Below are 54,640 nucleotides of genomic sequence, written 5' to 3' on the forward strand. Positions count from 1 at the left end.
TTTAGTTCCTGACCACTCCTATATCGGGGAATGGTCTGTTAAGGTTGCCTTTTTTGCTCTGTTGTAACAAATTTAACTTTTTTTATATCACCTCTTGACATTTCTTAGCTGGACTTTACCGCACATATCGCACTGACACTGCGCTCCTATCGTGCTTTTGCTCTTTTTGTCTGCTTCCTTATGAAATCCTCCGGGCGAACTGCCCTGGAATACATGATCATCTGATAACAATTGACTAATGAAATAATTTGAATGTAAGAAAGTATTTACAGTATACGCTTGTTACGTAGACTTATCAAGCGTTTTTTCAATATTTTATGGGAATATCAGAAAATGGGCGCACGCCATTTTTCTCTGATATTCCCATACACCACATCGATCTTTAAAGCTGATAATAGTCTCCCACCGTGCAGACAAAATTCATCCCATTCGGCGCATTGACCACCAGATCCAGCCTCACGGCGCCGCTGTTGGGATTTCCAGAAGGAACGCCCTCAAAGGAGACAAAGTAGCACTCGTGCTGTTTTGTGAGGAACATGACGATACTATACGGATCGTCAAAATAATCCGAAGTGCGGATGGCTGATTTGATCGCAGCCTCCACCGCCCCCTGGTATTTATTTACATGGGCCCCAAAATCGTCCCACAGCCCCTCATAATAGGTAAGATTTGCAAAGGTCTCCGAGACAAGCGACCTATTCGCCTGCTCCTCCTGAGCCTGCTGGTCTTCTCTTGCCTTCTGGTCCTTTTTCTCCTGGACGACAGCTTCATATTCTGACAGAAGGTCCGCATTGGTCACCAGCTTCTTCTGGTCATCTGTCAGCTTATCATAAGCGCTGCGGATTTCCTGGATGGAAGTGTCATCATATGCAAGGGCATCCTTGTTGACACTGTCCAGTCTGTCGATGATTTCCTGGGCCTTCTCCTTGTCCTCCTCTTCTTTCTTTAGTTTTTCCAGAGAAGCGGCAGCCTCCTCCAGCTTGTCATAATTTTTGACGAGCTTTTTCTGGTCAGCGCTGAGCGCATTGTATTCCTTCTGGATGTCGTTCAGGTCGTCTTCACTGTCCAGAGTAATCTCATTTTCCAGAGCAGAATTGATCAGGTTGACCACTCTCTGTGCCTTTTCTTCGTTCTCTTTTTGCTCCATATACTGAGTCACCATAGGGTATATGACGAGTGTTCCAACGGCTGTACCCGCTGCGATCACGCAGATACACACCGAAAGAATGATATAGAGCTTTTTTCCGGATTTCGGGGAAGGCACGGACTGCTCCTGCTCCGGTGCCTGTCCCGCAGCTGTGGTAGACTCTTCCGCTGGCACAGGACTCTGTTCTGCCTCTATTGCTTCGTCTGTATCTTTCTGTATCTGATAGCGTTCTTCTTCATCTATGACATCTGTTCCACATTGAGGGCAAAATTTTTCTTCATCGGATAACTCTGCTCCGCATTGTTCACAATATTTACTCACTTTCTACTCCTTATATATCTAACTTGTCCGAAGAAAACATTCCGAAATTTAAAAGAATGTCTGTGCTAGTAACATAGTAACTCATTCCTTCATATTCATATCTCCCCGCGACTCCATTCTCCGCAGCAACCATCAAAGGAGTTTCTCTTTCTATAGAAAGTATACTTCTTATTGCATCTATATCATTTTCTGATAATGTTGGCGCAAAAGTCTGGATTAATGAATCTAAAACCACATTTTGAAAATCATCACCGTCGAAAAGATACTTTGTGCTCATTCCAAATTCTACACCTACAACCATTCCATTCATGTCAACATCTATAATAATCTCTCCCAGAATTTCCTCTGTTCCTCCCACACTCTGATAAGGATAAACATATATATATCTTATAACATCCTCCCTTAAATAGTGGCATTGGTGTATCATCCTTTAACATCTCATCCATTGATATAGGTTGCCACTCACTCATTCCATTTTCTGCAAATTTATTTTGTGATATTTCATTATAACTCTCAACAAAACTTGACAGACTGATTTCGTTACCATCCTGGCTGCTGATTGAAAAAAACCCAATCACCAAACAAACCGCACACACTATACTCACTGCAATTTTTAAAACCTTTCTCCAGTCCGTATACTTCCACATCAAATACAGGCCAACCGGGAAGAAAATGATCAGTAAAGCAATAATCCATCCTGTTTTTTGATACCATTTCTTTTCCTGTTTAGGCATCACAGTGTTTATAGAGCCATTTTGGACATTTACAGTATTCACTGGATTGCCAGGTATCCCTTCTTCCAGCTTTGTGCCACATGAAGTACAAAATCTAGCAGTCTCTCTTAACTCTTTTCCGCATTTTGGACAATTTTTTCCCATGCTGCTATCCCCCTCCTATTGCAGGATATCAATATATTCTGCTGTGCTGTTAGCTTTTTAGTAACTCCGCGATCTGATTTATAATCTCCACACTTCGTTCCTGATACATTGTCGTAGTGGACCCATCATTCTTCCTGTCTTTTTTTATATCAACTGGCTGATCTGTCATATCCTTAATCCAGTTAATTATAATGCCCTCTCTGCCTTCCATTCCGTTCTCCAAACATACCCTACAGTCGGTTGCAATACCAATTGCCTTGATTTTTATGGGTTGATTTAACATAAACCTGGCTTTGATAAATACAATATCTCCCGGCTGAACTGAGCGCAGCATCTGATAATATTCCGGATGTGCCTCTTCCGGATATCCAATAATTACACGACCTCTTTTAAAAAATTGTTTTGCCTTGTCTTCCCCTCCACCTGGAAAATAAGCTCCAATCCCCCACACTGCCATTTCGCTATCCTCCTCTTTGTTTATATGCTCAATAACAGGTCAATTTCACCCTATTGTCAATAGGTCTCACTGCCATAATTAAAAGCAAAAAAGCATATCCTATTCTCAGTAAGGAGGCAGTTCTATGTCGCGTTTGAAAGAACTCAGAAAAGAACTTGGCTATACTCAGATCAAAATGCAGCACCTCACCGGGATAGACCAGAGCGATTACTCGAAAATCGAGAACGGCAAGCGCTATTACACCTTTGAGCAGTGCCGGAAGATTGCTCTCGCGCTGAACACAAGCATGGACTATCTCTCTGGTCTGACTGATGAAAAAAAGCCATATCCCCGTTCCGGGTCTTCCTCTTCGGAGAAATGATCCCCCGGTCACGACAAAAGGACTGCCCGTCTACTATTGTAGTAGAGGACAGTCCTCTTGTACTAAGCTGCCAGCTTAGTCCGCTATTTTTTTCAGAGCCTTTCGGATTTCAAGCACATTTTCGCATCGCTTTCCTGGATTTACCATGATACATTTTTCAATCAGCTTTCCCGTCCTGCCCCTGGCCTGCATTTTCACGGGATGCACGCCTGTCAGCATGACGTTCATTAAAATGCCCAGGGCGTAGATGTCTGTCCGCTCGTCGGACTGGGCTTCCCCGTACTGTTCCGGCGCCGCGTATCCGACTGTGCCCAGCGTTGTTGTGTCTCTCTCCACAGAGGGCTTGAAAATCTTCGACGAGTCAAAATCGATCAGCTTGACAACGCCGTCATTTTGGATCATCACATTTTCCGGTTTAATATCCCTGTGTATGATATGTCTCTCGTGCAGGGCATGGAGTCCCTCGCAGAGCTGTATGATCGTTCCGCACATCTCTTTTACCGTAAAAAGCCTTTTCTCCAAGACGTCCGCTATGGTAACCCCGTCCACATACTCTTCTATGACCAGGGTATCCCTGCCGTCAAAGGTCGTCTCATACACTTCCGCGATATTTCTGCTGCGGAAAAGGCAGAGGCTGTCGTACACCGGCTGTCTTCCTCGTATCCGGCGGTACACGATGTGCTGTCCGCTCTCCCTGTGCCTGTAGAGAAGGATTTCTTTTCTGTCACTGCGCCGCAGAACTGCGGCAGGCTCATAATACTGGGCCAGCTCTCCCTCCAGCCATCCGGCAAAGGGCTGTCCCGAGGCATCCTGAACCGTATCCATACTTATTTCCTCCTGTTTCTCCGATTGAAATCTCCCCCGCGCCGTGCTATACTTTCTGCCGAGGTGATATATATGCTCAAAAAGCCAACCAATGAACTGATGGATGCCCTGACCCGGAACAGCTCCATCGACAGCTATCTGAATAAAGAGAAGGAATTCCTGATCGACATGTCTGTCAGCGAAATGCTCGGTTTCCTTCTTCAGGAGAAAAATCTCCAGAAATCAGCCGTCATCAAAAAAGCGCAGCTCAACGAGATTTACGGCTACCAGATCTTTGCGGGAAAAAGGATGCCGTCCAGAGACAAGCTGATCGCTCTTGCCTTCGGCATGGAGCTGTCCCTTGAAGAGACGCAGCAGCTTTTAAAATACGCCGGCTTCTCACCACTCTATCCAAAATCCGACCGGGACAGCATTATCATCTGGAGTCTCCTACATCATCTGGATGTCATCCGGACCAACGAGTGTCTGTTCGACCATTCCGTAGCGACTCTGTAGGATCCTGTAATACTGGATTTTGGCAATCCTGTCATTTTCGTCCCACGTGATATAGAGAGCCGGAGCATCCTGTCTGCCGTCAAAGCGATAGTAATACTCTTCCTCACCGTAATTCTGGTCCGGGCTTCCCAACGCCTCCCTCACCTGTTCCTTTTGCGTGTCCGCATTATAGCCGAACACGCCGTAGCTTTTCTTCTGCCCCTCATCCGCATTTGAATAATCAATCTCAATATTTACCACTTCTCCGTAATCTGTTGTATATATCTTCACCAGGTCATAGACATGGACAATATAACCCTCGTCCTCATACGCCTCCTGCGTCTCCGCCCCCAGGTCCATCTGTCCGCAGAGGGTCTCATAGTCTACCAGGCTGTCCCGGAAATCACAGGCAATCTCCTCGTTAAACGGCAATTCCTCTCCTGTCCGGAACATGCGGTCCATCCACTCCTGTCTCGCCTGTTCCTGTTCTTCCTCATATGCCTGCATTTCCCTCCGGAGGGAATACACGGCAAAAATGCCTCCCCCGGCCAGCGAAAGGACTGCCAGGACGAGCAGTGATAAAAGAATGGTTTTCTTCTTGATCCGCTTTTTCTCTTCGGCTGCAAATACACTCTCAGCCTTCGGATACACATATCCGCATTTCGGGCAGAAATGTGCCGTCTCCGGCAGGCTCTCTGTGCATACAGGACACTTTTTCATAAATCCCCCTGTTTTCCTCTGTCACATATTTGCATTTCTCTTCTGCCTTCTTGCCCGCTCTGACACCGCGGACACCTGCCGCAGGCCGGAGCTTAAAAGCACCAGGACGATGACCACTGCCACGGCGCAGAGCACCCATTGCACAAGGTGGACGGACTGTCCCAGCGTGATGGGCATATCCCAGACAGCGTGAAGGGCGATCACAAGGAACAAAAATTTCAGGAATTTGGGGTCCAGATACATTTTCCTGTCAAAGGGTCTCTCCCCCTTGGCGATGACAAGGCCCGCCGTGGAGATGGCCGCCCACAGCGTATGTCCTCCTATGGCCAGTGCTCCCCGCAAGATCAGCACGTCTATCATGTTCGGGATGCCTCCGTACAGAAGGGCCGAGAAGGCGTAGCCTGCGGTCTCGAACACCGCAAAGCCGGCCCCCACGCAGGCGCCCAGGAGCAGTCCGTTCAGGATGTAGGAGGTGTTCCGCTTCTTCACGTAGTGGCCCGCCACCACGATCTTTCCAACCTCCTCCACGATGCCCACCAGGATGGCCCCGGTGTAGTTCAACTCTCCCACATAGATGTAGCCGTACAATATGAGTGTAAAGATCAGTGACATGACGCCGCCAATGAAGAAAATGCTCACCACGTCAAAAATGCTGATGTTCCTCGGGATGTTTGTCTCCCAGAAAAATATCACCAGGGAGAAGGGCACGATCAGGGCCCCTATGAACATGGCGCCGGGTATGGCGTTGGTGTTGGAAAACTGCAGTATCATCACAAGGAGCCCTGCAAACACCACGAGGAACATGAGGAAGATCCTGGCGAAGAGCCAGGGATTGGGCCAGTCCGCCGTCATGTTCTCCGGCGCCGGGGTGGTCTTTTTTGTCCCGCTGATGAAGAGCTCCTCCCGCTCTTCCACAGTGTGGCGCCTGAACACCTCGCTCACCAGCTCCCGCAGGCGGATGTCCGTCTTTCCCTCCTGGCCTGTCATATCATTGATGGCGTCCACGAATTTCCCCACTCCGCTCTTGGACATGGATATGAACTCATCCTTCGTAAATCCGCCGCCGGCCTGGCCTGTATTTTGCTGACCTGCGTTCTGCCACCCCGCGTTCTGCTGAGGCCCGGGTCCGCCCTGGCTCAGGCTCCTGCCGCACTCGGGGCAGAACCTGTCCCCGCTCTCCACCTTTGCCCCGCACCAGAGACAGAAAAGCTGCCGCTCCTCAAATCTGTACCCGCACTGGTTGCAGAACTTCGCTGTATCACTCATTTCCTTTCCGCATTTCGGACATATCCTGCTCATTCTCATCCCTCCATCGTCTTTTAACTGTCACAGGCAGCATCCCGTCTCCTGCGTTCTCTCTACCATTATAGTCTCCCCCGGCGCTGCAGTCCAACAATAATTTCTTCTTCCTTTTGGAAAAGCACAAAACTCCTCATTTTGACATAGACTGTAATTAACCACGCCAGAGAGGTGCTTCATTTGAAATCCTTTCCACAACCACTGACAGCGGCCGAGGAGCAGTATTATCTGCAGAAATATACGGAAGGTGACCAGGAAGCGAAGCACATTCTGATCGAGCGGAACATGCGCCTTGTGGCGCATATTGTCCGGAAATATCAGTCCATGGACGAGGAGACGGAGGACCTTCTCTCCATCGGGACCATCGGTCTTATCAAGGGCGTCGTGACGTTCAACCCTGACAAGGCCGTACGGCTTGGTACCTACGCCGCAAGATGCATAGAAAACGAAATCCTCATGTACCTGCGCACCCGGAAGAAGTCTGCCCGGGACGTATCCCTCTACGAGCCCATCGGCACGGACCGGGAGGGGAACGAGATACAGCTTTTTGACATCATCGAGTCAGACGCAGACGACGCCCATGAAAAGGTCGCCCTTGGCGACGATATCCGGCTTCTCTATTCCAGGATAGAAACCGTTCTCTCTCCCCGGGAACGGCTTGTTCTGAAAATGCGCTACGGTCTCTACAACGGAGATGAATTTACACAGCGGGAGATTGCCAAGAAGCTTGGGATCTCCCGTTCTTATGTCTCCAGGATAGAAAAGAGCGCAATAGAAAAGCTGCGGGACTATTTTTAAACCCGCAGCTTTCTTTTTCATTTCCCTTTATCCTTCTTTTCTTCTCAGGATATCATAGAGGTCCGCCTCCGCTCCCAGGTCCACATAGATGGTCTGCTTTGCGTGGGGCGCGCTCTCCTGCTCCTGCCCGTCCTCATTTACGATGCGGCGGACAGTCACTTCCACATTTCTCCCGTCCGGCTTCATGATCTCAATCTGTTCGCCCACGGAAAATTTATTTCTCTGCTCTATCCGGTAGAGCCCGTCCTTCTCCCCGCCGATGATACCCAGATAGGTGTAGTCCTTTGCGTAGGTATTGTTGTCGTAGATCTGGGCGCTCTCATCCGGCTTTCCAAAGTAAAACCCGGTGGTGAACTGCCGGTAGGTGCAGTTTGATATCTGATCCAGATACCAGGGCATATTTTCCTCGTATAGAGCCGGGTCCTCCAGGTAATCGTCTATGGCCTTGCGGTAGGTCCGGGCCACTGTGGCCACATAGAGGGCTGTCTTCATCCTGCCCTCTATCTTGAAGCTGTCGATGCCCGCGTCGATGAGCTCCGGTATATGTCCGATCATGCACAGGTCCTTAGAGTTGAAGATAAACGTGCCCCTCTCATTTTCATAGACAGGCATGTACTCCCCGGGCCTTGTCTCCTCCACGATGGAGTATTTCCAGCGGCAGGGGTGGGTGCAGGCTCCCTGGTTGGCGTCCCGCCCGGTAAAATAATTGCTCAAAAGGCATCTGCCGGAGTAGGAGATGCACATGGCTCCGTGGATAAAGCTCTCAATCTCCATCTCCTCCGGTATGTTCCGGCGGATTTCCTTTATCTCTTTCAGGGAGAGCTCCCGGGCTGTGACAACTCTCCTGGCCCCCTGCTTCCACCAGAAATTAAAGGTCCCGTAATTGGTGTTGTTGGCCTGGGTGCTGATGTGCCGCTCGATTTCCGGGCACACCTCCTTTGCGATCTCAAAGACCGCCGGGTCGGCGATGATGAGGGCGTCCGGCTTCATTTCCCGCAGCTCCTCAAAATATTCCCGCACACCGGGAAGGTCGCCGTTGTGGGCCAGGATGTTGGCCGTCACATGGACCCGCACGCCGTGGTCGTGGGCAAAGCGGATGCCCTCCGCCATGTCCTCCCGGGAAAAATTTTTCGCCTTGGCCCGCAGGCCGAAGGCCTCGCCGCCTATATACACTGCGTCCGCGCCGAAGACCACAGCGGTCTTCAGCACCTCCAGGCTGCTGGCCGGGATGAGCAGTTCAGGATGTCTGTTCATAGTGTCTTTCCTTTCTTTACGCTGACTGCCAGCCCGTCCCCCAGGGGGAGGATACTGGTCAGGAGCCGTTCATCGTGCTTCAGCTGGTAGAGGTACTCCCTCATTCTCTTGTGGATGGTCCGGTTGCGCCTCTCCACCGCAAAGCGGGACTCCATGACGTCCCCGTCCTGGAGCACATTGTCCGTCACAAGGACGCCGCCCTCCTCCAGGAGCCGCAGCGCCTCCGGCAGGTAATGGATGTACTGTGCCTTGGCCGCGTCCATGAAGATGAGGTCAAAGGGCCTCTCCAGGTTCCGCATCACCTCCAGGGCGTCCCCCTCCAGGAGGGTGATATCCTTCTCCTTCCCGGCCCGGCGGAAATTCTCCCTGGCAATGGGGATCCTCTTTTCATAGTTCTCTATTGTCGTGATATGGCACCCCTCCGGGGCGTAGGCGCTCATCAGGAGAGCCGAGAAGCCCACCGCCGTCCCAAGCTCCAGTATGCTGCCAGGCCTCTCGATCTGCAGCAGCACCTTCAGAAAGCTCTGGGTCTCCTTGCGGATGATAGGCACATGGTCCGCCAGCGCCCTCTCCTCGATTTCCTCCAAAAGCGGGCTTTCCGGCGTCTCCAGGGAATGGATAAATGTCGTGATTCTCTCATCAATGATCATATCTGCACACCCGTTTATACACAATTACACACCAGTTACGTTAATTTGGGACGTAATACTTTTAAAAAGTATTACGTCCCCTTTTACACTTTTTCAAATTATCTGTCTACATCCATAATTATCGGTAAGATCATGGGTCTTCTCTTGGTCCTCTTCCAGATGAACTCGTTCATCGTGTCGCGGACAACCAGCTTGATCTTGCTCCAGTCCGCGCCTCTCTGGCGGTGGAGACAGTTGTCCACTGCGTCCACAAGGACTTTCCTTGCGTCCTCCATCAGTCCCTCGGACTCCCGCACATAGACGAAGCCGCGGGATACGATGTCCGGTCCGGCCAGGAGACGGTTGGTCTTCTTCTCCAGGGTCATGACCACGATGAGGATACCGTCCTCTGCCAGGTGCTGACGGTCGCGAAGAACGATATTTCCCACGTCGCCGACGCCAAGTCCATCTACCAGCACTTCTCCGGTGTGGACTTTGTCCACCACCTTGGCCTCCTTGCTGTCAAGCTCCAGCACGTCACCGGACTGCAGCATGAACACGTTCTCCTTGGGAATGCCAAGGGACAGCGCCAGGCCCGCGTTGGCCTTTCTGTGGCGGAACTCGCCGTGGATGGGGATGGCGTACTTCGGTTTCACAAGGGAGTATATAAGCTTCAGCTCCTCCTGACAGGCATGTCCGGATACGTGGGCATCCTGGAAGATCACGTTGGCCCCCTTCTCGGAGAGCTCATTGATGACCTTGGAGACGGATTTCTCATTTCCCGGAATGGGATTGGAGCTGAAGATAACCGTGTCTCCGGGCATGATAGTCACTTTCTTGTGGATGTCCGCCGCCATCCTGGACAGGGCCGCCATGGACTCTCCCTGGCTTCCTGTGGTGATGAGCACTGTCTTCTCCGGCGGATAGTTCTTCAGCTGGTCAATTTCGATAAGGGTCTTGTCGGGCACATTCAGGTAGCCCAGCTCCTGGGCTGTGGAGATGATGTTCACCATGCTCCGGCCCTCCACGACCACCTTCCTGTCATACTTGTAGGCAGAGTTGATGATCTGCTGCACGCGGTCCACGTTGGACGCGAAGGTGGCGATGATGATCCTTGTGTTCTTGTACTCCGCGAAAAGGTGGTCAAAGGTATGTCCCACCGTCCGCTCTGACTGGGTAAATCCTTTTCTCTCCGCGTTAGTGCTGTCCGACATGAGGGCCAGCACGCCCTTTTTCCCGATCTCGCCAAATCTCTGCAGGTCGATGGCGTCGCCGAAGACCGGTGTGTAGTCCACCTTAAAGTCTCCCGTGTGCACCACGATGCCCGCCGGCGAGTAGATGGCAAGGGCCGAGGCATCCTGGATACTGTGGTTTGTCTTGATAAACTCGATCCGGAACTGTCCCAGGTTGATGGACTGTCCGAACCTTACCACCTTTCTCCTTGTGCTCCTCAAAAGATTGTGCTCTGTCAGCTTTTTCTCAATGATACCCATTGTCAGCTTTGTGGCGTAGATGGGCAGGTTCATCTCCCTGAGCACGTAGGAGAGGGCCCCGATATGGTCCTCGTGTCCATGTGTGATGACAAAGCCTTTGACCTTCTGGATATTGTCCTTCAGATAGGTGATATCCGGGATGACCAGGTCGATTCCCAGCATATCATCCTCCGGGAAGGCCAGACCGCAGTCCACCACAACAATACTGTCTCCGTACTCAAAGGCAGTGATGTTCATTCCGATCTTTTCCAGACCGCCGAGCGGAATGATGCGCAGTTTTCCATTGTTTTCTTTTTTCAAGCTTACACCTCCATAGGTTTATTTTTCCGTTATCCTTTTTTCTTCACGGCATTTTTTGCACACGCCGTAAAATTTCAGTTCATGGTCGGTCACCTGAAAGCCTGTCTCCTTCTCAATATAAGCCTCCAGGTCCTCAAGAAGATCGTCTCTGAACGCAGAGACACTCCCGCACTCCGTGCATATCAAATGGTGATGGTGATGCCGATGTCCCTCCTGCTCATCCAGGAAATCCCCGATCTCATACCGCACGCATCCGTCGTCCAGCATGATCCGGTCCACAAGCTGCATGTCCAGGAGAAGCTGGACTGTCCGGTAAATAGTCGCAAGACCGATCTCCGGATAGTCCTCCTTTACCAGCTCAAAGATATCCTCCGCGGTCATGTGCTCATCTCCGTGCTCCGCAAGCACCTGCAGGACAAGGAGCCTCTGATTGGTCACCTTCAGGCCCTTTTCCTTCAGCATCTCTTTGAATTTTTCCTGGCTTATAGACATAGTACATTACCTTTCTATCTCGATATCCTCGAGCAGTTCTTCGAATACCTTCGACACAGCGGAAAGCTCTGTGTCATCCTCTACGATCTCGTAAATGCTTTCTGTATCTTCTGCCTCTGATCTGTCCTTCAGGATGAGACACTCCGCGTCTCCCTCCTCCGAGTCTGTGACCAGAATGTAGGACGTTCCATTGATGGTCGTCTGCTCCAGGACAAAAAACTCTGCCGTCTCCGCCCCGTCAGACCGAAATTTGATCTTTTCCATTACAATACACCTCAAAAAAATCCAGTATTTAAAGACGGTCCTCTCTGATGGCCGCCTCATGGTATTTCGAGTCCAGATATCCCTGCAATATAAAAACAGCCGCAATCTTGTCAATGTATTTCTTGCGGTCTTCCCTTCTCACGTTGCTCTCAATTAAAGTCCGCTCTGCTTCTACCGTGGTCAGACGCTCGTCCCACATAATGACCTCAAGGCCGGTACGCCGGCGCAGCATCTCACCGAATTCCAAAGATTTTTCCGCCCGATCTCCCACGTCGCTGTTCATATGGCGCGGCAGTCCGAGTACAATGCTCCCGACCTCATACTCCCGTATCAGCTCCTCGATGCGGGCACACGTCTTCCTCAGCTTGTTCTCGTCCTTGCGCCAGATGGTCTCAATCCCCTGTGCTGTAAGACCAAGGGGGTCGCTCACCGCCACTCCCACTGTCTTAGAGCCGTAGTCCAGTCCCATCACTCTCATACGAAATTATTCCCATCCGTGATACTTGATATACGCTTTCAGCATCTCTTCTACCAGCTCGTCTCTCTCCACCTTCATGATCAGGCTCCTGGCGCCGTTGTGGCTCGTGATATAGGTAGGGTCCCCTGACATGATGTAGCCGACGATCTGATTGACCGGATTGTAGCCTTTCTCGCTCAGTGCCTTGTACACGATTTCAAGTATATCCTTTGCCTGGATCTGCGGACCGCTTTCTACCTGGAAAAACTGGGTGTTGGTTAATTCTTTCATATACTCACGTCCTCCAAAAATACTTCATATTTATTCTACTCTATTCCATTCTGAAATTCAATGAATTATTTGTAAACGGTTCTCAATTTCTACATTTATCAACTGATTTGCCAAATTCTCTGTCGTTTTTTGTCCGACTTTCACATATTCCTTCGTGTGCCCCACCTGGTAAATGCCGTCCTCTCTCTCCACGGCCTCCTCCATCAGGACCTCCACGCATTTCCCTATGAGCCGGTCCTCATAGGCCTGCTGCTTGCGCCTTCCGAGGGCGATGAGCTGAGCGCTCCTTGCGTTCTTCACCTGCTCCGGCACCTGCCCCTCCATGGCGGCTGCCTTTGTCCCCTCCCGGCGGGAGTACTTGAAAATGTGGGTCTCGTAGAAGTCCACCTTATCCACAAAGGCCATGGATCTTTCAAACTCCTCCTCGCTCTCCTGGGGAAAGCCCACGATCACGTCCGTGGTCAGGGCCGGGTTGTCAAAATACTTCCGGAGGAGCTGGCATTTCTCATAATACTCCTCTGTCGTGTACCGCCGGTTCATGCGCCGCAGCGTCTCGTCGCAGCCGCTCTGCAAAGAGAGATGGAAATGGGGGCATATCTTAGGCAGCGTGGAGAGGGTCCGCGCAAATTCCTCCGTGATGATACGGGGCTCCAGGGAGCCCAGGCGGATACGGCAGATGCCCTCCACCTCATGGACAGCGCAGATGAGGGAGAGAAGGTCCTCCCCCTGGTCCAGGTCCAGCCCGTAGGAGCTCAAGTGGATGCCCGTCAGCACCACCTCCTTGTAGCCCTGCCCGGCCAGTGCGCGCACCTGGTCCACCACATCCTCCATACGCCTGCTGCGGACCCTCCCCCTGGCGTAGGGGATGATGCAGTAGGAGCAGAACTGGTTGCAGCCGTCCTGCACTTTGATGTAGGCCCGGGTGTGCTCGCCTGTACGGGTCAGGCGCATCTCCTCGTACTCCGGCGTGCGGCTGATATCGATGATGTCTCTTCTGCCCGCGCCTGTCTTCTCAGTCCCCGTCCCGTCTGTGTCATTCGCCTGTCTCTCCCGAAAAAACTCCTCCAGTATCCGGGCCAGCTCATGCTTTTTGTTGTTCCCGATGACAATGTCCACGCAGTCGTCCACTTCCCCGGCCTTGGCCTGGACATAGCAGCCCGCCGCCACCACCACGGCCTCCGGGTTCATCTTCCTGGCCCGGTGGAGCATCTGGCGGGATTTCCGGTCCGCCATGTTGGTGACCGTGCATGTGTTGATGACGTAGACGTCGGCCCGCTCGTCAAAGGGTACGATCTCGTAGCCGCTCTGCTCCAGTATTTCCTGCATAGCCTCCGTCTCGTAGGCGTTTACCTTGCATCCCAGATTGTGAAGTGCTGCCTTTTTCATTTCCAACCTCTCTTTTCTTCTGCTCTCGTGTAAATTGTTGTATGCTTTAACGAAATTTGCCCCAATTCTTTGGCAAATTGTTCCTTGACTTTTAATCCCTCAACTCTTAAGATGATTATAGAAACTGATTAAGAGATCAAGGAGGTTATTCCAATGAAAACAGTACAAATTTCTTTAAACTCAATCGACAAAGTTAAATCTTTCGTAAACGACATCACAAAGTTTGACTATGACTTTGATCTTGTATCCGGAAGATATGTCATCGATGCAAAATCCATCATGGGTATCTTCAGCCTGGACCTTTCCAAGCCGATCGACCTGAACATCCACGCTGACGCAGGCATCGATGAAGTGCTTGAGACTCTGAAGCCATACCTTGTATAATCGGACAGGTTTAAAGCGAACATATTAATACGCCGAAATGTGCTGACATTCCGGCGTATTTTTTATTTGACAGGGAACGGACTTTGTTCCCTGTCAGATAAAAACGCTCTGCGGGATGCCCCCTGGCTCCCCGGGGACAATGCTACCCCTGCACGTCTATGATCTCCACCGTGTCGATGGCCGTCTGTACCAGCTCGTCAATCTTCTCCGCCAGATTTTCCTCTGACCTGTGGATGATGTTGATGTTCGGCTTTGTCACCGGATGCTTTGCCACAAAGATGGTACAGCAGTCCTCAAAGGGCTGTATGGATGTCTCGTAGGAGCCGATCCGCTCGGACACTTCCACGATCTCCTTCTTGTCAAAACCAATCAACGGCCGGTACACCGGCAGGGTACACACCTCGTTGGTGGCCGCCAGGCTCTGCATGGTCTGGCTTGCCACCTGGCCGATGCTCTCCCCTGTGATGAGGCCCAGACAGCCGTCCTCCCTGGCAAAGTGCTCCGCAATCTTCATCATATACCTTCTCATGATGATGGTCAGCTCATCGTGGGGGCACTGGTCGTAGATGTAGAGCTGGATGTCTGTAAAATTCACCACATGGAGACGGATGGGCCCCGCGTAGGCCGCGATGATCCTGGCCAGGTCCACCACCTTCTCCTTGGCCCTCTCGCTTGTGTAGGGCGGCGCGTGGAAGTAGGTGGCCTCCAGGGCAACGCCCCTCTTGGCGATCATGTAGCCTGCCACCGGGCTGTCGATGCCGCCGGACAGAAGGAGCATGGCCTTCCCGTTTGTCCCCACAGGCATGCCTCCCGGCCCCGGGATGATCCGGGAGTAGACGTAGATGTCCTCCCTGACCTCGATGTTCAGCATCACATCCGGATGGTGCACATCCACCCGGATTTCGGGAAATGCGTCCAGGATGGCCTCCCCGATGTCGCAGTTGATCTCCATGGAGTTCTTCGGATAATTCTTCCGGCTCCTCCTGGCCTCCACCTTGAAGGTGATGTCTTTGTCCGGGTACAGCTCATCCATGTAGGCAACCACGTCCTTTTTCAGCTGCTCAAAGCCCTGGTCCTCAAGGCGCACCACAGGGCAGATGCCCACGATGCCGAAAACTCTCTGAAGGGCCTCCGTCACCTCGTCATAGTCGTAGGGGCCGTCACAGTCCACATAGATGCGGCCTCTCGTCTTGTAGACTTTAAAGCTGCCGTCCGCCTCCCGCAGGGCATAGCGGATCTGACGCACCAGAGCGTCCTCGAACATGTAGCGGTTCTTTCCCTTTATCCCGATCTCACCGTACTTGATCAAAAATGTGTGAAATGTCATAGTTCTTTCCTCTTTTCTTCCCGGTGTGCAGACCGACTGTCCCGGCACTCCCGCGGGCTCCGGTGTTACCGTCTCGTGTATCTGCGCAGTACTGGTACTAAATTATATAAGGTTTCCAGCGTGTAGTCAATCTCTTCTTCTGTTGTAAATTCTGACATGCTGAAGCGCAGCGTGGCGTCCAGATACTCCTTCTGGGCCCCGATTCCCTTCAGCACCCCGCTGATGGCCGGGTGGTTGGAGGCGCAGGCGGAGCCTGAGGACACGTAGATGCCCTTCTCCTCCAGAGCGTGGAGCAGGACCTCGCTCCTCACCCCGGCAAAGCCCACGCTGATGATGTGGGGCGCGCTGGTCTCGTCGCAGAGGCCGTGGATGGTGATGTCGTCCAGCTTCTGCACGCCGCCTATGAACCGGGCCTTCAGCGCCCGCATCCGCTCCACCTTCTCCTCCAGGCCGTCGTAGATGGTCTTTGCCGCCAGGCCAAGGCCCGCGATGCCGGGCACGTTCTCCGTCCCGGAGCGGATGTTCTTCTGCTGCTCCCCGCCGAAGACGATGGGCTTTATCTTCACCTGCTCGCCGATGTAGAGGGCTCCTGTCCCCTTGGGCCCGTGTATCTTGTGGCCGCTTAAGGTGAGCATGTCAATTTTCTCCTTCTTCGGGTAAATCCTGTATTTTCCAAAGCCCTGGACTGCGTCCACGTGGAACAGGATATCCTTATTATATGCCTTCACCATATCCGCCGCCTGCCGGATGGGCTGCACAGAGCCCACCTCGTTGTTCACGTACATGATGGACACAAGGATGGTCTCCGGACAGAGGGCCTCCTGCAGGGCATCCAGCTTCACTCTCCCGTACCGGTCCACCGGCAGGAAGGTGACGCGGAAATCCTCTTCCTCCTCCAGGTAGCGCATGGTGTTTAAGATCGCCGGGTGCTCGATGGAGGAGGTGATCAGGTGGTTGCCCCGGCGCCTGTTGGCCCTGGCCGCCCCGATGAGAGCCAGGTTGTCGCTCTCCGTGCCGCCGGACGTGAAGACGATCTCCTTGTCCTTCACCTTCAAAAGCTTTGCCAGTATTTCCTTTGTCTCTTTTATATAATGCTCCGCCTGCACTCCCTTGGCGTGCATGGAGGAGGGATTGCCGTAGTCCTGGCACATGACCCTGCGCACAAGGTCTCCCACGCAGTCGTAGGCACGGGTGGTGGCAGAATTGTCAAGATAAACTTCCATCAAAGATCACTCCTGTACTTTTTACTATTAATCTATGCGCCTCAGGGCTCCAGGTGATAGCCCAGGATGGCCAGCACCATGAGGGGCGCTGTCTCGGTGCGCAGGATACGCCTTCCCAGGGTGATGACCCTGGCACCGGCCTCCAGCGCCTTCTCCTCTTCCTCTCTCTCAAAGCCGCCCTCAGGCCCGATGAAGATGCCCACAGACTGGCCCGGCTGTATCTCCTCTATGACCTTTCTCGTGTAGTCCATGCCCTCTGCCAGCTCGTAGGGAAAGAGGACCACATCCAGACTGCCGGCCGCCTCCAGGGCCTCGTCAAAGCTGCACACCCCCTTCACCTCCGGGATGATGCCCCGGCCCGCCTGCTTGGCCGCGCTTTTGGCGATCTCGTTCCACCGCTTTACCTTTTTCTCCGCCTTGGGGCCGTCCAGCTTTACCACGGAGCGCTTCGCCGCCACGGGAACCACCGCGTAGGCGCCAAGTTCCACCGCCTTCTGCACCACCAGCTCCATCTTATCGCTCTTGGGAAGCCCCTGGAAGAGCCAGATGGGGGAGGGAAGCTCTGTATCCAGCTCTCTCTCCTCCTCTATCTCAAGCCGGGCCCGGCCCTCCTCATAGCCGCTGACCTGGCAGACATATTTGCGGTTGTTGCCGTCGCTGACCTCCAGCCTCTCGCCCGTTTTCATGCGGAGCACATTTTTCATGTGGTTCACATCAGAGCCTTCTATATAAATGTATGGCTTTTCCACCTGATCCGGCGTCACAAAAAAATGCTGCATCTATCGTTTCCTCGCTGTGACGGAGACCCACTCTCCCTGGTGGTGTACCTCCAGAAGCTCCATGCCGGCTTCCTTCACCGCCTCCACCACGGTCTCCTCCTTGTCATCTATGATCCCGCTTGTGATGTAAATGCCGCCGCTTTTCAGCTGGGCCTGTATCACCGGCGTCAGGGGCACCAGCACATCTGCCAGGATGTTGGCGGCCACAATGTCGTACTGCCCGTAGCCCACCTTGTCCTGGACCTCCCTGTCGTCGATGATGTTTCCGATCATGACCTCGTACTGGTCCTTCTCAATGCCGTTGACAGCCATATTTTCATGGGTGGCGTCAATGGCACAGGGGTCCAGGTCCGTGCCCACAGAGTAGCCCGCGCCGAACTTCAGGGCCAGCATGCCCAGGATGCCGCTGCCGCAGCCCACATCCAGGATCTTCATCCCCGGCTCCACGTATTTTTTCAGCTGCCGTATGCAAAGCTGAGTGGTCTCGTGCATGCCTGTGCCGAAGGCTGTGCCCGGGTCGATGTGGATGATCAGCTTGTCCTCGTCCTCCGGTTTTACGTCCTCCCAGGAGGGGATGATGAGCACATCGTCCACGGTAAACTGGTGAAAATACTGCTTCCAGTTGTTCACCCAGTCCACATCCTCGGTCTGGGACTCCTCGATGGATGCCTCCCCGATATCCACAAAGGCGGAGAGCTCCTCAAGCTCCGTGCGCACCTTCCTCAGCATCTCCTCCTTGTCGTCTTCCTCCTCCAGATAGAAGGTAATGTAGGCCACGCCGTCGTCCTCCTCAGCCTGGGGCAGGATATCCACAAACATCTGCTCCTTGTCCGACTGGGTAAGGGGGATCTTGTCCTCTATCTCCACTCCCTGGATGCCCAGCTCCATGAGGGAGCTGCTGACGATCTCCTCCGCCGCGGTCGTTGTCTTCAAGCGAAATTTATTCCATTTCATACCGTCTCACCTCTGTCTCCGCCTCTTCCCGGCGGGACATTCCTTTCCACATCAGTTTATCATATGAGCCCCAAATGCTCAACGAGGATTTTCACACCCAGACAGATGAGGATCAAGCCTCCCGCTATCTGGGCCCCCTTCTGCCAGCGGGAGCCGAACACATTGCCGATCCTCACGCCTGCCGCGGAAAGGATAAAGGTAGTCACGCCGATGAAAGACACCGCAGGCACGATCTCCACCTGCAGGAAAGCAAAGGTGATGCCCACCGCCAAGGCGTCAATGCTGGTAGCCACTGCCAGGGTCAGCATGGTCTTTACATCCAGGGAGTCGTCCGCCTCGCAGTCCTCCTCCCCAAAGGCCTCCTTTATCATGCTGGCTCCGATCAGTCCCAGCAGGATGAAGGCAATCCAGTGGTCTATGGAGGTGATGACCTCCTTGAACTGGCTCCCCAGGAGGTACCCGATGACCGGCATCCCTGCCTGGAATACTCCAAAATAAAGTCCCACGATCCCCGCCTTGGCCCAGGTGCATTTCTTCATGGCGAGGCCCTTACAGACCGACACGGCAAAGGCGTCCATGGACAGCCCCACCGCCATCAGAAAAAGTTCGATCAGTCCCATTTTCCTTCTCCTTTTGTCTTCTTTTGTTCTCTTTTATATCCCTCTTTGTCCCTTCCGGGGCCAGAAGCCCCTCTCCCCTGCCAGAGGCAGGGCGGATGCAGCGCGGGCAGTGCGTAAAAAAAGACCCATCCGCGGCAGATGCTCTCTCCGCGGATAAGTCTCATTATTTCAAGTAATGCCAGATGCCAGAGCGGCATCAGTATGTTGACAGTACTGCGCCCCAGGCGCCAACTACTCCCTTATCGCTTCTGTTCATTATAAGGAGAAGACCGGGGCTTGTCAATCATTTTTTATCAACTTTTCCCTTCCTGGCCTTCCCCGCTTTTCCTCCTCATAGTCCGGACCCGCTCCTTCATCTCCCGGTCCGCCCGCCCGGACTCACAGATCTTCTGCAGCGCCTTATGGTAGGTAAAGTCGTCCAGCCGGCAGTCCGCAAGAAAGGCCCCCGTCTCCTTGGGGAACTCCAGATAAAACATTGACAGGGCCCAGGCCACGGCCATCTTCACATAGTAGGAGTCATGGTCCACCCGCTCCAGCTCCGCCAGGGCCTCCCCCAGATACGCCCTGTCCACATAGTAGTCCAGCAGCAGTACCGCCCCGAAGCGGACCGTGTACTCCTCCCCGCTCCGGAGGCAGTCAAGGACAAAGGGCCAGAGCTGCGCCCGGTGCCTGCCGGCAATCTTCAGGGTGCTGCAGAAGCTGTCGCAGACAGACCAGTTGTCGATCTTTGGCAGGAACCAGCGTATCAGCCGCCGGGCCTCCCCCAGGCTCTCCAGATACTTCCGCATTTTCTCCCGGCTCTCCAGGCAGCCGGGAGGCAGGATGACAGGTGCATTTGCGGCAGATGCTTTTGTTTTATTTTTCGGCATACAGGTTCTCCTTTCCAGAGCTTATATCCATTTAAAAACCATTTTTACACTTGACCCGAAAAAAATCAAGCCTATCCGCCTCTGCCTTTCGCCCGGGACTGTGCTATAATGAGAGCAGTCTGATTTTTACAGAAACAGAAATTTTACACGAAACGGGGGATTATCTTGCAGGACCTGAAACGCGTTTTCACACACCTTGGACCATTTAAGAAGGAATTTATCCTCAGCATCCTGTTCATCATCGCTGAGACAGGCTTTGAGCTGACCATACCGCTGATCATGGCGGACATCATCGACGTGGGCGTCCAGACAAGGGACATCCACTACATCTGTATAAAAGGCGTGCAGATGGGCTTTTGCGCCCTCCTCTCCCTCATCACAGGGCTCCTCTATGCCAGATACGCCGCCAGAGCCGCCCTGGGCTTTGGCTCCGGCGTGCGGGAGGCTGAGTTTTCCAGGATCCAGTCCTACTCCTTTGCCAACCTGGACCACTTCAGCACCTCCTCCCTCATCACCCGCATGACCACGGACATCACCGTCATGCAGAACGCCATCACAGGAGGCCTGCGGCCCATGGTCCGGGGACCGGTGATGCTCATCATGGGGCTCTTCCTGGCCTTCTGGATGAACGCCGCCCTGGCCCTCGTGTTTGTGATCTGCACTCCTGTCCTGGCCTGCATCCTGTTTTTCATCGTGCGCAGGGTGGCGCCCCTGTACGGGAAGCTGCAGGTCTGCATGGACAGGGTCAACGCGGCCATCCAGGAAAACCTCACCGCCATCCGGGCTGTCAAGGCCTTTGTGCGGGAGGAGTACGAGGAGGAGGTCTTCGAGAAGGCCAACCGGGAGCTGGCGGACACAAGCCGCACCACCTTCCACTTTGCGGTGCTGAACCTGCCCGCCTTCCAGCTCACCATGTACACCTCCATCGTGCTCATCCTCTGGTTCGGCGGCGGCTTCATCCAGACCGGCAGCATGCAGGTGGGGGAGCTGACCGGCTTCTTGAGCTATGTACTCCAGATTGTCAACTCCCTCATGATGATATCCAACGTGTTCCTCATGCTGACCCGGTCACTGGCCAGCGCCCGGCGCATCAACCAGGTCTTCGACGAGACGAGCACCCTGTCTGACCCGGAAAATCCCTGCCATGTGATCCCGGACGGACAGATTGACTTTGACCACGTGTCCTTCAAATACAAAAAGGAAGCAAAGGAGTACACCCTCTCTGACATCGACCTCCACATTAAGGCCGGGGAGACAGTGGGCATCATCGGCGGCACAGGCTCCTCCAAGAGCACCCTTGTGCAGCTCATCCCCAGGCTCTACGACGCCACCGCAGGCTCTGTCCGGGTGGGCGGCCGGGATGTGCGCTCCTACAGCCTGGAGTCCCTCCGGGACGGGGTAGGCATTGTGCTCCAGAAAAACGTCCTCTTCTCCGGCACCATCCGGGAAAACCTCCTGTGGGGCAGCCCGGGGGCCACGGAAGACGAACTGCAGGCGGCCTGCCGCGCCGCCTGCGCCGACGAGTTCATCCGCACCCTCCCGGAGGGGCTGGACACCCGGCTGGACCAGGGAGGGGTCAACCTGTCGGGAGGGCAGAGGCAGCGCCTGTGCATCGCCCGGGCTCTCTTAAAGCAGCCGAAGATCCTCATCTTTGACGACTCCACCAGCGCCGTGGACACGGCCACAGAGAGCCGGATACGGGAGGCTCTGGAGGCCATCCCCTCCATGACAAAGCTGGTCATCGCCCAGCGTATCCTGTCCGTCATGCACGCGGACAAGATCGTGATACTGGACGACGGACGGATACACGCGGTGGGGACCCACCAGTCTCTCCTTGCAGAGAGTCCCATTTACCGGGAAATCTACGAGTCACAGAAAGGAGGCAGATAGGCCATGGCAACAGCGGACAGAAAGCGCCCCAAAAACCTGCGGCGCACATTTGGGAAGCTCCTCTCCTACATGGGCATGCATAAATTCCTGCTGGCGGCAGTGGCCCTTCTTGTCACCGTCAGCGCGGGAGCCAACCTGCTTGGCACCTACATGGTAAAGCCCATCATCAACCAGTATATCGTGCCCGGGGACGTGAAGGGACTCATCTTCGGCGTGGCGGTCACCGCCGCCATCTACCTGACCGGGGCGGCCGCGGCCTTCGGCTACAGCCAGACCATGGTAAAAGCCGCCCAGAAGATCATCTACGACATCCGCCGGGACCTCTTCCACACCATGGAAAAGCTGCCTCTCGGATACTTTGACTCCCACCCGGACGGGGACACCATGAGCCGCTTCACCAACGACGTGGACACCATCTCCGATGCCCTCAACAACAGCTTTGCCATGATCATCCAGAGCTTTATCCAGGTTGTGGGGACGCTGACCATCCTCTTCATCCTGAACTGGCAGCTCAGTTTCCTGGTTGTCCTCGGGTACGCCTCCATGTTCCTCTACATCCGCTACAGCGGGAAAAAGAGCACCTACTATTTCAATCACCAGCAGCAGTACCTGGGCGAGCTGAACGGCTACATCGAGGAGATGATCCGGGGCCAGAAGGTGGTCAAGGTCTTCAACCACGAGGCAGACAGCCTGAGGGCCTTCCACGAGAAAAACGCCCTCCTGCGGGAGGCGGGGACAAAGGCCACCGCCTACTCCAGCACCATGATCCCCATGGTGGTCAGCATCTCCTACATCAACTACGCGGTGGTGGCTGTCCTGGGCGGCCTGATGGCCATCTGGGGCCGCATCGACATCGGCACCCTGGCAAGCTACCTCATCTTTGTGCGCCAGTCCACCCTGCCGGTAAACCAGTTCACCCAGCAGTCCAACTTCATGCTGGCCGCCCTGGCCGGTGCAGAGCGGATCTTCGACATGATGGACGAGACGCCGGAGGAGGACGCAGGCCACGTAGTCCTTGCAAACGTCACGGTGGACAGTCAGGGAAACCTGGAAAAAAGCGCGCAGCGGACAGGAAAATGGGCCTGGGAGGACACCCGCACCCACGCCCTCACGCCCCTTCGCGGGGACGTCCGCTTTCACGATGTGTCCTTCGGGTACAGGGAGGACAAAAAGATACTGGACAAGGTCAGCCTCTACGCCAAGCCGGGCCAGAAGATTGCCTTCGTGGGCTCCACCGGCGCCGGGAAGACCACCATCATCAACCTAATCAGCCGCTTTTACGACATCAGCGGAGGCGCCATCACCTACGACGGCATCGACATAAGAGACATAAAAAAAGACGCCCTGCGAAGCTCCATGGCCGTTGTGCTCCAGGACACCCATCTCTTTACCGGCACCATTGCCGACAATATCCGCTTCGGGAAGCTGGACGCCACGGACCAGGAGGTGGAAAATGCTGCCCGCCTGGCCGGCGCCGACTCCTTCATCCGCCGGCTCCCGGACGGCTACAGCACCATGATCACCGGGGACGGGCAGCGCCTCTCCCAGGGGCAGCGCCAGCTCCTTGCCATCGCCAGGGCCGCTGTGGCCGACCCGCCGGTGCTGATCCTGGACGAGGCCACCAGCAGCATCGACACAAGGACAGAGAGCCTCATCGAGAAGGGCATGGACCGGCTCATGGAGGGCCGCACGGTGTTTGTCATCGCCCACCGCCTCAGCACGGTCCGCAACGCCAACGCCATCATGGTGCTGGATCACGGCCGCATCATCGAGCGGGGCGACCACCAGGAGCTGCTGGACCAGAAGGGCATGTACTACCAGCTCTACCACGGCATGTTCGAGCTCTCCTGACAGCCCCGGCCTTAAGCGCCGTCTCGGCGCCGTCCCAGCGCATCCCAGTACTGTCCCAGTGCATCCCGGTGCCGTCTCAGCGCTGTCTCAATACCGTCTCAGTGACGCCCATGCAGGTCGTAGTAAAAAATGTACTGCTGCAGCACCCCCTGGAAGCCCGCATACCGCTCAAAGGGAAAGCCCTCCGGGTACTGCTCCTCCAGCACCTTTTTGATGTGGGTGTCCACCGGAAAGGCCTCCAGATGGTGGAGGGCAAAGAGGCAGATGCAGTCCGCCACCTTGCCGCCCACGCCGCAAAGCCTCATAAGCTCTGCCCTGGCAGGGGGATAGTCCATCTCCTCCAGGGCCTCCAGGTCCACCTGATCTCCAAGGACCATTTCCACGGTCTTTCGGATATACCGGCTCCGGTAGCCCAGGCCCCCGGCCCGCAGGTCCGCCTCCGTGGCCTGGGCCAGCTCCCCCGGGCCGGGGAAAGAATAGTAGACCTTCCCCTCATCGGAAACGCACCTCCTGCCATACCTCTTTGCCAGGAACTGCACATTCCTTCTGATACGCCGGATGTTGTTCTGCTGGGAGATGATGAAGGTGACGATCATCTCCCACAGGTCCTGCCTGAGGATGCGGATGCCCCATCCAAAATCCGCCGCCCGGACAAGGTAGGCGTCCGCCGGGTCTATCCTCTTCTTGTACGCCCCGTAATCTTCCTCCAGGTCAAAATAGGGGCCCCAGAAATCCCGCAGCTCCTCTTCCCCGCAGTGAAACCGGAAGGCGTTCGCTTCTTCCGTCTCTTCTATTTTCAGGTACCTGTCCCCGGCCACAAGCTCCCAGACCCCTTCTTTTACCTCCTCCATGCGGAAGCACTGGCCGGAGGAGAGGATCTGCCCCGGGGAAAAATGCTCTTTTGTAACTGTTATCATGGTCTTCCTCTCTTATCGCTCTTTTGTCTTTTTATGATTTTACAGGTAAAGGGAGGCTTTTGCAATCCAAAATCAAGGTGCGCGGTCGCCCTCCGGGCGTATCGCACAAAAAAGGCGCCTGAAAACTCAGACGCCTTATTTGTATATCTATCTGTATCTATGTCAAAATGGCTTATGCCGCATTTCTTCCGTGGGCACTTGTGCCGTGGCCGCCGCTTCCCTGTCTTCCAGAGCCGCCTGCTGCCCGCTCATATTCTCTCAGCTTCTGCCTGGCCTCCTGGCTTAAGTTCCTGGGAACCTGGATCTGGACCGTCACATAGTGGTCTCCGTGTACAGCCGGGTCCTTCATAGAGACAATCCCCTTGCCCCGCAGCCGGATTTTTGTGCCGGACTGGGTGCCCTCATGGATCTTGCACATGACATTTCCGTAGAGCGTGTTTACAAGGGCCTCGCCACCGAATACAGCCATCGTAAAGGGAATCTGCACAGTGGTGTACACATCCATTCCCTTCCGCTCAAAGCCCGGCTTTGTCCCCACCTGTACCTTAAGGAGAAGGTCGCCCGGCTCACCGCCGCCGGTTCCCGGCATCCCCTTGCCCTTCAGGCGGATGCTCTTGCCGCTGTCAATGCCGGCCGGAATGTGGACCTGCAGAGTCTGGGCATTGCCCGACCCGGACGGGTCCTGGAAGGTAATGATCTTATCGCATCCAAAGGCCGCCTCGTCAAAGGACACCTCGGTCTGCGCCCGCAGGTCAGAGCCCTTCTGCCGGAAGGAACCGCCTCCGAAGCCTCCACGTCCAAAGCCGCCGGTCCCTCCGTAGTAGGACTGGCGAAAGCTGCTCCCGTCTCCTGTGTGGAAGCTGCCGGAAAATCCTCCTTTGTTTTTCCCGTGGAAAATATCTCCGAACAGGTCATCAAATATATCGCCCATATTGCCGTTTTCGAAATGGAATTCTCTGTAGCCGCCGTTGCCGGTATTATAGGCGCCTCCGGTGTACCCGCCTGCCCCCGCTCCGGCTCCGGTCCCGTCAAAGGCCGCATGCCCAAACTGGTCATACAGCTTCTTCTTTTCCGGGTCGCTGAGCACCGTGTAGGCCTCTGTTACCTCTTTAAACTTCTGTTCTGCCTGTGGATTTCCCGCATTTGTATCCGGGTGATATTTCTTTGCAAGCTTCCGGTACGCTTTCTTTATCGCATTTTGATCTGCGTTTCTGTCAACACCAAGCACTTCATAGTAGTCTCTCTTTGCTTCCATCTCTATCACCTCCCGATCATCCACATCCGTAAGCTGTCAAGATCTATATAAATTTCTATATTTATTTTAATATATTTGTTATATGTTATATCTGAAATCTATATGAACGGCCCTCAAGCCGGAATATTTTCTATACTCCAAATACCATATAAAACCTCCCCGGGACAGGCTGCCCGGGGAGAAATCTCATTATCCTTCGATGGTCACGTAGCGGTTCTCCTCTACCTGCTTCTGGTCCTTCTTCGGGATATCCAGAGTGAGGATACCATTTTCAAACTTCGCGTGGATATCTTCCTGCGTCAGGTTCTTGCCCACATAGAAGCTTCTGCTCACATTTCCTGTGAAGCGCTCCTGCCTGATGTACTTGCCATCCTTCTTCTCGTCGTTGTTCACGTTCTTGGCCGCGCTGATAGTCAGGTAGCCTTCCTTCAGCTCTGCCTTGATCTCCTCCTTCTTAAATCCCGGCAGGTCAATCTCTACTTCGTAAGCGTCGTCCTTCTCTTTCACGTCTGTCCGCATGATCTGATCTGCTGAGCGTCTTCCGTAATACTTTCTGTCAACATCCGGGAAGGAAAAATCAAACCAGTCATTAAATAAATCTTCTCCAAAAATACTAGGCATCATCATAAGTCATCTCTCCTTTGATCATTCATTTATATTGGCACTCCGTGTAATCGGAGTGTTGGTTTTGAACTGTTGGAAGAGGATCTTTTTATTTCCTTTCCTTTGTTCTAAATGTAATATAACACTTATTGTTAGCACTGTCAAGAGGTGAGTGCTAATTTTTTAAATAATTTTTTTGGAAGGTTTTTGGAAAACCTCAAAAAAGCTTGATTTTACTGGCTTTTTCGGGCTTTCCAAATTTTCGATTTTTTCAAAAAATGGCTTACTACACCATTTTTACACCATTTCTACACCAATTTGCGCGAAAACTACGAGCCATGCAGGGACAAAATCGGGATGCCTTTTGGGAGCTTGCTCACATAAAGGCAGCTCCGGTTTTGGACCTATAAGGCGACAGCCGCGACCGAATGAACGCAGTTCATGAGGTGGCATGGCGAGTAGCTATCTGTAATCATTCTCAAGGAAATCTGAGTTAATTTACTACACCATCAAACGCGGAAAAATCCGTTTTTTTTGCGATTTTCACTCTAAGGCAGTCAAAAATCTCTGATTTGTAAACTGAAAATCCTGTCACATGATTTGAACCAAATCCATCTTCGCAATCTCTCTTTCGATCCTGGATCGGTCTGTGATGTGGTTATAAACTTCCATCGTGACACTGATGTTGGCATGTCCCATCACATACTGAACGACCTTCATATCCAGATCCGTCTCTGCCATTCGGGTACAGGCTGTATGTCGGAGAATGTGGGCGGAAATATGAGGTAGCTCTTCTGGCTTTCTCCTCTCCCGCTTTGCCCGCTCATTTTCTTCCTCGTTATACGCCTTCACAATATCCCGGAGAATAAAGTTCACGGTAGTCGGCATCATAGGACGCCCGCTCCTGCTCATGAATACGAAATTCGAAAGCCCTTCGATTTTCACATCCCTTGGAATTCCCATCTGAAAATTCAGCCGTCTCTGGGTCTCAAAGGCTTTTGCCACCATCTTGCTCATGGGTATCTCCCGGATCCCGGCTTCTGTCTTCGGCATGGTCACATGGAAATCACACCCGTCTCCATAGTTCTTATAGATCAGCTGATGATTCACGTATACGGTCCTGGTCTTCAGATCTACATTCTTCCAGGTGAGTCCGATCAGTTCTCCACAGCGGAGTCCGGTTCCGATCATCACCTGCAGAAGTGGCAGATAGATATGGAACACCTCGCTGTTCTTTACATAGTTCAGCAGATTTTTCTGCTGGTCAAAGGACAGGGCGGTGCGTTTCTTTTCCGGTTCCCCATAATCTCCCAGCGTTCTCTTGGCCGGATTCTTCCGGATGATATCGTCATCTACAGCCACCTCAAAGCTCGGTAAGATTATATTATGGAGAAACTTGATGGTACTGTGGGAATATTTCTGTTTGCTCAGTCGGGAATAAAACAGGCGTACATGAGATGGTCTTACCTGTACCACTTTCATCTGTCCGAGTTCATTCCTCACAAGACTGTTCCACATCCTTCTGTAATTGGCCTGTGTACTCTCTGCCAGCTTTCTGGTATCCATGTGGATTTCAAACAGGTCATTGAGAGTCATGTTCTTGCATTGGGTATCGGTCAGAATTCCTTCGCTCTGGTCTTTCTCAATCTCTTTTTCTTTTTTCCTGAGTTCAGCCAGATCCGGAGAATAAACGGCCAGGCGTCTGCCGGTCCGTTCATCTTTGTACCGGTACATATAGAGTCCATCCTTGCGCTGGGATTCCCCTGTCCTCAGATTTCTTCCTCTATTGTCTTTTCTTGCCACAAAACCATTCCTTTCTCTATTTCCACACCTCCCTGTTGTGGGGAATGGTCTTGTCCTGTCTATGAAAAGTATAGCACAAAACCAACCCCACGCACATCCGTGTTCCTCTATTCCGCTATTGCTTCCAGGTATTTTTCCACTTTCTGTACGGAGTACAATACCCGGCGGCCGATGGTGATCCGGGCTCCCGCATCTTCCGCAATCTTCCTTGCAGTCATCTGTCCGCAGGAAAGCATAGCGGCCAGACCTTCAATATCCACTGCCAGACGGCAGTTGCTCTCTCTTTCTTTTGTCTGTCTCATTTACCTCATCTCCTCCTTTATTCTTTTCTGCATTCGCCCCAGCTTTTCCTGAGCCGTACGTTTTCGAAGACTCTCACCTTTAAACTGAACCGGCACGCACATCTCCAGCAACCGGTCATAAATCCTGGCATGCGCTGTATCCTGCGGATTCTTTAACTCCTGCAGCGTCAGATTGGTCGTCGCGATCAGGGGCTTCCCACTCCGATATCTGCCGTCAATCACCGCATAGATCTGTTCCAGTCCGTACTCTGTCCCCCGCTCCATTCCAAAATCATCCAGAATCAGCAACGGAACTCTGCACAGATTTTTTATGTATGTATTCTTCTCTGAAAAATTAGCAGACAGATCATTCAGCACTTCCGCAAAATTGTTCATACGTACTTCTATCTCCTGTTTCAACAGTGCATTGGCAATACAGCCCGCCAGAAAACTTTTCCCGGTTCCCACTGCTCCCCAGAAGAGGTAGCCTGTATTTTCCGCCTTCATTGTTTCCCAGTCTTTCACATAAAGCTTTGCAAGCACGGTATTTTCGGAAAGTCCCTTATCATTCTTAAATGTCCATTCCTTCATGGATCTATCCGAGAAACAATGTTCCTTCAATTCTCTGACGACAGCTTCATGGCGCTGCTGTTCCCTGTACTGTTCCTCTTCTTTTCTCTTTTGCCTCCGGCACTCACATTCACGCGGATGTTTTTTATTCCCAAAACTCCAATTTTCTCCTGATCGAAATAAGCCTCCTTCGGTTCATGGCATTGTCCACAATACAGGAGCCCGTCTTCTCCGATGTAATCCTTCCCGGTTCTTTCTCCCTGCTGACTCATGTTCTTTACTGTTTCTTCTACCATCTTGTTCATAAACTTTCCTCCTCACTGCAGGTATAATCCGGAACGTTTTTTACCGGGGCTGACCGTTCTGCCCATCTTCTCAAGGTAACAGCATGATCAGCATATTGCTTTCCACTGGAACGCATATAACTGGACAGTTCCTCGATCAGCCTGTCTAATTCCCGGATCTCCTGTTTCAATTCTCCATATTCTGTTTCGGAGAGAAACACATTGTGATATTTACCATAGGCAGAGTGCGCTTCTCTCTCTTTATTTATTTGACTATATATCATTTGACTATTACTCGTTTTATTAGGGGATACTTTTCTACCCCTCACAGGGACAGTTTTCTTTCCCTCATAAGTATCTTTTTCTTTCCCTATGGGGGATAATTTTCTTTCCTTCACAGGGACACTTTTCTTTCCCTCTGCCGGGATTCTGACATACAGCAGATTGGGCTTTGAAAATCCCTGCTTTTGTCTTTCTAAAAGTCCGGCATCTTCCAGTTCATTCAAAGCTTTCTTAATGGTCATATGACTCTTTACCAACACTTGCGCCAAATCCATGATTGGGTAAATCACGTAAATATACCCTTTTTCATTCTTCCATCCGTTATTCCTTGAAATCTTGGACCAATCCAGCAACAGGGCATACAAAATCCTGGCTGTCTGAGTCAGGTTCATATCCAACAGAAACCGTGGGTAAGGAATGAAATCCCTGATCAGGGTCCGCTCTGTCAAATATTCCATCTGGTCTCTATTCTTCACATCCATCCTTTTGTTTCTGTCTGATTTTCCGCCGGCGGCTTCGCTTGGATTCATAACAGGGGCAACAGACAATCACAGTCCGGAAACTCTGCTTGCAGTCCCCGACACATTTCCTGCAGGTGTCATTGTGGGCGATGCGCCCTCTTTCATTGAGAAAAAAGGCCAATTCCTGTTTCCTTTTCTTGCTCATTCTCGGCACAGACATTCCTCCTTCCTGCCATCCTGCCAGTACTTGGTACAGGACAGCGAAATATGGTCGCGTTTCGGTATCATTTTTTGCATTTTTTGCCCTTTACGACAGGCTTTTTTGACCTCAAATATATTTGCCTGGGGTTTATCCTATCTGACGGCAGAAAACGCTGTTTGGTCGTGTTTCGGTATCGTTTTAGAACAATTCATCTGGACTACTTTAACCGCCCCGATAATCCCGTTCAAAATCCCCTGCCATCTTCAACACTTCTTCCCTGAGTGCAAATAATTCCGCGATACAGTGACGGATTTCATCCTCCATAGCCAGCGAACGATCCCCGCCCGTATTGAAGTACCGTGTAATCTGATTCAGATTCACACCAATCTTTCCATACTCGCCTACCAACCTTCGGAGTTCTTCCATATCGGCGACCACTTCTACCCGATGCACGATTTCCTTTTCCACCAAAAGTTTCCGCAGGCATTCGGATCTGGACACCCCCAGGATCTCTGCCTTCCTGTCCAGAAGTTCCAGTTCAATATCCGACAGCCGGACTCCGACAAAATGCGGATAGTTCAGTTCCCGTTCTAATCTCTTTTTTCTCATGGCTCCTCCTTTTTTCTCTTTTCTGTTACTTCAGTAACATCACAAATGGGAGAACCGGCAGTCCTGCCGGAATCTACCTTTTGTGCTGCGTCCCACTTTCCAGTGGACGCCAATATCTGCCAGATCGGCAGATCATCGAGGGTATGGGGAATCGAAATCCCAAGCAAGAGCCCTACACTGGAAAACACGATAGTGTATTACGGGGTGGATCTTGCTCTATAATATCTACCCCCTCACTTAACGTAACCGGGAGTGGCTATTATACAACGGCAAAAAGAAATCATTTCATTCTTTTCGATCAGATCCGCTCTTATCTTTTTATTCTTTAAAGATCCCCTCACTTAACCCAATCGTCATAGGCAGAAATACAAGGAGATTCGAAAAATCTTTTAATTTTCTGCTTCAAAAAAGATTTCCCCTCACTTATAGAAAGGAAATTCGTGAATTATACAGTGTGTGGAGACAAAGTTTTAATAAAGTGCATAAAAAAACATCCCGTCTTTTTTGACCGGATGCCAGATTTTAATTCATAGATTTCTGTTATAAAAAATAGCCACCAGATTTTCCGGCAGCTATTCGCAGTTTCCTTTTCATTTATAGATTTTATTTCGTCATACTAATATATAATCGTCATTTATTTCTTGGCATTTTAAACTCAGTTAATTTATAATTTTGAATCCAGCCCATACATTCTTCACCATCTTCATTCTCCCAAATAATCTGTCTCCATTTTTTATATTTATCTCTAATTCTAACGATTTGCCCTTCCTCAAGTTTTTCAATTACAATTGAATGACAATCATGCTTCAGACGTACAATAGATTCTCTATTAACAATTCTATATTTCGTCGCATTGAGCTCTTTTGCATCATATCCAAAACCAACAACATAATAATTGTTGACCTGTTGCGTATAATTATAATTATTTATCGTTGTTGGTGATGAATTCATAATTTCCCAAAAAAAAGATATGAGCATAATAATAAAACCTAGCCATTCTCGTATGTCTTTTGCATCTATCTTTCGCTTTTCTGTTACTGGTAAATCTTGATTTTCTTTATTTAAAGGAATGTCTGTTACTTTTTCATATTCCGTTGCAATAGTTTCCGACACTGTATCAATATCCCATTCCTCGACCTCTGAAAAAACTTGATCTGTAACTCTTCCCAACAAATTTATATTTACATCTTCCAATGCTTTTTGCGATAATGCAGAAAATGTAGAATTGTTTTTCAAAATTTGAGAAATAAGAGAGCTACTACCAGCTTCCTGCAGTATTGTCGATAAACCTGAAATACTTGCTGATATTCCACTTATCTTCAAAAAGTCCGCAGATATCTTTAATGGTTCTATCATTTCATTCAGTACTCTAATAGCTCCATCAATATTATGAGTGTTTACTCCTAATGAGTTGCTCATATTCTCTGTGAAACTTTTGAGTCCTGAAAAATCATAGTCCTTCATCCATGCAGTCTGATTTGCCATTAAGTTTCCCATCATACTAAATGATTCCATATGCAATTTACGCATTTTATTATAGCTACCAAGCATTTTCTGAGTTTCTGTCAATATAGGATTCCTTGCAATACCTGAAATTTCTTTCATCATCTTTGAATCATATATTCCTGCAAACTGTGATAATGCTGCACTTACCCCTGAAATATTTATTGGTTTTATTATATTGTTTATATTTGATTCATCATATTTACTCATACTTTTCCTCCATAGCAGGAATACCATACCGATATAATGCCGTCTGCATTAACACGGCTCATACCAAAATCATCCATAAGCTACTTCACATATTGAAAAGCAAAGGTGTTATTGATATAGGATGCCCTTTGGATATCCTGTGCAATACCCATATTATATGCCATCAACAATAAATTAACATTCTTAGCCAGATCTGGAAATTAGTCTTTTATCAAATGCAGTAAATGTCTTTCTATCATCCAGAGATGCCTGATGTTACCACAACATCTCTTCAAAATTCTGTTCAAAAACAATTCATCACCTTCATATCTGCTTTTGTACTGCGCTCAATTCTTATTCCACACCAAGTGTCTTAAATACTGCTTCTTCTGCCGAAGAATAGAAAATTAAGCTAAATGCACCTACTAAATCCGATGGTACAGTTCCCAAATCTCCTGCAGAAGTAATTGGAAGCAATACTTTCTTCGCTCCACTATCCAAGCATACTTGCAGGGTACTTGCCAGTTCATCCACCTTAATCAGAGTGCCTCCGATACTGATTTCACCAAGAATCGCAAGGCTACTCAATGGTGTCTTTCCAAGTGCTGCGGAACAGATTGCAATCAGTGTCGGCAATGCCAGATTTCCTGTCATTCCAATGCCCTGCATATCTTGATAGTTGATAATATAATCCTTTGTTGTGGTACTAATCTGACCGGAAATTCGGTTCCCATTGGCTTTCAGGTAATTAAATGCTGTATTTGTTGCTTCTTTCGGCTCTTTTCCTGATCCAATACCAGTACAAATCAGCTTTCCATTTCCAGGCATCATCTGTGTTTCCAACATATAACAGCCGAGCATTCCTGTCTTTGATTTCGAAACGGTATAGACAGATCCTGGTTTTCCCATTCCCTCTGGAATCAGCTTTCCGCCGCCCTGCTCTGGAACAGAAACATAATACTCTTCAAAACTGTCATTATCTGTATAAGAGAAATTCACATCATAGAACTCCATACCACCGATCTTTTTCAACTGTTCTTTTACTCTGCGGCGGAGTTCCAGTGAAATCTCCACAATCTCACGTAACTCTTCTTTTGTTACCTCGCCGTCCGGATAAAGTAACTTTGTAAATCCAGAAATCATCTTACGGACAGCAATGGTATCACGCTGGTTCAGATTATTTCCAAGTCGGAAATACTTGTCCATCAGATCACTATAGCTGTCCTTACGCAATTCACGCATAAACTCTGACAGATAATCTGTGATAAATCCATAATCGTTGGTAAAGGAATCTGGTCTGTATTTGGGAATCTCCCAACCTGGAATATAGCAATGCATACGATCCAGGAACGCTGTATCTGTTCCCATTTCCGGTGGAAATGGATCAAATAAACTGGAAGTCTTCAAAAGGGTATCTACACTCTGGTTGATATTTCCTACGAACACCATAGAAGCCTTTGCCTGAATCTCTGCCTTTCCTCGTGAAAATGCTCCGGATGCCATGTATCCTTTCATAATCTGAATACCGTCTTTATCTTTGAACTTAATACCGGCAACCTCGTCAAAAGCAACACAATCCCACATACCAACAAGACCTACTGTATGATTGGACATGTTATAAAAAAGATTAGCAACTGTTGTCTGTCCACCTGCAACCAATATACTGTTCGGTGAGATCTGCTCATATATGTATGATTTACCTGTAGAACGTGGTCCCAACTCACAAAGGTTAAAGTTATTCTCTACTAGCGGAATCATACGCGCAATCAGCAACCACTTCGCTCTCTCGCTGAAACGATCCGGCTCCAGACCTGTAGAACGAAGCAAAATATCCATCCATTCTTCTTTGGTAAAGGCTTTTCTTCCATTTCTTACTTCATCCATATCCACATGTGGCATCTGGATTGGTGTTAGCTTTCGGATACGAATCGGCGGTGTATTCTTCTTATCTTCTTCGATAAACTCATACTCCATCTGCAATATACACCAAATACCACCACAAAGCAGACGGTCATACTCCTTCACATAATCCGGATGAATTGTAATTCCCTTTACGCCCAGATTGGAGAACATAGCCTCATAGCGGTCTTCCTTTGTATTTAACACAACCGTAATTCGGTCAATCACTGTGTAACTTCCTCTTTCACGCAAAAGAGAGAGAATCTTCTGCGCCTCATCCGGACGCACATAGTTATCTCTCAAAATACGCTTTACATTTTCTACTCCCTCTTCAATGATTTCGTCATCATCAGAATTACAGTACTGTCCAAGGAGATATTCCAGTACATAGACCGGAACATTGGCTCCTTCACGGATAGACTTTGTTAAATCCTTCCGGACAATACGACCATCATAGTATTGACGGAGCTTTTGCTTTATTTCTTCTCTCTTATCTTCGGTTTTATTTTCCTGTGTGTTGCTGAATTCGTCCATAACCTACCTCTTATCATATTAGGATATCACCAATTTTCCCAATAATACTCCAGTTTTTTCGTCCTTATTCATCTTAATTCTTTTATGTACAATTTTAAATTCTTCACCAAGTTCTAAAAACAGTTGATCCTTCTCCCACTCATCTTTAACAGGGTCTCGTGCCTTTTTTCCCAAGCTTGGAACAAAAGCTCTTGGATTAGTTTTGTTACTGTTGGCTGAAAATTTTTCTTCATCATATGTTGTGTACGCTACAATATCTATTATCTTAATACCAAGAAAATCAGCAATTGCTAATGAAGTCAAATAACTTGTTCGTACTTTAGGTTTTATCGACTCAAGCCATGTATTATATCCAACACTGCTTTTCATTTCTATCAAATGAAGACGCCACCCGTCATCCACTTGTTCAAACAAAATATGATCTACACTCTTTTGCATGCCTCTTTTCTTATCTGGTCTAAGAAAGTTACATTTCTTTTTATCATCAAAATTGTAAATGCATAAATTATCATTTTTAATAGTCACATCTAAATCGCTCTTCCCGGAATCTTTCTCTTCTTTCAAATGATAATTATGCCGCATATCCCAAAAATATTGTTCCATTATAAAATTATCAATGGCATATTGTACTCTTTTCGTATACATATTAATCCTCCTGGAAGGCATAAACTTCTCGAACTATTTTATCTAACGCATTGTTAAATGTTGGAACAACAAATCCATATTTAGTACATTCCAGTTTTTCAAGTTTTGACTTATTTGATTTCATATGAACGAACTGATACATTGAAACATCTTGGCTATCCAATAAATCTTTTTTATCATAATTATATTCACTCATTAATTCAGTGCATTGCGGATGTTTTTTCAGCTTTAACATATTATTAACATGTTGTAAAATCGTATCGCTATGCGTTGTCAGCCATACTGGTATACCTGAATTAACAATGTTAATTATTAATCTCGCCATTGTCTGTTGTAATTCCGGATGTAAATGTGCTTCTGGTTCTTCGATTATAAGCGTCTTAAAGTTAATATCTGATTTAAATAATAATAATAATGGTGAAATCTCTGTTACTATCGAAGATGCTAAATATAATGGTATTTCTTTTGTCATTCCATTTGGACGATATTTTATAACAGGCATTATGTCTTTTTTAGTAGTAACATTACCTTTTGTCATATATTCTTCGATAAACTGAACAATTGCTTCATTTTTCTTGGTAAGCTTATTTTTTGTTTCAAATTTAGTAATCAATTGAAGGAAATCAATATATGGAAGCGTTAAAATACTAGTGTTTTCCTCCATAGTAGGTGCATAGCTTACCTGTAATGAATTTTCAATCAACTGAGAATATGTCAACATAAAACCAGTGCGTGAGGCAGGAAGATATACTGGTTCACCCATACGTCTTCCTTTAACAACTGGTGTATATAAAGGCTCTGCTATTCCATACATCAAAATGTTCCAACAGATATAAGCGTTCATTCTAAGAAGTTGTTCTCTGCTATATGTTTCCTGTTTTGGAAATTTCAAATATGTCTGTGCAACTGAGTATCTTTCTGCATGATCTTCCCATTTAATTTCAATTTTGTTGTTTCGCTTATAATTCTTAATTTCAATTTTTTCAGCTTCCACATTATAACTAAATATTCTTTTTAATAGATTTTTTTTATTATTAAAAAGCAATTCATTAAACCAAGATACATACATATCTAGGTCTTCTTCTGTAAGTTCTCTATTCTTATTTAGGCTTTCTCTTAACCAATTTTCACATCTTTTATATGTTTTTGCCTCTGATGGCATTTTCGGAAAAATATCCTTGCCTAATGTTAATACTCCCCATAGCAGACTCATAAGATAACTTTTTCCACTATTATTATCCCCAACAAAGCACATTAATGGCGAAATACTAACATCTGCCTCAGCAATTTTTCCAAAATTTTCAACATGCAATGTCCAAAGCTTATCCATATACTTCTACCGTCCTTCCTATATTGTTTTAAAAACCAAAATCATCCACAAATGCAATATCGATCATAAATTCATACTGTTGCAGAATATTCTTCTCATCATTCGCATCTGCCAGCACCAGATAATACTTATCACCATACTTATATTCTCTGGACTTCAATGTGAATTTCTCATGGAATGTTCGCTTCTCCGGTGCGTCATCTCTACTGTTCGCAACAATCGGTACGTCAAAAGATATCTTTTCTCCATCTTCTGTCATAAAATATGCCACCAAGCTTCTCGCCTTCATGGTATCTGCCACTTTCTCTGTCTGAATGAAATCAAAGTAAGTGATTAGATTTGTTACCTTTCGATTCACGGAAGTCAGAATCACATCTACATAATCATAAGCAACTGCTCTGGTATTCGTTGTCAATTCAATAACCGGAATCAGCATTTCCTGAAGTGAAGAACCTCCATGTACATAGTTCTGTCCTCCACCGGCTACCTTGAAAATGTCTGCTCCAATCGGTGTTGTCACATATAAATTATTCATATATGTCATCAATCTGGACTTCATTCCTGGCTCTTTAACTTCCTGTGTAGTAAGCAAGAATCGTTTGTTGGAATATGCACAGATCTCCCGGTCATATGATACTTTGTCAAATTCTTGCAACTTGTCTCTCTTATACAGGAAGCCATGATCTGCTGTAATAAAGAATTTAGGTGCTGATATATAGCCAGTCAGTTTCTTGATCAACTTATGAATCTCTTCGATTGCTTCGGAGCAAGCTGTAAATACTTCATTTTCACTGGCAGGTTTATCCCCACGAGCATCCACCTGATTATGATAAATGTATACGATATTCTTCTTCTGCAACAACTCGCGGATTTTCTCTTTATTGGCACTTGCCACTTCATCAAATGCTAAAGCAACATTATTTTTATTCTGTGCCTTTAATATCTTATCCCTTGATACCAAATCAACACAGCTCTGTCCATCTACTGTAACATTTAATTTATCATCTACCCGTAACTCATTGTGAGGTAAAAGGCTTGCCATTCCCACTGATGTTACAGAAGGAAGGCTACTTATCGTACACTCCAATTTAGGAGTACATTTTTCATCCAGTTCCAATCGTTCCATCAATTCTTTTGCACATTCATACCGAAAAGCATCAGAAATAATAACGATAACACGGTTCTTTCCTTCATACTCCTTCAGATAGTTCCGATAAAAGTCTTCCTGACGTTTTAATCCGGTATCTGCCATTAAATTATCTGTCAGTTCCTGATTCCACTTCGGTGTTACTTTCTGCAGATAAGTAAAGGAATACATATTCTCAATGCGCTCTCTTACCTTTGAAAATCTCTCTGCATCTTCAATACAATCATAGGCACTGTAAAACCATCTATAATAAGAATCAATCAAATATATCTGTTTCTGATAATCTGCCACCATAGCCTTGATATCACTGGTTACTTCCAAAACAGATACCGCTTTCATCATCTGATAAGCATATTTGATTGCCTGATATTCGTTTTTATATACATTTCCAAAATGGCAGGACTTTACTGTTCTCTGCTCTGCAATCTGAGCAAGGTTCATGCCATCAATCTGAGCATCCAGGATCTCATCATTCAACTGATCCAGTGCCCAGTCAATTAAGATATTATCCAATTCTCTGAACGCATCACAATTTGCAATATCCAAAAGCTGTGCAGACTGATCTTTTACTTTGCCTACATCTTGTTTCAGCTCATCTCGGATTTTGCTCACTACTCGCAATGTCTTATCCACTTTTTCTGATAATGCATCATAATCATCCTGATAAAGTACATTATCCATCAAATTTCGGACAAATACGACCACATCATTCTTCTTTTTCAATACATAAGATTTCAGAACAGCTGGCAATGTATCTTTCAGCGCTACTGATGCATAAGTCAAGAGCATACATGCTGCCAGATCATCTACGTTTGGATTTTCAGACTGATATCCAAAATATTTCTCACTTAACTCCCAGAACTTTTCCAAAAGTCCGTTATCCTCAAGTGCTTTCATGTATGCATCACTATCGTTTAATAATAACTGTCTTGTAATTTCTTCAAAATTCGGAGTCTTTACATCTGTAAGCACAGCAATAAGACCAATATCAATGGTTTCTACATTGAAATGGTCTATGCCGAGTTCTTTAAACTTCTCAATACGCTTCTTATTCTTCCAGAAGTTGCTGTACTGTGCCAGATGTTCTTTAAACCGGTTATCAATTCCAATCTCCTGTGACATCTGGGAGACTCGGTCCGTGTAGTACGGAACCGAGTAATAATACATATCAGCTAATGGATTCTCAGCATCACTTGGTTTTGGAAATGGTGCATATACAAGATATTTGTTCTTTGTATCTGATTCATTCAATAACCATTTTGAATACAACCAGTTACTTCCATCCAGAATATGTAATTTTGCATTATCCAACTGTAACTCAGATACTTCGTCTTCATATTCTCCTTTATCATCAAACCAAAATATAATACGAGTCTCTTCCTTGGAAAACTCTGTATTCAACTGATCTTGTATATTTAATAAATCCATCTATATCTTCCCACTTTCTATTTTAGTTTTGCCAGAAGATCCACTTTTAAAGCTTTCTTCCCCTCTTGGGCAACTTCCACTCCCTGGAATTTCTCATAATTTACTTTCACGCCATCATCCAGATCAATCTGAATTCTCTTATTTGCAATATGAGCAATTGCTTCATCATAAATCTTCATTTCTGCAAGCTGCTTTGTATATTTCGTCACTGCTTTGGTTGCCTTAGATTTTTCTGAAGCTGATGATGCATTGTCAATGGTATACTGAGCACTATGCATAGCTGTCTCTACATATTTCTGTGCTCGATGTAAATAATCTGTTCTTACACGTCCAACAGTATCCGCATCATAACGGTGCATGTAAATCAGTGCTTTAAATCCATTTTGCTTTCCACTGTCAAATAACCAGTAAATCGGTCTCTTCTGATATACTTTCAGATGATCTGTATAAAAATCCTTCAAAAAGTAGTTGCGGATGACTTCTCTGGATGTGTCACCTTTATTGCCTAATGCATTTGCGATAAAGTCAAGGTTCTCTTCCAAGGTATCTGAACCGTATACTATTTTGACAAATTCTACAAAACGTGCCACGATATCATCTGAAAAATATTCTTCATCTGTAATTGGAATCACATTATCATAATCAACACTATAACTCAAACGTGTTGCTTTTCTCCAATCTTCATCATCTCGGAAATATCCATAATTATACTCTGCCAAACTTACCCCGGTATAACCATCCAAAGGCGATCCATCTTTCGCCAATGGTGAAACGCCTTGACATTTCCAATATATATTATCTATATCTCCGCCTGCATATACTAATCCTTCTCTGTCAAGAGAATACCTTCCAAACATATTTCCTACCGCATACGAAACAAAGCTTCTTATATCCGTATATTTATCGGCATTTCTTAAAAGTACCTCAACATTAGTCGCATTGAAGTTTTTCTCTTCAACATCATATATTATAGAAAACAACTCATTTATCCTTATTTCCGCATTAAGAACTAACTTATTTCGTTCCGTACAATCTTTATCCCATACCTTATATGCATTGTCTATAAATCCATCACTATTTAATGCACGATAAACCAAAGGATTCCTATCATACTCCCAGGATGTTTCATATGAATCCCATTCAGCTTTTGCTCCCTGAACACATTTTTTTACAAGATTAGTTATTTCTTCATAATACTGTTCTGACATAATAATCGGTAATCTTGCAATATCTCCTGCTTGATAATTTATTGTTGGAGCTAACATCTGTAATATTTCACATGCCAATTCTGTATTACAGAATCCAAGATAATACTCTGTATTCTCATTTCCATTATAAAATGACATACCCGCAATATCAGAAATGTTATGTTTTTTTAATCTGAAAGTTGGTTTTCCGGCACTTATCAATGACCATGTACCAGATGGAACAAATTTCATACTGTCTGGATAGTCTTGTACATTTCGCTTTTCCTTTTTTGCGGCTCCTATAACTCTTTCTCCCCCGTTCATCCAATTTATAACATATTCTTCATTTCCATACCATTTTCTTGCATCTCCACCCTTATTGTATGGAAACCACTTTTTGTTTGATTTTATAGCTTCTTCTGCTGAATTAGCATCCATCATTGCATTATTGAAATTAATTTCCCACCAATAGCGCAAAAATTCATTATTGTCACCTGTTTTTAAACCGTTCCTTACAGTTGTTAAACATCCTAATGGCTTACCTTGTTTAAAAGCTTTTTGTATCCCTTTATCAGCCCAATAAGCATATGGGGCACCTTCTATTATTTCAAATTCATCTTGTTTTTTTTCATATTCAATCCGCTTCAAATAGTAATTTCCTTCTATTGAAGCATTAGAATTATAGTTTAAAAAATCAAATTTATAATTTCTATTATGTTTTGCATTAAGAAATATATCTCTTATATCTTCAGGATCTATATATTGGAATGTTCTTTCATATAATTTATAATACTTTCCAACATAAGAAGGTATTTTAATATTCTTAATACAGAATGCTACAGAACCAAAATCTATACCAAATATTCCACGACCCATATGGAGCATATTCAATATAGTTTCTTCATTTAAAATTTTCTTTCTTAATTTTTCATATGAGTTCAAGAATAAAAAGGACGGCTGTGTAATCATAGCATAATATCTATTATTTCCAGATAATTTTCTACATTTTTCAATAAAGACAGCGAAAAAATCACTTCTACTATCGTTATAATTGTCTTTCACATATCTCGATAATTTAGTTCCCATTCCAGAAGATCCCATATACGGCGGATTCGTCACCACAGCATCATATTTCTGTCCAAGATTCCGTGCCACTCTTACCAGTTTTCGCAAGCTTTCTTGTGTCTCCTCACTCCCCACACTTTCAAATGAAATTTGTCCACCTGTACCTAAATCATCTACAAATCTTTCCAGTACCTCCCAATCACATGCATCTACATTCAAAATAGATCCATACTCTTTAGCATCATTAAAAGTATCCAGTAATCTTTCTATCTGCATGACCGCCAGATTTCTTTCCATCTCACTCAAATGTGTTCCAAAGAACTGCAGATGATTCCGATTGATTTCGTTACTCTCTACAATCGCATACACTTTCGGCTCTGGCTTTCCATCTCTTCCACGCAAGAATCGTCTATTATATCCTCGTCCTTTCATCATAACTGCAAAATACGCCAGCTGATATGCTCTTTGATCAATATCCAGTCCATGAATATTATGCTCTACGATTTTAAATGCTGCTTCTCTTTTGTCATATCCGGCACTTTCATAGATATCCATCAGCACATCGAACATAGCAATCAAGATATGTCCACTTCCCATACACGGATCAATACAGGTAATCTCTGTCGGTTTCAGATCCTTGTATGTAGTACGGATTTCTGCCAGCTTCACATTAACAGAATCTTCCTGCTCTGCTTCCGGAAGATAGTATTTCCATCCGAACCTTTCTGCAGTTGCTTTCTCGTCTGTACTTGGATCTACTGCCCTCAAATGCTCGATCCAGATTCTTCCCACAGAGTTTTCAACCATATAGCGAACAATCCAGTCTGGTGTAAAAAGCTGGGTTGCTGCCGGAATTCGCTCTTTTGTGATTTTCACATTCTTTTTCAGTTTTGCAAAAGTATCATCTTTTAATTCTGTATTGTAATACTGATATAGCCATCCAATGATTTCCACCTGTCCAGTTGGATTGCCTTCTTCATCCAGTGTAGATACATTAAAATCAGCTTCTGGAATACCTGTCTCTGGATTCACTAACATATAGATGACATCATCTTTATTCGTGTAGGAAATACCAAACAGCAATTCCATATAATCCGAATCTGCCTCAAACAGTCCTGGCAGAATATCATGCAACTGATGACACTGTTTCAGGAACAATTTACCAAACATTTTATCCGTATCTTCAGATGTACCGCTCATTTTCCAATTGATGACCTCTTCTTTTTCCTGTTCAGTCAAATCTAAATCTACATCCGGTGCCTGAGTTACAAGATCCGGTTCCATCTTTCCTTCTTTTTCAGAGGAGAGTACACGAACTCTGTTTGGAAGATAATCATTTACTTCCATAAAACGGATCGCACAGATTCGGTTGAACCAGGTATAAGCGACTTCTTCTACAACTGCTTCAAAACCTCGGGATTCAATCTGGGATACCAGTTTTCTTCTCTGCTCACACTGTCTTTTATTCAATGTCACTTCTGTTCCTGCAACGGTCTGGTATACTTCAAAGTCTGCTCCCTTGGTAATCGGTTCACTGCATGATTTTTCTGTAATTCCGAGCATACCGGCTTTATCTGTAACAGAATCAATCAGTTTCTTTCTTGCTTCTATGGCAAATTTCTTTATCACATTCTTGTTCATGTACTATTTCCTCCCACTGGAATAATTAACTCAATGTAATGATAGTATTCTCTTCCAGTTCTTGTAATAATTTTCGCTTCATCTCTGCCAGGAACTTGTCAATATCCTGCTCATTTTCGATAGAATAAGTTCTTGCACCTGCCACGTTACTAATGGATACATTCTTACGTTTCTTTGGCTTTGGCTGCACTGGCGTTGTTACCGGCTTTGGTGGTTCTGTATGACCGCCACCTGTCGGTGGTGTTACCGGAGGTGCCGGCTGTACCGGTTTCGGACGATGTGCTTCTTCATACTCTGTGATCTCATCCATGCAGCGAAGCTTCAATGTATCGCTTTCCAGTCTGATATTTTTTACTGCAGCAATCTCATGAGATGTATCCAGTTTCTGTTTCAGTTCTGCAAAAGCATTTACGAACTTGTCCCTGAATACGGATACAAACTCTTTCTCATCCAGCGTATGTAATACTTTTTCCAAATCATCATCCACAATCGGACGCATTTCTTCTGCTTCTTTTTCCAGTAAGGCTCCATACTGCTGGACGAATTTCACAGACATGTCTGGCAGTTTCTGAATCTGTCCAAATGGATTCTTCGCTGTCACGATAGCTTCCATCTGAGCCACATTATCAATCACTTCCTGATCTCGGACATAGATTTTACTGTTTTCAAACATCTGGATCTGTTCCAATGCTTTTTCGAAGATCTTTTTCTGACCGCCTTTAAAGAAGTCAAACACCGGTGCAGTATCATCTGCATCGTCTAACAGATCATCTCGCTTTTTATCTACTGTTTTAAAGAACTCTACCGGCTCTTTGATAGCCAGAAGTTCTTCCAGATTCTTCTTCGCCTGTTCCATTAAGGATTTGCATGGCAGCTTCGGATTTACACGATATTCAATCATGATTTCACCAAATGTTTCCAGCTTATCTTGTGCTTTATTCTTAAAGTTTCTTATAATAGTATCGTCATCATCACTGGATACGGAGAAACCAAAATAATCTTTCAATACTTCTTTTACGGAACGGATCTGTCCGTCTGTTGCTCTTTCCCTGATGTCAATCAGCAGTTTCTCTACAAATTCGCGTTTTGTCAGGTAACGTACCAGTTCGTCTTTTGTATTGGACAGCATAGATAAGCTCTGACTATTATAGGTCAGGGATACTCTTCCCATCTTAAAGAGCATAGCAACCAGCCACTGCACATCTTTCGAATCAAAACCATACGGAGCTGCCCCGAATTTATCCTGCAAAGATTTCAGAGAAGTCTTCATATGTCTTGCATTGTTAAGACAGATGACCTGAATCACTTCTTCCAATGCTAATTTATTCGGTGTTGTATCACTGGTTCCAAGGAAAGAAAGCTGTCCATCGTTGCCATTGAATACTGCAGCGATATCAGAGAGTTCCGGTGCTGTCTCCATGTAGGTCAGCTTGTTATACTGCATGGCTACCAGCTTGCTAAGTGCTTCGTTGATACGGCTTGCCGGTTCTTTGGCTGAGATATTTGCCTTATCTCCGTTCACATAGATATCTGCATGTTTCAATGCATCCTCAATAAAGATACGGATACGATCTTTCTTTTCAATACGTTCATCTTCTTTTGCACGACGGATGCTGTCAAAGCTTCCTCTTGCACCAGAAGCATTTTTATTCAAAAACTTATAGATTTTAATGGAGTCGGTAATCTCATCCAGGAAGGTACTATCGTTCGGTAATTTTACAATCACACTATGTTCCTGTGCGGAAAGCATACGCAGGGCAGAATCCGGATAATCTTCCCCATATGGTGTGATGATGGATACTCCGATATCATTGGACTGATTTCCCTTGAAATAACGATCATCTACCTTCTGGTTGAATGGGAATAAATAACGGCTGCTGTAACGATATTTCTTATCTGTAAAGATTTCCTCGAAGATTACAGTAGATGCTTCTCCGATAATCTCACCCATTTCTACTGATTCGTTATTGATGGCATTATTGATTTCCTGCTCTTCATTGGTCAGGAAGATATAGATTTCTCCATTTTTCTGTACCAGTGTCTCTCGGATCAGTTTCTTTAAGGATTCTTCAATCTTTCCACGGATTTCAATACGATCATCGTCAATATTGGAGATCATCAGCGTAGTAAGGTTATCTACATTTGCTTTGATCTCTTTGACGTATTTGATCATAAACAGTACTTTCAGCAGTTCTACATCGAACTCGTCCAGTCTGCTATTGTCTTCTGCATCGGTAATAACCTGGCTGTGCTGATGGTCAATGAATTTATGTAACGGATCATAAAAATAGCTGAACGGTACCAGCACACCTTCCTGACTGTCTTTTAAACGAATCGCAGACTCCTGGAACAGCGCTAACATAGAGCGGGACTGGTCGGATAAATGCTTTCCGCTGGCCCCATGGATACGTACAGCTGTCAACACCTGTCCAAGTAAATTGAACTGGTATGGAATAAACGGATAGCAATCTGCAAAATCTGTTTTATCTGTATATAATTTCTTGTCTGCAGTATCTGCTGTAAATGTAATCAGATTCTTAATAATAGATTCTTTCTGCTCATATAACAGCTTCAATGCAGACTCTGCAATCTCGTTTTTCTCCAAAATACGTTTCCGGATAACCTCATCTACATTGGATGCAGACAGGGATAATCTGGTATCAAAACGTCCCTGAATCTTGGAGAAGTCATTTCCCTTTGTCTTTGTAATAGAATCAATATCTTCCTGGCTGGTAACAATCACCCATGCTTTTCCTCTACAGGCAATTCCCAGATCTTCTACGATGGTCTGCAGATTCAGCATTAACTGGGTGTCATCAGCAATGTACTGTCCGATCTCATCTACAAGAAATATTACATGATGATTCGGTCCTTTTTTCTCACAATACTCTTTTACCAGAGATACGAACTTTTCAATACTGAGGTCGTAGCTTCCCTTGGCATTTTTGCACCAGTTGCGGGCAGCCTCCTCACTCATGAAATCCATAGCCACGATTGTTTTTACGATTTTATCCTGAATAACTGCAAAGGCCTGTCTCTTTTTCTCCCAAGGTGCCCCTGCAATCTCTTCAAATTTCTCTTTGAACTCTTCAAATCTGCCTTCGTTGTCCAGCTGACGTTCAAATTCTGCAAGATATGGAATAGATCCGCAATATCCCTGCATTTCATTGAATACCTTCATGAATACTTCTACGATAGCTTCTTTCCCTGATCCAACCTTTGCAGATCCTTTGGAATCAATATTAAAGAGCATGACATCAGAAGAAATGGTTCCGGAATTGGTCATCTTGGCAATCAGCATCGGATCATCGATTTTCTTTCCGTCTGTAAAGTACTCGATGGCTCTCTTTCCTTCTACCACACTGTTTTTTAACAGATAAGAAAGAATCTTTAAGAAGTGAGATTTACCACTTCCAAAGAAACCGGAGATCCAGACACCCATCTTGTCCGTATTGTTATTGATCCCCTTTTCATAGTTATCGAAAAAATCACGGAAATGTTTTAACAGTTCTTTTGTTACTACATATTCGTCCAATTCCTGATATACATTTTCTTCATCAGACTGACCTACTTTGATTACGCCCTTAATATCACGGTCAATCTGTTTCTCAAACATCTCTTTAATCTGCATTTTTCTTCTCCTTTGTTTTACCCAAGCCGGAATGCCCGGTAATAATTTCTGGAATCCATCGTTCCAAATAATTTCAGATCCTGTCCGCTGTATTCTCCAGGATAAAACATCACAACCGGCACACTGTCCAGTACCTGATGTAAATTGTTCAAAATATTATGGCTTGCAATGATTGGATGGCATTTTCCAACTCCTGTCAGAAAGATCACGCTGTCTGTCAGATCTTCCTGTAAAATCTTTGAGATAATCAGGTTCAGTTCGTTCGTTTCATCCAGTCCTAATGTCTCTACCAGACTGTCAGCCATATCAAAAAAGCCATTATCTTTTTCCAGATCAAAGAAGGCTTCCAGATATCCTTCTTCCTCTAATACCTGAATCATCGTATGAAATAGGTCAAATTCTATGATTTTAAAGTCTTTATTGCCGTTATTGATTCGGTCTTTTAAATATGCGATATGATTCCGCACTTCTAGTTCTGCTCTCGGATCATAATCAAACACATAATATCCGACTTCATTTCCAAGTCCTTTATTTTCACAGAAAGACTTTTCAGAAATTTTATCTTCAATCTGGTTCAGTCTTTCTTCCAAACTTAATCTCGCCATCCTTAGACTCCCTTCACTGCCTTTAAGTATTCTCCAAGCCCATTTGCAGTCAGTAATTCTTCTATACGGTAATCAATATGAATTGGCTTGATTGTCCTAGGTTTTGCACTGCTTTCCAGTAACCCTGCCTCAAACATCATTCTGGTAAAACACTGTTTCAGCTTCCGTACTGCAGTATCTGTCCAGCCGGCAACCACATCACTCTGCATTGCCTTATCTGCAAAAAAGACATTCAGATCCCGGTCTGTGATCTCTTTTTCGCCTAACCGGATCTTCTCGTCGTATACTTCATGTAAAAACTCAAAAAATAATCTGCTGTCCATCAGAATTGCAATCAGATTCAGAATCTTTGCGGTTTCTACATCACAAGTAATAAATGTCTGCAATACTGCCTCCGATAAGGCAGATACCCTTCGGTATGTTCCATTCAACACCTCATAGGCACGATATTCTGCTTTCACTTGATAGATATTTTCCTCCCAGGCAATCTTTCGGATGTCTGTCTTGCTAAGTCCTTCCAGAATATAACCTGCTGTTTTTCTGGACTCTTGTAGCCAAAATAATTTTGAAGTAAGTCCTGCACTATATTCCATTACTGTCCACCATCCTTTGATTCTCTTTCATAATGGACAATATCTCCGAAATCACAATCCAGTTCCGCACAAATTTTTTCCAGAACTTTTAAAGATACAAATTCCCCATTTGCCATCTTAGCAACTGTACTACTACTGATCGCAATACGGTTTATCAAATCAATTTTTTTCATATTTTTGTCAATCAACAACTTCCATAATCCATTGTATGAAACTGCCATATTTTTTACCTCTTCAATATAGTATTTCTAAATTTCCTATTATTTGGTCGTGAACTTCTGCTTTTTAATTCTTCCAATCTAAATAATCATATCATACACTTTCGTTACATTACAATACTAGTGCAAACAAAAAATTTGATTTCTCAAATTTTTTGTTTAAAATATCAGATTGTATTTTTTTATCTGCTAATGCATAATTACAAGATGGCTAAGTATCGTTATACAAAAAAAGCAGGAGATGCAGCTTATGTAACATCTCCTGCCAATTAATTAGTGGCATTTATTTTTATGATTATTTAATGTCTTGCCAGCTGCAGATTTAGCACTCTTTGAAGAATTCTTACTTGCAAGAGTTTTTCCTGCTTTGCCGACTTTTCCACCGTGGTGAACTGCCATTTTTTCACCTCCTTAAAATGTGTGGAAATGAATCGCTCTCCCCATTTCCGGAACCGATTATTGCTTAGTTGCTCTATTTAATTTTAATTTTGAAAACCTTAGCATTCTTAGGATAGATACGTACACCATTACGTGTGATATATCTCACTAAGATATACTTAGATCCGTCTTCATCGGTATAGATTTTACCCATGAAATCATCACCCCTTTCACTTTAATATTGAAAAAAGTGAAATTCATGGTATACTAAAAGTGTCTAGGTTTTAGTGAGCAATTATGAATTTCACTATTTCCATTAAAAGCTTATGGGTACAACCATAAGCTTTTTGTATATCAACACAAGAGTGCTAATATCACTTAGATTGTGATTGAGTTGCTGTATTCAAATCAAAAATTATTGCTTCTTCTGATGAAATGTAATCCCCCTCAGCTTTATAAACATTCCCAGAAAGTTCCCAATTCATCATTGTAGCTATCGTTTTCAGCAGTTCTTTATTGTTCCAACGCACAGAAATTATTTTTTTTTCGGAGTAGAACGGAATTGCACCGTCATCGTCCTTTTTTGCTTTCTGTATTGCGATTCGTTTCCCTTCTTCATCGATCATAAAGATAACATACTCTGGTTTTCCCATTCGTATAATTGCAGCTTTACTGAATGCAATTCCATTGTCTGTTATTGACACAGAAGAAGTTCCGACTGCCATATTGTATTGTTTGAATCCTTCTAACATCGAACCATCTCCTTTCTCACTTGTTATAATATCAAAACATTTTATTTTTGTCAAACATTATCGTTTATTCTTTTCTCTTTATTCGTTTCTTTATCGTTCCGAACTCGTTTTTATTTTTAAGCATTTCAAAAAAACTCCTATTTTAAAGGATTGTTGACACCATAAATATTTCTACTTTAATTTTAAAAATCAAAAAAACAAGTGTTCCGATATCATAAAAATAATATCTCAAATTATCATCTTAGGAAGCAAGATAAACGCAAGAATACACATACATAAATTACTATTTTAGAAATGAAAACTTTTGGTAAATATTTTGATTGAAGAGTTCTTTTATAAACTTTTGTTTTACAAAACTTATTATAGATTCTCCTCGTTTTACTACACCATTTACTACACCATTTTCGCAAAAAATGACGATTTTTGACGACTCCAGACAAAAAGTAAGAACCCGCAAAAACCTTGTAAAATAAGGCTTTACGGGCTCTGACGCCACAGGACAAAACCACCCCAAACGAGCCAAGAGGTGAGTGCTAATCTCTAGACTTCCCATCAGCCTTCATACCACACATTCTCACAATTACTCAATACCTCTGAGCATCATCACGCTACATCATCTTAAAAATCACATTCATCCACCGAAACCCTTTTGTCCCGCTCACATCTTCTGCATACTACAATTCTTTCATCTTCAACTTGGCATTGACCGCCAGTGTCTTTTCCACCAGCTGTTCAGTAAACTCCAGAAAGTAACATCCATCCGCTGACTTGCCTGTGGGGATTCCGGTTTTCCCGGAAATATATACAACTCCATTATCATTTAAATACAGGTCCACCTTTCTAAAGAAGCAAAGCACTTCCTCTTCCGACAGATGTATCAGTGACGCGCACGACCAGATGCCGTCAAATCGCTATGTTGGCTAATAACTCTGAATATCAGAACATACGACTTCTCCTGAGAACACTTTTCGGATTTCCAGGCAAAGGTTTCTTGACGACTTCAGCTCGATCACCTAATATCTCTGCTGCGGGAAATAACATACATCAAGCCCACTGCCACTCCCCACATCAAGTATCCTTACACCCTCTTTTAACAAAGGAATAACCCTTTGATACTGCACCGACAGATTGGCAGAAAGGGTTTCTTCCGCATAGCACTTTGCATTTTCTTCACAATACTTATCCATAACCTTATACCTTCAGGCTCCAATTCGAAAATCCCATACTCTTGGCCGACTGATACACCGGAAAAATAACCTCTTCCAGACGCCCGGAAAACTCTCTTTCAGACAGACCTTTTTGATACAGTCTGTGTCGGATCTCCGGGTTATTCAGATGTTCCCTGGCACATATTTCAAAAGCTTCATGTATTTCTGGATATTCCCATAGCAATTCATAGGATACATACTCACTTTTGCACAGCACGGGAAAATAGGCGTCCCAGTCCGGAAGGCTGTTGCTTTTGCTGCTGTTGATGCTTCGGGTGGTAGGAGTCAGATTCCAAAGTTCATCGTGAGCCACATAGGACCAAGGCACAAAATGGTCAATGGATATATTTTTCGCATTCAACAGGTTTTCTCCATAGATTTCATGTACAGGTCTTATGGAAACGATCATTTTCCAGTACTTTTTTACTTTTTCCAGATTGCGCTCTCTTGGCGGATAGAGCTTTTCCACAATCCCCGGAACACTGGGATTTCTTCTCTGAAGATACTGGATCATATTTAATTCCACCCAGCCCTGTATGATTTCATAATTCTGTTTAATATAATCCGCCCATTCCTGTTCCACTCCTTTCCCTTCATGGACGCCATGAAGGGCGCCTGCAGACGATACGGAACATTCTGGGCCAGAGTCCGTTTCAAAACTATGACTTCTTTATCCTCGCAAGTCGCAAGATATTTCAGGATTGCCTCTTTCTTCTCACTGGATTTCATATGACTGATCTCACTCAGCCGATGGACCACTCGTTCCAGGGCATCATTTGGTCCCAGATTCAGGCGATATTCTGAAACCATATACCAGGCATCTGCAATCATCTCGTCGATCAGTTCCTCAAATGTAATTGTATGACACCCCTCTTTTATTTTCCCTGCGATTGCCTGAAACCAGAATAATTTATAGCACTCGCTCTTGTTGTCAAACAATCTGGAAAAATGGGCAATGTCCAGTATATCCGAATAGGGTAACTGCATATTGATCTCCCACGTTTTATCGTTACTTGCATATCCTCACAGTTCCGTATACTTTTCTTTATGTCCGTACGCTTTTTCCACCGGATACTTCTCCGCATTCTTCTTTATCTTTTCCTGGATGATCTCATCCATATCCAGCCCACAGGTATCCGCCATCAGGATACAGTAATTCAACACATCCGCAAGCTCTTCCCTGATCTTGTCTTTTTTCTCCTCACACCTGACATCTTCTGCGCTCCACTGAAAAACTTCCAACAGCTCTGCTGCCTCCAGACTGATGGAGATCGCCAGATCCTTCGGATTGTGAAATTGCTTCCAGTTCCTCTCGTCTCTGAATTGTAATACCTGCTCGATCGTTTCCTTTGTCATCTTTAACCCTCGCTAAATCCTAATAATAAAATGATGGTGCGCCAGGGAAATCCAATAACTCTCGCCCCTTTTTCCAGTCATCAGCCCGACACATCACATCGTCCAGAGTTACACTCGAGTCAGCCCTTGTAGCCAAAACGGCCTCTGCATATCTTTTAAAAGACATTCTCCGGCCTTCATAACGACCTCTGCTTTGTGGATAATTGATCTCCTCTTGTAATGTTGTCCAATAGAGGATACATTTCAGGAACCAGATCTGGGGCAGATCTGTTGCCTTGTGCTGCCAGCCTTCTTCATATACTTCTTCCAACAGTTCCAGCATTTCATGATCATCAAGCGTCCCATTCAGGACATAACTTGCCACAATGACGCACACCACACTGTGCCTTAACGCTTTTCCCGAGACCAACAGAAGGTAGTCTCCCGGATTTTTCCCACCCGGATAACAGACTTCGAGATTAGGGAAGACAGAAAATCTTCTCTGCCGTCCATCCGTGTTATTTGCCCATAAGTATTTCATATATGTTACACCTTCATCAAAACTCATTGATCCAAATCTATTGCCAGATCCCGCTTCCATTCTTCTCTTGTCTCCTTAAAAGTCTGTCATATTTGGTCCAAAGCCTTTATTTTCTATAGGATATCATGTCAACTTTACTTTTTCCAGTACACCAATGTACTTTTAGCGCTCATTAAAGTATAATCATATATAGGTTTTTTTCTGACGATCCACAGACTCGATATTCATTTCGAGTGACCTTATGGAGGTGACTGTATGTTATTTGACTATGATAGATCATCTGCGGATAGTATCTTACATTATGCCAGGCAATTAGAAGGCAGGACTTTCCTTGAGATAAAGAGAGAGTTTAACCCAGACCCCGAAACGGATGACGAAGAGGCACTGACTGAAGACACAAATGCCAAAGGCCAGTTGGGGAATTTCCTGGAAAAAAATTTCTTTGGGTATGAACCAAACAGTGTTCAGGAGGCAGATTTCAGGGAAGCCGGCGTTGAGCTAAAACAAACCTGCATCGATCTAAAAAAGAACGGCGAGTACACCGCTGGCGAAAGACTATCCATTACCAATATTTCTTTTGAGGAACCTGTTGAACATGATTTCTACAAAAGTCATGTATGGGAAAAGATCCGATGTATCTTGCTCATCCATTATTTAAGGGACAAGACTATCCCGCGCATGCAGTATAAGATCATGTACGTAAATTTGTTTACGCCTCCTGCCGATGACCTTTCTATCATCATCGAGGATTATAAGAAGATAATCGGTAAGATAGAGGCCGGAAAAGCCCACGAGCTCTCTGAAAGCGACACCTTATACCTGGGCGCTTGTACGAAAGGTTCAACTGCCGCCAAAAGCATGCGCCCCCAATATTACGGTGATCATACTCCCGCAAAGAAACGTAATTTTTGTTTCAAACGCAATTACATGGACTACGTCCTTCACAAATACGTTTTAAGAGATGCTGTACCCTGCGAAAAGATCATCACAGACAGAGGGGCTTTAAAAACCCGGACCTTTGAAGATATCATCACCGGGAAGATCTTTCACTATGCCGGCAAAACTGACAGGCAGCTTTGTATGCTGTTTGACAGAGAATATAACAACAATAAGTCCCAATGGAGCGATCTGGCTTATCGCATGCTGGGCATCAAGGGAAATCATGCGGAAGAATTTGTCAAAGCCAATATCGTTGTCAAATCTATCCGGCTTGAGGAAAACGGTGCTATGAGTGAGAGCATGTCCTTTCCTCCCTTTAAATTTATCGAGCTGGCTGATCAAAAATGGGAAGATTTTGATGTTTACGAGTATTTTTCCGAGACCAAGTTTCTTTTTGTCGTTTACAGACGTCAAGGAGAAGAATATGTATTAAAGGGAGCCAGGCTTTGGAATATGCCTGCCGCGGATCTGGACGGCACTGTGCGGGAAGGCTGGGAAGAAGTCCAGCGTATCATCAAAGAGGGAGTTCGATTTACAGTGAATCCCGATGGCAGGATCTCCAATGATCTTCCCGGGAAAAAAGATAATCGCATCATACATATACGCCCCCACGCAGCCAGATCTGCATATCGGCTTAACAACGGGATCATTCGTGGCAATGTAGAACGAGATGCAAACCCGCTGCCAGATGGGCAATGGATGACTACACAAAGCTTTTGGATCAATAATAGCTATATCCTTGAAGGTAGTGTAAAAAACTTTGTGGCTTTGGTAAAAAATGGCTCCTTTTTGGTAAGAATTACAGATATGACAATTCTTATCGAAAAGGAGTTTATTTATGGCAGTAGCAAAAGACCAAATC

Annotated in this window: 52 protein-coding genes and 2 pseudogenes; 7 read left to right on the forward strand and 47 right to left on the reverse strand. The window is 46.4% G+C overall.

What is annotated here, in order from left to right; all coding sequences use genetic code 11:
• Positions 1 to 382 precede the first annotated feature (382 nt).
• The 5 genes and pseudogenes from B5E62_RS14335 to B5E62_RS14350 all read right to left on the reverse strand — a co-directional run bounded on the left by B5E62_RS14335 (position 383) and on the right by B5E62_RS14350 (position 2,803).
• Complete coding sequence (locus tag B5E62_RS14335; RefSeq protein WP_242957957.1) at positions 383 to 1,321, reverse strand: hypothetical protein; 939 nt, start codon at positions 1,319 to 1,321, stop codon at positions 383 to 385.
• A gap of 78 nt (positions 1,322 to 1,399) precedes the next feature.
• A pseudogene (locus B5E62_RS17775) lies at positions 1,400 to 1,468 on the reverse strand (zinc-ribbon domain-containing protein); the annotation flags it as partial.
• A gap of 10 nt (positions 1,469 to 1,478) precedes the next feature.
• A complete protein-coding gene (locus B5E62_RS14340; RefSeq protein WP_087175213.1) occupies positions 1,479 to 1,778 on the reverse strand; it encodes a hypothetical protein in 300 nt (99 codons plus the stop codon).
• A gap of 1 nt (position 1,779) precedes the next feature.
• Entirely contained in the window at positions 1,780 to 2,346 is a 567-nt protein-coding gene (locus B5E62_RS14345; RefSeq protein WP_087175214.1) for a zinc-ribbon domain-containing protein, read from the reverse strand.
• Positions 2,347 to 2,395: 49 nt separating this feature from the next.
• On the reverse strand, positions 2,396 to 2,803 hold the full coding sequence (locus B5E62_RS14350) for a hypothetical protein (RefSeq protein WP_087175215.1): 408 nt from the start codon (positions 2,801 to 2,803) through the stop codon (positions 2,396 to 2,398).
• Positions 2,804 to 2,927: 124 nt separating this feature from the next.
• Between B5E62_RS14350 and B5E62_RS14355 the strand changes: the two genes are divergently transcribed.
• On the forward strand, positions 2,928 to 3,164 hold the full coding sequence (locus B5E62_RS14355; protein WP_087175216.1) for a helix-turn-helix domain-containing protein: 237 nt from the start codon (positions 2,928 to 2,930) through the stop codon (positions 3,162 to 3,164).
• A gap of 75 nt (positions 3,165 to 3,239) precedes the next feature.
• Here B5E62_RS14355 and B5E62_RS14360 read toward each other — a convergent pair whose 3' ends face one another.
• On the reverse strand, positions 3,240 to 3,989 hold the full coding sequence (locus tag B5E62_RS14360) for a serine/threonine protein kinase (protein ID WP_087175217.1): 750 nt from the start codon (positions 3,987 to 3,989) through the stop codon (positions 3,240 to 3,242).
• A gap of 72 nt (positions 3,990 to 4,061) precedes the next feature.
• Between B5E62_RS14360 and B5E62_RS14365 the strand changes: the two genes are divergently transcribed.
• Positions 4,062 to 4,484 carry a hypothetical protein gene (locus B5E62_RS14365; RefSeq protein WP_087175218.1) on the forward strand — a complete coding sequence of 141 codons (423 nt, stop codon included), beginning with the start codon at positions 4,062 to 4,064 and terminating at the stop codon, positions 4,482 to 4,484.
• On the opposite strand, the gene B5E62_RS14370 is transcribed toward B5E62_RS14365, so the two are convergent.
• Together B5E62_RS14370 and B5E62_RS14375 are read right to left on the reverse strand one after the other, a co-directional pair.
• Positions 4,419 to 5,183: a zinc-ribbon domain-containing protein gene (locus tag B5E62_RS14370; protein WP_087175219.1), complete on the reverse strand. Its 765-nt coding sequence runs from the start codon at positions 5,181 to 5,183 to the stop codon at positions 4,419 to 4,421. The genes B5E62_RS14365 and B5E62_RS14370 overlap by 66 nt on opposite strands.
• A gap of 21 nt (positions 5,184 to 5,204) precedes the next feature.
• Positions 5,205 to 6,488 carry a PrsW family glutamic-type intramembrane protease gene (locus tag B5E62_RS14375; RefSeq protein WP_330398142.1) on the reverse strand — a complete coding sequence of 428 codons (1,284 nt, stop codon included), beginning with the start codon at positions 6,486 to 6,488 and terminating at the stop codon, positions 5,205 to 5,207.
• 174 nt (positions 6,489 to 6,662) lie between these two features.
• Between B5E62_RS14375 and sigK the strand changes: the two genes are divergently transcribed.
• On the forward strand, positions 6,663 to 7,280 hold the full coding sequence (gene sigK / locus B5E62_RS14380; protein ID WP_087175221.1) for an RNA polymerase sporulation sigma factor SigK: 618 nt from the start codon (positions 6,663 to 6,665) through the stop codon (positions 7,278 to 7,280).
• A 27-nt stretch (positions 7,281 to 7,307) separates the two neighbouring features.
• On the opposite strand, the gene B5E62_RS14385 is transcribed toward sigK, so the two are convergent.
• From B5E62_RS14385 to mtaB, 8 genes are all read right to left on the reverse strand, one after another.
• Positions 7,308 to 8,534, reverse strand: coding sequence for a peptidase U32 family protein (locus tag B5E62_RS14385; RefSeq protein WP_087175222.1), 1,227 nt, complete (start codon positions 8,532 to 8,534; stop codon positions 7,308 to 7,310).
• Complete coding sequence (locus B5E62_RS14390) at positions 8,531 to 9,184, reverse strand: O-methyltransferase (RefSeq protein ID WP_087175223.1); 654 nt, start codon at positions 9,182 to 9,184, stop codon at positions 8,531 to 8,533. Before B5E62_RS14390 ends, B5E62_RS14385 begins: the two co-directional genes overlap by 4 nt.
• A gap of 98 nt (positions 9,185 to 9,282) precedes the next feature.
• Positions 9,283 to 10,956 carry a ribonuclease J gene (locus tag B5E62_RS14395; RefSeq protein ID WP_087175224.1) on the reverse strand — a complete coding sequence of 558 codons (1,674 nt, stop codon included), beginning with the start codon at positions 10,954 to 10,956 and terminating at the stop codon, positions 9,283 to 9,285.
• Between the two features lie 18 nt (positions 10,957 to 10,974).
• Positions 10,975 to 11,448, reverse strand: coding sequence for a Fur family transcriptional regulator (locus B5E62_RS14400; RefSeq protein WP_087175225.1), 474 nt, complete (start codon positions 11,446 to 11,448; stop codon positions 10,975 to 10,977).
• A 6-nt stretch (positions 11,449 to 11,454) separates the two neighbouring features.
• A complete protein-coding gene (locus B5E62_RS14405) occupies positions 11,455 to 11,712 on the reverse strand; it encodes a DUF1292 domain-containing protein (RefSeq protein ID WP_087175226.1) in 258 nt (85 codons plus the stop codon).
• A gap of 28 nt (positions 11,713 to 11,740) precedes the next feature.
• Complete coding sequence (gene ruvX, locus B5E62_RS14410; protein ID WP_087175227.1) at positions 11,741 to 12,190, reverse strand: Holliday junction resolvase RuvX; 450 nt, start codon at positions 12,188 to 12,190, stop codon at positions 11,741 to 11,743.
• 6 nt (positions 12,191 to 12,196) lie between these two features.
• Positions 12,197 to 12,460 (reverse strand): IreB family regulatory phosphoprotein, encoded by a 264-nt coding sequence (locus tag B5E62_RS14415; protein ID WP_033125870.1) that lies wholly within the window; start codon positions 12,458 to 12,460, stop codon positions 12,197 to 12,199.
• A gap of 57 nt (positions 12,461 to 12,517) precedes the next feature.
• Positions 12,518 to 13,846 (reverse strand): tRNA (N(6)-L-threonylcarbamoyladenosine(37)-C(2))-methylthiotransferase MtaB, encoded by a 1,329-nt coding sequence (gene mtaB / locus B5E62_RS14420; RefSeq protein WP_087175228.1) that lies wholly within the window; start codon positions 13,844 to 13,846, stop codon positions 12,518 to 12,520.
• 153 nt (positions 13,847 to 13,999) lie between these two features.
• Between mtaB and B5E62_RS14425 the strand changes: the two genes are divergently transcribed.
• Positions 14,000 to 14,230 (forward strand): HPr family phosphocarrier protein, encoded by a 231-nt coding sequence (locus tag B5E62_RS14425; RefSeq protein ID WP_033125872.1) that lies wholly within the window; start codon positions 14,000 to 14,002, stop codon positions 14,228 to 14,230.
• A 142-nt stretch (positions 14,231 to 14,372) separates the two neighbouring features.
• Here B5E62_RS14425 and thiI read toward each other — a convergent pair whose 3' ends face one another.
• From thiI to B5E62_RS14455, 6 genes are all read right to left on the reverse strand, one after another.
• Positions 14,373 to 15,557, reverse strand: a complete 1,185-nt coding sequence (gene thiI, locus B5E62_RS14430; RefSeq protein WP_087175229.1) for a tRNA uracil 4-sulfurtransferase ThiI — start codon at positions 15,555 to 15,557, stop codon at positions 14,373 to 14,375.
• A 65-nt stretch (positions 15,558 to 15,622) separates the two neighbouring features.
• The gene (locus tag B5E62_RS14435) at positions 15,623 to 16,780 is read right to left on the reverse strand and encodes a cysteine desulfurase family protein (RefSeq protein ID WP_087175230.1); all 1,158 of its coding nucleotides are present in this window, start codon (positions 16,778 to 16,780) and stop codon (positions 15,623 to 15,625) included.
• Positions 16,781 to 16,821: 41 nt separating this feature from the next.
• Entirely contained in the window at positions 16,822 to 17,559 is a 738-nt protein-coding gene (locus B5E62_RS14440; RefSeq protein WP_087175231.1) for a 16S rRNA (uracil(1498)-N(3))-methyltransferase, read from the reverse strand.
• The gene (prmA, locus tag B5E62_RS14445) at positions 17,560 to 18,513 is read right to left on the reverse strand and encodes a 50S ribosomal protein L11 methyltransferase (protein WP_087175232.1); all 954 of its coding nucleotides are present in this window, start codon (positions 18,511 to 18,513) and stop codon (positions 17,560 to 17,562) included.
• Positions 18,514 to 18,572: 59 nt separating this feature from the next.
• A complete protein-coding gene (locus B5E62_RS14450; RefSeq protein ID WP_087175233.1) occupies positions 18,573 to 19,133 on the reverse strand; it encodes a manganese efflux pump MntP in 561 nt (186 codons plus the stop codon).
• Between the two features lie 293 nt (positions 19,134 to 19,426).
• A complete protein-coding gene (locus tag B5E62_RS14455; protein ID WP_087175234.1) occupies positions 19,427 to 20,002 on the reverse strand; it encodes a DNA alkylation repair protein in 576 nt (191 codons plus the stop codon).
• A 174-nt stretch (positions 20,003 to 20,176) separates the two neighbouring features.
• Here B5E62_RS14455 and B5E62_RS14460 point away from each other — a divergent pair, with 174 nt between their 5' ends.
• A complete protein-coding gene (locus B5E62_RS14460) occupies positions 20,177 to 21,892 on the forward strand; it encodes an ABC transporter ATP-binding protein (protein ID WP_334293350.1) in 1,716 nt (571 codons plus the stop codon).
• 3 nt (positions 21,893 to 21,895) lie between these two features.
• Positions 21,896 to 23,743, forward strand: a complete 1,848-nt coding sequence (locus tag B5E62_RS14465; RefSeq protein WP_087175236.1) for an ABC transporter ATP-binding protein — start codon at positions 21,896 to 21,898, stop codon at positions 23,741 to 23,743.
• A gap of 98 nt (positions 23,744 to 23,841) precedes the next feature.
• Here the strand turns inward: B5E62_RS14465 and B5E62_RS14470 are convergent, their stop codons facing one another.
• The 25 genes and pseudogenes from B5E62_RS14470 to B5E62_RS14590 all read right to left on the reverse strand — a co-directional run bounded on the left by B5E62_RS14470 (position 23,842) and on the right by B5E62_RS14590 (position 52,866).
• Positions 23,842 to 24,660, reverse strand: coding sequence for a DNA-3-methyladenine glycosylase family protein (locus B5E62_RS14470; RefSeq protein ID WP_087175237.1), 819 nt, complete (start codon positions 24,658 to 24,660; stop codon positions 23,842 to 23,844).
• 172 nt (positions 24,661 to 24,832) lie between these two features.
• Positions 24,833 to 25,915 (reverse strand): DnaJ C-terminal domain-containing protein, encoded by a 1,083-nt coding sequence (locus B5E62_RS14475; protein WP_087175238.1) that lies wholly within the window; start codon positions 25,913 to 25,915, stop codon positions 24,833 to 24,835.
• 189 nt (positions 25,916 to 26,104) lie between these two features.
• Positions 26,105 to 26,542, reverse strand: a complete 438-nt coding sequence (locus B5E62_RS14480) for an Hsp20/alpha crystallin family protein (protein WP_087175239.1) — start codon at positions 26,540 to 26,542, stop codon at positions 26,105 to 26,107.
• A 567-nt stretch (positions 26,543 to 27,109) separates the two neighbouring features.
• Positions 27,110 to 28,321, reverse strand: a complete 1,212-nt coding sequence (locus tag B5E62_RS14485) for a site-specific integrase (protein ID WP_087175240.1) — start codon at positions 28,319 to 28,321, stop codon at positions 27,110 to 27,112.
• A gap of 107 nt (positions 28,322 to 28,428) precedes the next feature.
• On the reverse strand, positions 28,429 to 28,623 hold the full coding sequence (locus tag B5E62_RS14490; RefSeq protein ID WP_004605493.1) for a DUF6462 family protein: 195 nt from the start codon (positions 28,621 to 28,623) through the stop codon (positions 28,429 to 28,431).
• Positions 28,624 to 29,477 (reverse strand): annotated as a pseudogene (locus B5E62_RS14495) (ATP-binding protein).
• Positions 29,474 to 30,220, reverse strand: a complete 747-nt coding sequence (locus B5E62_RS14500; protein WP_242957960.1) for a replication initiator protein A — start codon at positions 30,218 to 30,220, stop codon at positions 29,474 to 29,476. Before B5E62_RS14500 ends, B5E62_RS14495 begins: the two are co-directional and overlap by 4 nt.
• 403 nt (positions 30,221 to 30,623) lie before the next feature.
• Positions 30,624 to 31,010, reverse strand: a complete 387-nt coding sequence (locus B5E62_RS14510; RefSeq protein WP_087175241.1) for a plasmid mobilization protein — start codon at positions 31,008 to 31,010, stop codon at positions 30,624 to 30,626.
• Positions 31,011 to 31,640: 630 nt separating this feature from the next.
• On the reverse strand, positions 31,641 to 32,723 hold the full coding sequence (locus tag B5E62_RS17325) for a hypothetical protein (RefSeq protein ID WP_242957962.1): 1,083 nt from the start codon (positions 32,721 to 32,723) through the stop codon (positions 31,641 to 31,643).
• A 333-nt stretch (positions 32,724 to 33,056) separates the two neighbouring features.
• On the reverse strand, positions 33,057 to 35,135 hold the full coding sequence (brxL, locus tag B5E62_RS14520) for a protease Lon-related BREX system protein BrxL (protein ID WP_087175242.1): 2,079 nt from the start codon (positions 35,133 to 35,135) through the stop codon (positions 33,057 to 33,059).
• Between the two features lie 18 nt (positions 35,136 to 35,153).
• Positions 35,154 to 35,780, reverse strand: a complete 627-nt coding sequence (locus B5E62_RS14525) for a hypothetical protein (protein ID WP_087175243.1) — start codon at positions 35,778 to 35,780, stop codon at positions 35,154 to 35,156.
• 1 nt (position 35,781) lies between these two features.
• A complete protein-coding gene (locus B5E62_RS14530) occupies positions 35,782 to 37,110 on the reverse strand; it encodes an AAA family ATPase (protein ID WP_087175244.1) in 1,329 nt (442 codons plus the stop codon).
• A gap of 28 nt (positions 37,111 to 37,138) precedes the next feature.
• Positions 37,139 to 39,685: a BREX-1 system phosphatase PglZ type A gene (pglZ, locus tag B5E62_RS14535; RefSeq protein ID WP_087175245.1), complete on the reverse strand. Its 2,547-nt coding sequence runs from the start codon at positions 39,683 to 39,685 to the stop codon at positions 37,139 to 37,141.
• A gap of 17 nt (positions 39,686 to 39,702) precedes the next feature.
• Positions 39,703 to 43,578 carry a BREX-1 system adenine-specific DNA-methyltransferase PglX gene (gene pglX / locus B5E62_RS14540; RefSeq protein WP_087175246.1) on the reverse strand — a complete coding sequence of 1,292 codons (3,876 nt, stop codon included), beginning with the start codon at positions 43,576 to 43,578 and terminating at the stop codon, positions 39,703 to 39,705.
• Positions 43,579 to 43,603: 25 nt separating this feature from the next.
• On the reverse strand, positions 43,604 to 47,209 hold the full coding sequence (brxC, locus tag B5E62_RS14545; RefSeq protein WP_087175247.1) for a BREX system P-loop protein BrxC: 3,606 nt from the start codon (positions 47,207 to 47,209) through the stop codon (positions 43,604 to 43,606).
• A 17-nt stretch (positions 47,210 to 47,226) separates the two neighbouring features.
• On the reverse strand, positions 47,227 to 47,814 hold the full coding sequence (locus tag B5E62_RS14550) for a DUF1788 domain-containing protein (RefSeq protein ID WP_087175248.1): 588 nt from the start codon (positions 47,812 to 47,814) through the stop codon (positions 47,227 to 47,229).
• Between the two features lie 2 nt (positions 47,815 to 47,816).
• Positions 47,817 to 48,407, reverse strand: coding sequence for a DUF1819 family protein (locus tag B5E62_RS14555; protein ID WP_087175249.1), 591 nt, complete (start codon positions 48,405 to 48,407; stop codon positions 47,817 to 47,819).
• Positions 48,407 to 48,628, reverse strand: coding sequence for a helix-turn-helix domain-containing protein (locus B5E62_RS14560; RefSeq protein WP_087175250.1), 222 nt, complete (start codon positions 48,626 to 48,628; stop codon positions 48,407 to 48,409). Before B5E62_RS14560 ends, B5E62_RS14555 begins: the two co-directional genes overlap by 1 nt.
• Before the next feature lie 270 nt (positions 48,629 to 48,898).
• Positions 48,899 to 49,024, reverse strand: a complete 126-nt coding sequence (locus B5E62_RS17445) for a hypothetical protein (protein WP_275532594.1) — start codon at positions 49,022 to 49,024, stop codon at positions 48,899 to 48,901.
• Positions 49,025 to 49,377: 353 nt separating this feature from the next.
• Positions 49,378 to 49,755, reverse strand: coding sequence for a hypothetical protein (locus B5E62_RS14565; protein WP_087175251.1), 378 nt, complete (start codon positions 49,753 to 49,755; stop codon positions 49,378 to 49,380).
• Between the two features lie 674 nt (positions 49,756 to 50,429).
• Positions 50,430 to 50,591 carry a hypothetical protein gene (locus B5E62_RS17330; RefSeq protein ID WP_242957964.1) on the reverse strand — a complete coding sequence of 54 codons (162 nt, stop codon included), beginning with the start codon at positions 50,589 to 50,591 and terminating at the stop codon, positions 50,430 to 50,432.
• Positions 50,592 to 50,946: 355 nt separating this feature from the next.
• Positions 50,947 to 51,477, reverse strand: a complete 531-nt coding sequence (locus tag B5E62_RS14575; protein ID WP_242957966.1) for an HNH endonuclease domain-containing protein — start codon at positions 51,475 to 51,477, stop codon at positions 50,947 to 50,949.
• A 2-nt stretch (positions 51,478 to 51,479) separates the two neighbouring features.
• Positions 51,480 to 51,950 carry a hypothetical protein gene (locus B5E62_RS14580; protein WP_087175253.1) on the reverse strand — a complete coding sequence of 157 codons (471 nt, stop codon included), beginning with the start codon at positions 51,948 to 51,950 and terminating at the stop codon, positions 51,480 to 51,482.
• A gap of 36 nt (positions 51,951 to 51,986) precedes the next feature.
• Complete coding sequence (locus B5E62_RS14585; RefSeq protein WP_087175254.1) at positions 51,987 to 52,319, reverse strand: nucleotide pyrophosphohydrolase; 333 nt, start codon at positions 52,317 to 52,319, stop codon at positions 51,987 to 51,989.
• Between the two features lie 19 nt (positions 52,320 to 52,338).
• On the reverse strand, positions 52,339 to 52,866 hold the full coding sequence (locus B5E62_RS14590) for a hypothetical protein (protein ID WP_162610321.1): 528 nt from the start codon (positions 52,864 to 52,866) through the stop codon (positions 52,339 to 52,341).
• Between the two features lie 228 nt (positions 52,867 to 53,094).
• Between B5E62_RS14590 and B5E62_RS14595 the strand changes: the two genes are divergently transcribed.
• A partial coding sequence (locus B5E62_RS14595; protein ID WP_087175256.1) for a Sau3AI family type II restriction endonuclease occupies positions 53,095 to 54,640 on the forward strand: 1,546 nt, incomplete at its 3' end.

The sequence above is a fragment of the Lachnoclostridium sp. An118 genome, from assembly GCF_002160985.1.
Lineage (GTDB): Bacteria > Bacillota > Clostridia > Lachnospirales > Lachnospiraceae > Claveliimonas > Claveliimonas stercoravium.

What these genes read in the sequence shown, in the direction of transcription:
- B5E62_RS14350 (WP_087175215.1), bottom strand. Translation starts at nt 2,803, where the DNA reads ATGGCAGTGTGGGGGATTGGAGCTTATTTTCCAGGTGGAGGGGAAGAC.
- B5E62_RS14585 (WP_087175254.1), bottom strand. Translation starts at nt 52,319, where the DNA reads ATGACAAAGGAAACGATCGAGCAGGTATTACAATTCAGAGACGAGAGG.
- B5E62_RS14565 (WP_087175251.1), bottom strand. Translation starts at nt 49,755, where the DNA reads ATGTTAGAAGGATTCAAACAATACAATATGGCAGTCGGAACTTCTTCT.
- B5E62_RS14530 (WP_087175244.1), bottom strand. Translation starts at nt 37,110, where the DNA reads ATGGATAAGCTTTGGACATTGCATGTTGAAAATTTTGGAAAAATTGCT.
- B5E62_RS14415 (WP_033125870.1), bottom strand. Translation starts at nt 12,460, where the DNA reads ATGAAAGAATTAACCAACACCCAGTTTTTCCAGGTAGAAAGCGGTCCG.
- B5E62_RS14360 (WP_087175217.1), bottom strand. Translation starts at nt 3,989, where the DNA reads ATGGATACGGTTCAGGATGCCTCGGGACAGCCCTTTGCCGGATGGCTG.
- prmA (WP_087175232.1), bottom strand. Translation starts at nt 18,513, where the DNA reads ATGAAATGGAATAAATTTCGCTTGAAGACAACGACCGCGGCGGAGGAG.
- B5E62_RS14590 (WP_162610321.1), bottom strand. Translation starts at nt 52,866, where the DNA reads ATGAGTTTTGATGAAGGTGTAACATATATGAAATACTTATGGGCAAAT.
- B5E62_RS14470 (WP_087175237.1), bottom strand. Translation starts at nt 24,660, where the DNA reads ATGATAACAGTTACAAAAGAGCATTTTTCCCCGGGGCAGATCCTCTCC.
- B5E62_RS14425 (WP_033125872.1), top strand. Translation starts at nt 14,000, where the DNA reads ATGAAAACAGTACAAATTTCTTTAAACTCAATCGACAAAGTTAAATCT.
- brxC (WP_087175247.1), bottom strand. Translation starts at nt 47,209, where the DNA reads ATGCAGATTAAAGAGATGTTTGAGAAACAGATTGACCGTGATATTAAG.
- B5E62_RS14455 (WP_087175234.1), bottom strand. Translation starts at nt 20,002, where the DNA reads ATGCCGAAAAATAAAACAAAAGCATCTGCCGCAAATGCACCTGTCATC.
- ruvX (WP_087175227.1), bottom strand. Translation starts at nt 12,190, where the DNA reads ATGAGAGTGATGGGACTGGACTACGGCTCTAAGACAGTGGGAGTGGCG.
- B5E62_RS14370 (WP_087175219.1), bottom strand. Translation starts at nt 5,183, where the DNA reads ATGAAAAAGTGTCCTGTATGCACAGAGAGCCTGCCGGAGACGGCACAT.
- B5E62_RS14400 (WP_087175225.1), bottom strand. Translation starts at nt 11,448, where the DNA reads ATGTCTATAAGCCAGGAAAAATTCAAAGAGATGCTGAAGGAAAAGGGC.
- B5E62_RS14390 (WP_087175223.1), bottom strand. Translation starts at nt 9,184, where the DNA reads ATGATCATTGATGAGAGAATCACGACATTTATCCATTCCCTGGAGACG.
- B5E62_RS14345 (WP_087175214.1), bottom strand. Translation starts at nt 2,346, where the DNA reads ATGGGAAAAAATTGTCCAAAATGCGGAAAAGAGTTAAGAGAGACTGCT.
- brxL (WP_087175242.1), bottom strand. Translation starts at nt 35,135, where the DNA reads ATGGACGAATTCAGCAACACACAGGAAAATAAAACCGAAGATAAGAGA.
- pglX (WP_087175246.1), bottom strand. Translation starts at nt 43,578, where the DNA reads ATGAACAAGAATGTGATAAAGAAATTTGCCATAGAAGCAAGAAAGAAA.
- B5E62_RS14555 (WP_087175249.1), bottom strand. Translation starts at nt 48,407, where the DNA reads ATGGAATATAGTGCAGGACTTACTTCAAAATTATTTTGGCTACAAGAG.
- B5E62_RS14490 (WP_004605493.1), bottom strand. Translation starts at nt 28,623, where the DNA reads ATGAGACAGACAAAAGAAAGAGAGAGCAACTGCCGTCTGGCAGTGGAT.
- B5E62_RS14435 (WP_087175230.1), bottom strand. Translation starts at nt 16,780, where the DNA reads ATGGAAGTTTATCTTGACAATTCTGCCACCACCCGTGCCTACGACTGC.
- B5E62_RS14580 (WP_087175253.1), bottom strand. Translation starts at nt 51,950, where the DNA reads ATGCAGTTACCCTATTCGGATATACTGGACATTGCCCATTTTTCCAGA.
- B5E62_RS14550 (WP_087175248.1), bottom strand. Translation starts at nt 47,814, where the DNA reads ATGGCGAGATTAAGTTTGGAAGAAAGACTGAACCAGATTGAAGATAAA.
- B5E62_RS14440 (WP_087175231.1), bottom strand. Translation starts at nt 17,559, where the DNA reads ATGCAGCATTTTTTTGTGACGCCGGATCAGGTGGAAAAGCCATACATT.
- B5E62_RS14465 (WP_087175236.1), top strand. Translation starts at nt 21,896, where the DNA reads ATGGCAACAGCGGACAGAAAGCGCCCCAAAAACCTGCGGCGCACATTT.
- B5E62_RS14575 (WP_242957966.1), bottom strand. Translation starts at nt 51,477, where the DNA reads ATGATCCAGTATCTTCAGAGAAGAAATCCCAGTGTTCCGGGGATTGTG.
- B5E62_RS17325 (WP_242957962.1), bottom strand. Translation starts at nt 32,723, where the DNA reads ATGAGTAAATATGATGAATCAAATATAAACAATATAATAAAACCAATA.
- B5E62_RS14560 (WP_087175250.1), bottom strand. Translation starts at nt 48,628, where the DNA reads ATGGCAGTTTCATACAATGGATTATGGAAGTTGTTGATTGACAAAAAT.
- B5E62_RS14450 (WP_087175233.1), bottom strand. Translation starts at nt 19,133, where the DNA reads ATGGGACTGATCGAACTTTTTCTGATGGCGGTGGGGCTGTCCATGGAC.
- B5E62_RS17445 (WP_275532594.1), bottom strand. Translation starts at nt 49,024, where the DNA reads ATGGCAGTTCACCACGGTGGAAAAGTCGGCAAAGCAGGAAAAACTCTT.
- pglZ (WP_087175245.1), bottom strand. Translation starts at nt 39,685, where the DNA reads ATGGATTTATTAAATATACAAGATCAGTTGAATACAGAGTTTTCCAAG.
- B5E62_RS14405 (WP_087175226.1), bottom strand. Translation starts at nt 11,712, where the DNA reads ATGGAAAAGATCAAATTTCGGTCTGACGGGGCGGAGACGGCAGAGTTT.
- B5E62_RS14480 (WP_087175239.1), bottom strand. Translation starts at nt 26,542, where the DNA reads ATGATGATGCCTAGTATTTTTGGAGAAGATTTATTTAATGACTGGTTT.
- B5E62_RS14355 (WP_087175216.1), top strand. Translation starts at nt 2,928, where the DNA reads ATGTCGCGTTTGAAAGAACTCAGAAAAGAACTTGGCTATACTCAGATC.
- B5E62_RS14385 (WP_087175222.1), bottom strand. Translation starts at nt 8,534, where the DNA reads ATGAACAGACATCCTGAACTGCTCATCCCGGCCAGCAGCCTGGAGGTG.
- B5E62_RS14510 (WP_087175241.1), bottom strand. Translation starts at nt 31,010, where the DNA reads ATGAGAAAAAAGAGATTAGAACGGGAACTGAACTATCCGCATTTTGTC.
- B5E62_RS14525 (WP_087175243.1), bottom strand. Translation starts at nt 35,780, where the DNA reads ATGTATACGAAAAGAGTACAATATGCCATTGATAATTTTATAATGGAA.
- B5E62_RS14365 (WP_087175218.1), top strand. Translation starts at nt 4,062, where the DNA reads ATGCTCAAAAAGCCAACCAATGAACTGATGGATGCCCTGACCCGGAAC.
- B5E62_RS14375 (WP_330398142.1), bottom strand. Translation starts at nt 6,488, where the DNA reads ATGAGAATGAGCAGGATATGTCCGAAATGCGGAAAGGAAATGAGTGAT.
- B5E62_RS14500 (WP_242957960.1), bottom strand. Translation starts at nt 30,220, where the DNA reads ATGGATGTGAAGAATAGAGACCAGATGGAATATTTGACAGAGCGGACC.
- thiI (WP_087175229.1), bottom strand. Translation starts at nt 15,557, where the DNA reads ATGACATTTCACACATTTTTGATCAAGTACGGTGAGATCGGGATAAAG.
- mtaB (WP_087175228.1), bottom strand. Translation starts at nt 13,846, where the DNA reads ATGAAAAAGGCAGCACTTCACAATCTGGGATGCAAGGTAAACGCCTAC.
- B5E62_RS14475 (WP_087175238.1), bottom strand. Translation starts at nt 25,915, where the DNA reads ATGGAAGCAAAGAGAGACTACTATGAAGTGCTTGGTGTTGACAGAAAC.
- B5E62_RS14340 (WP_087175213.1), bottom strand. Translation starts at nt 1,778, where the DNA reads ATGAATGGAATGGTTGTAGGTGTAGAATTTGGAATGAGCACAAAGTAT.